We start from the raw sequence: 55088 nt of genomic DNA, 5'->3' as shown, positions 1-55088 counted from the left end.
CTTCCAGTTCGGCGGCCAGTTTCTTGCGGCCGGTGGGATTGATCCGCTCGCCGATCACGCAGAACGGATCGTCAAAGCCGATGGCGACGGTCTTGGACTTGGACTCGAGCACGGTGCGGGTCATGAAATCTCCTCAGGTTTCCTGCGCCGGGGCCAGGCCGTGCCCGGCCAGCCACGCGGCATTTGTCTTGATACCGCCAAGCGGGAAGAAATGAACGCCCTGGATCGGGAAATCCGTGCGCGTCGCGGCGGCCTGTGCCAGATCGCCCAGGAACGCATCGGGGGTAAAGGGCATCACCAGCTTGGACACGTCCCGCGCCCGGCGCTGCAACACCGCCAGCGAGGGGCCGACGCCGCAGGCAATCGCGTATTTCACCAGCGTCTGCAATTTCGCCGGTCCGGCAACGCCGATATGGATCGGCAGGTCCACGCCCGCCGCGCGCACGCGGTCGGCCCAGGCGATCACCGGCCCCGCCTCAAAGGCGAATTGGGTGACAATCGCCATCTCGGCGTCGGTGCGTTGTGCAAAGGCCTGTTTCCAGCCAAGCGCGGCCATCATGTTGGTCTCGCCGCCATCCGGGTCGATGTCGCGCGATCCCTCGGGGTGGCCGGCCACATGCAGCCGGGTGAATCCGGCCTTGTCGAACAGGCCGGTTTCCAGCAGTTGCATCGAGCAATGGAAATCGCCCCGCGGCTGGGGTATGCCGCCGGCCAGGATCAGCCCCTCGGTCACGCCGGCCTCGTCGCTGTAGCGTGTGATCCAGTCTTGCAGCGTGGCCGCATCGGGGATCGAGCGGGCGGGGAAATGCGGCATCGGGCTGAAGCCCTCGTCCCGCAGGCGCCGGGCGGTGGCGACCATGTCGCCGTTCGGGGTGCCGTCGAGATGGGCGATATAGACCCGCGTGCCGGCGGGCAGCAGGGCGCGGAAATCCGCGACCTTTTCGGCGGTGCGGGGCATCACCTCCATCGAATAACCCTGAACGAAGGCCGCCATCGCCCCCGCCCGCGGCGCGCGCGCCGCCTCTTTCCTGAATTGCAGCAGTCCCATCGCGGTCTCCCAGAGCCGGTTCAATTGCCATCCCATCCGGAAGCCGCAATCAGTGCCTTGAGCCGCGCCATATCGTATTCAGACTGCAATCGCGCGGCTTCTGCCTCGGCCAGGGCCTGCGGATCGCCGTCGCGGGACACCGGGTCGCCCCGGCGCCAATCCGCAAGATACGCATCGCTGTCCTTGGCCCCCACCGACATGGCGCAGCGGTCGATCGCCTGTTCAAAGCGTTCGTCCAGCACCCGCTTGGCCGCATTGCGGCCGCGGCCGACAATGACCTGGGCGGGGATGTCGCGCCAGTAGATGACGGTGACGTCGGGCATCTGATTCCCTTCCTTACGTAACCCGCTTGTAATCCGGCAATCTGTCGCGGCGGGGGCGGTTTTCGACAGGATGCGAACCGCTTGCGACCGATCTAGACGAGCGTGCCTGCCCAAGCCAGAGGGCGGGATCGGAAAAATCTTCATCAAGACCATGAGGCGGGGCGCGCCATCTGCGGCGTTGCATCGCGGAGGGGCTGAGGTTACTTTCAACATAACTTGATCTGGAGGGCGATCCGATGGCGCCCAGGCGTCCGAATGGTGCGGGCGCGTTCCCCAAAGCGGTTGCAACCCCCGCGCCAAATCCGCCGGACCCGGCGTCGCTGTATGCGGCGCTGGATCTCGGCACGAATAGTTGCCGCATGCTGATTGCCCAACCCAAGGGTAGCCAGTTCCATGTGGTCGACAGCTTTTCGAAATCGGTGCAGCTGGGCACCGGGCTGGAATCGTCCGGCCGGTTGAGCCGCGCCTCGATCGGGCGCACGATCCAGGCGCTGCGCATCTGCAAGAGCAAGCTGGAAAAGCACAATGTCGAGCGGATGCGCCTTGTCGCGACCGAGGCCTGCCGCCGCGCAATCAACGCCCGCGATTTCATCCGGCTGGTGCGGCGCGAAACGGGGCTGAAGCTGGACATCATCCAGCCCGAGGAAGAGGCCCGCCTGGCCGTGGTGTCCTGTGCGCCGCTGGTGTCCACCCGGACCGATCAGCTGATGGTGGTCGATATCGGCGGCGGATCCACCGAACTGGTCTGGATCGACCTGTCGGCAGTGCCGCGCCACGACCGGCCGCGGTCGATCATGCGGCTGCACGCGGGATTTCACGCCAAGGACAGCCCGTTCCCGGCGGCCCGGGTGGTGGACTGGATTTCCGTGCCCCTGGGGGTGGCCACCCTGCGTGAGCAGTTCGACGATGTCGAGGACGACCACGCACGGTTCGCGCTGATGAGCTGGTTCTTTGAGGAAAACCTGGCTGAGTTCGCGCCCTACGCGGCCGAGCAGACTAAAGAGGGGTTCCAGATCATCGGGACCAGCGGCACCGTCACCACCGTTGCCGCCAGCCACCTGGGCCTGCGCCGATACGACCGGACCAAGGTGGACGGGCTGCGCATGACCTCGGCCCAGATCGATACGGTGATCCGCCGCTACCTGGACCTGGGCCCCGACGGGCGCCGGGCCGACCCGCGCATCGGGCGCGACCGCCATGCACTGATCATGTCGGGGGCGGCGATCCTGCAGGCCCTGATGCGGGTCTGGCCGACGGATCGGCTGTCGGTGGCCGACCGGGGGTTGCGCGAGGGGCTGCTTTACGCGCAGATGTCGGCCGATGGCGTGCTGGAGGATGGCCCGTTCTGAGCCCTTGCCTCACGGGCACGCGGGCGGGGCCGTCGGGCCATGGGTATTTTTGCCAAGAAGAAGGACAGGGACCGCGTAAGGCGGGGAACGGGTATGGCGGATAAAAAGGGCAGCAGCGGGCGCGGGCAGCGCGATCTGAAGGTCAAGGTCAAGACGGCGCGGGGGCGGCGGCTGTCCTCGACCCGGTGGCTGGAGCGGCAGTTGAACGACCCTTATGTCAAGCGCGCGCGGGCCGAGGGCTATCGCGGGCGGGCGGCGTTCAAGATCCTGGAACTGGACGAAAAGTACCATTTCCTGAAACCCGGCGGGCGGGTCGTGGACCTGGGGTGTGCCCCCGGCGGCTGGTGTCAGGTGGCCGTCGCGCGCGTGAACGCGCTTGGCGAGAAGAAGGGCAAGCCCGTGGGCACCGTGCTGGGCGTCGATCTGCAAGAGGTCGAACCGATCGCGGGCGCAGAGGTGCACCAGCTGGATTTCATGGAAGAGGGCGCCGACGACAAGGTAAAGGCCTGGCTGGGGGGCAAGGCCGATGTGGTGATGTCAGACATGGCCGCAGCCAGTTCGGGCCACAAGCAGACCGACCATCTGCGCATCATTGCCCTGTGCGAGGCGGCGGCCGAACTGGCCTTTGACGTGCTGGAGGAAGGAGGTACCTTCGTTGCCAAGGTTCTGGCCGGCGGCGCTGAGGGCGAATTGCAGAAGCTGCTGAAGCAGCGCTTTGCCAAGGTGGCCAACGTGAAACCGCCCGCCAGCCGGGCGGACAGTTCCGAGAAATTCGTGGTTGCGACGGGCTTTCGTGCAGGCGGCGCGGCGGGTTAGCCGCGCCAGGCCAGCATCCGGCGTTCCGCCCAGCCGATGGCCGAACTGGTGGCCACGCCCAGGGCCGACAGGATCACCACCCCCGCGAACAGCCGTTCCAGATCGTAAAGCGATCCGGCCTGCAGGATATAGGCGCCGATCCCGTATTCGGCGCCCAGCATTTCGGCGGCGACCAGCAGGATGATTCCGATGGCCAGGCTGACGCGCAGGCCCGACAGGATGCCGGGCAGGGCACCGGGTAGGACGATCTTGCGCACGATAGACAGCCAGGTCAGGCCAAAGCTTTGCCCCATGCGGATCAGGGTGCGGTCCACATTGTCCACCGCGCCATAGGTGGCGACCACCGTGGGTGTAAAAGTGCCAAGCGCGATGAGGGCGTATTTCGACCCTTCGTCGATGCCGAACCAGATCACGAAGAGCGGCAGAAGCGCGATCTTGGGGATCGGGAAAAGGGCGGCCACCAGCGGGATCAGGCCTGCGCGCACCATGCTGAACAGGCCGATCAAAACCCCGATGCCGATGCCCGCGCTGACCCCAAGGGCAGAGCCCACCGCCAGCCGGGTCAGCGAGGGGGCCATATGGGTCCAGAGCATACCGCTTTCAGCCAGATCCAGCAGCGTGGTGCCCACGTCCGAGGGGCGCGGCAGGGTCAGCGAAGAGATCACGCCGGCCCGCGTGCCCCACTCGATCAGCGCGATCAGGGCGACGAACACGGCCAGTCCCACGCCGCGCACCTGGCGCGGGCGGAAGCCGCCGCCACGAAAGGGGACGGGGCGGGTGTCGGTTTCAGCCATTCTGCAGCTCCATGTCCGCCGCGGCGGCCTCGTCACGCATCAGCTGCCACAGATGGGCCTGGTGCGCCTCAAGCGCCGGATCGCCGGCGTGGCGGTCGGCCAGGGGGGTGTCGATTTCGACGATCTCGCGAATGCGGCCGGGGCGGCGGGACAAGACCACGATGCGGTGGCCCAGGCGCACGGCCTCGGCCAGGTTGTGGGTCACGTAGACGGCGGTAAAGGGGGCGCGGGTCCACAGCGCCACCAGGTCGTCCATCAGCAATTCGCGGGTCTGCGCGTCCAGCGCCGACAGGGGTTCGTCCATGAGCATCACCGCCGGGTTCACCGCAAGGGCGCGGGCGATGGCGACACGCTGTTTCATGCCGCCGGACAGCTGCCGGGGCCAGGCGTTGCGGAACTCGGTCAGGTTGGTGCGGGCCAGCACGTCGGCGATGATCTGGTCGCGGCGCGGGCCGGGCAGGCGGTGATCCTCCAGCACCAGGGCGATGTTGCCCGCGACGCTGCGCCAGGGCAAGAGCGCGAAATCCTGAAAGATATAGGTCAGCGGGTTCAGGCAATCCGGCGGCACCGCGCCCCGTTGCAGCACGCTGCCGGAGGTGGGCCGTTCCAGCCCGCCGATCATGCGCAGCAGTGTGGATTTCCCGCAGCCCGACGGGCCGACGATGCACAATATGCGACCGTGGGCAATGTCGAGGTCGATCCCCGACAGCACCTCGGTCGCGCCGTAGCGGTGGGTGAGATTGGAAAGCGTGAGGTCCATTGGGAAAGGGGTGCGGGGCCGCTCGGCCCCGCCGCCCGCTCTTACATGATATCGACGTAGGAGGTGTCGACGAGTGTTTCGGTGGTGATGCTGTCCTTGATCAGGCCCTCGGACTGGAACCAGCCCAGTTGATCCTGGACCGAACCCATGTTCAGCGCGGCGTTCTTGTTGATGCGCATGGCGCCGTTCACGATGCCGGCCTTGGCCTTTTCGTATTCACGGTCGGTATAGACGTATTTGTGGATTAGCTTGACCATGTCCTCGGCGGCGTCGTCACCGGCGGTCTTGTCCACCAGGGCCGCGTTGAAATCGTCCGCGCCGCGCGCAAAGGCGCGCAGGAACGCCTGGGTCTTGGCGCGTTCGTTCGCGGCGTTGCGGGCCGAGGTGAAGACGGTCGTCACCTGGTAATCCGGCAGGTAGTCCGACACGTTGCCGATGATATGGGCCGCACCCGCACCGGCCAGTGGCTTGGCGATATGGGGGACGATGGACCAGGCATCGATCTGGCCCGATTTCAACGCGCCGATGACTGCGCCCACCTTTTGCAGCGGCTTGAAGGTGACATCCGCCCCTTCGGCGGCGGCGATCTTGGACCCCATGTAGTGGAAGGACGAACCGGCCTGGGTGATGCCGAAGCTCTTGCCGTCCAGCGCGGCGGGGCTGGTCATCCCGGCCTCATACGCGGCGTTGGAGGCCAAGATTTTCTGCCCGTCGATGCCCTTTTCCTCGGACAGGGCGCCGCCGATCACCTTGGCCGCACCCTTTTCGGCCAGCGAAATCAGCCCGCCCGAGATCGCGGTCACCGCATAATCCGCGTCGCCCGACGCGATGGCCACGGCCATCGGCTGGGCGGCCTGGAAGAACTTGAACTCGACTTCCAACCCCTCGTCGGCGAAATAGCCGCGCTCGAACGCGACGAAGCTGGCCGCATGGCTGGTAAAGCGCAGGGCGCCCACGGTCAGTTTGGTCTGGGCCAGCGCCGGGCCGGCCAGCATCGGCAGCGTTACCGCCGCCCCCATCGCCCCCATGGCGCCGCGTCGCGTGAACTGTGTCATTGTTGCTCCTCCTTCGCACGTCGTTGCCGGTTGGTCGGCCACCCGGGGCGACCATTCCAGAGCCGCGCGCCAAAGGGAAGGGGAAAGCGTGCCGCCTAGAACCCGATCCGTCCGCGCGGGGTGGAATTGACCGACAGCGCCTCTGGCCAGCCGATGAAGCGTTCCACCAGGAACAGCCCGATGCAGATCGCCAGGATCGCCAGGACCATCTTGACCTGTCCCGCAGAGGGCGGATTGCGCGCCCATCGCGCGGCCCGCATCAGCCAGCGCAGGTTCATTCCGTAAACCTGACCGCGCCGATATGGGGCAGGTTGCGATCGCTTTGCGCGTAGTCGATGCCATAGCCCACGACGAATTCGTCCGGGATCTCGAAGCCGACCCAATCGGCCTTGATCTCCACCTCGCGCCGGGCGGGTTTGTCCAGCAGGGCGCAGACCTTCAGGCGCTGCGGCTTGCGCCCGCTCAGCATGTGCAGAACGTGTTTCAGCGTGTGTCCGGTGTCGACGATATCCTCGACGAGCAGCACGTCGCGGCCCTCGATTTCTCCGCGCAGATCCTTGAGGATACGCACCTCACGCGAACTTGTTGTGGCGTTGCCGTAGGAAGAGGTTTCCATGAAATCGACCTCGACCGGCATGTGCAATTCGCGCACAAGATCGGCGATGAACACGAAAGATCCGCGTAACAGCCCGACCACGACCAGTTTTTCGGTATCTGAGAAATAGCTTTCGATGTCGCGCGCCAGCGCCTCGATCCGCGCCGCGATGGTCTTGGCCGAGATCAGTTCGTCTATGACATATGGTCTCTCGCCCATGGCGCCCCCTTGATTTTGCCGCTGCGCTGCCTGAAATGGCACCCCACTGTTAGCAACAATCCGAGCCAATGCCGAGCCATTCCGAAAACCGCGAGATGCCCTATACCGCCCAGCAGATGTACGACCTGGTGGCGGATGTAGCATCCTATCCGAAGTTCCTGCCGTGGACGGCCGCCGCGCGCATCCGCTCGCGTGAACCGATCGCGGGCGGGGGCGAGTTGATGAAGGCGGATCTGGTGATCTCGTTCAAGGTGTTTCGCGAACGTTTCGGCAGCCGGGTCACGCTGTGGCCAGAGCGGCACCGCATCGACACGGAATACCTGGATGGGCCGTTCCGCTATCTGAAATCCTACTGGCAGTTCGAGGACATCGGCAACGGTCGCTGCAAGGTGGAATTCTACGTCGATTTCGAATTCCGGAACCGCGTTCTGCAGGGGGTGATCGGGGCCGTGTTCAACGAGGCGATGCAGCGCATCGTGCGGGCCTTCGAAACCCGCGCAGAGGCATTGTACGGACGGCCGACGGCCTGATCCCCGACACTGGCAGGTCGATATGCAAAGGGCCGCGGCGATTCCCGCGGCCCTGTCACGTTTCCTTGTCCGCCTGCCTTAGCTTTTGGGCGGCGTGTTGGGCGCCTTGGGCGCCGGGGAAGACTGCTGCGGTTTGGGGGCGGCGGCTTGCTTGGGCTGGGCCTGCGCCTGCGGCGCGGCCTTGCGCCCGGTGTTCAGCGGATCGTCCTGCCGTTGGACCGAGCCCTCGAAATGGGCACCGCTTTCGATCGCGATGGTCTTGTGGATGATGTCGCCTTCGACCCGCGCGGTCGAGGTCAGGCGCACCTTCAGGCCGCGGACGCGGCCCACCACGCGGCCGTTGATGACGACATCGTCGGCGACGCATTCGCCGCGCACGGTCGCATTTTCCCCGACGGTCAGCAGATGCGCGTTGATGTCACCGTCGATCGTACCTTCGACCTGGATGTCGCCGGTCGTCTTCAGGTTGCCCGTCACGACCAGATCGGAGGACAGCATGGACGCGGGCGGCTTGGCCTTGGGCGCGGGGGCGACGGGTTTGTCGGCACCCGGCCGCGGAGCGGAGGCCGATTCGGGCAGTTTCGGTTTTTCCGAGGCACCGGCCTTCGGCCCTGGCTCGTTTATCCTGCTTTTAGAAAACATTTCTGGCTGCCTTGATATAGGTCATCGGGTTAACGGGTTTTCCGTCGACGCGCACCTCATAGTGCAAATGGGTGCCGGTCGACCGTCCGGAGTTCCCCATATCACCGATGCGGTCCCCGCGCGAGACCCTTTGCCCTTCGGTTACGCGGATCTTTGCCAAATGGGCGTAGCGGGTTTCGATCCCGAACTCGTGCCGGATCTTGATCAGGCGTCCATAACCCGACACCCAGCCCGCCTTGACCACGACACCATCAGCGGTGGCATGGATCGGCGTGCCATAGCCTGCGGCCATATCCATGCCGTCATGCATCTTGTAGGTGCCCAGGATGGGGTGCTTGCGCATGCCGAACGGGCTGGTGAAGCGATAGGCCGAGCGCAGCGGCTGCGCGAAGGGCAGCTTTTCGGCGGCGATGCGGTAAAGGTTGATCTCGTCCATGCGGGCCAACAGGGACTCTGCCCGCAACTCTTCGGCCGTGGGCGTTGCATCGCCCTTGGACGAGAAAGAGACAGGCGTCAGCGGCCCGCCGGTGCCGTTATAGCCCGCGCGCACCTGATCGATCAGGGTGTCGACGGACAGGCCCGCGCTGCGGAACATCGTGTCGAGCGGCGCGACTGAAACCGTCAGCGCCTCTTCGAGTGAGGTAAAGATCCGGTCGTTGCGTTCCTGGGTCAGTTCACGCTCAAAGGCCAGCGCCTCGGCCAGTTGATAGGCCGCAGAGGCGTCGGCCTCGACGAGCTCACGCTCTGCCGCGCTGTGTTCCAGGGCGTCGGACAGGAAGGCAAGGGTCGCCTGCAGGTCGTCGGCGTTCGGGCCACCCTCGACGGGGCGCGGCGTGGCATCGTCCAGTTTCGCGGCCAGAACCTCGGCGCGACCGCGTGCGGCGTCCCGCTCGGCGATGGTCTTGCGCAGGGTGCCCTGCAACAGCTCGATCCCGGTTTCCAATTCGCGGCGCCGCTCTTCCGAGGCCAGCAGTTCGGACTGCATGCGCGATACTTCGGCCATCGCGACGTTGAACCGATCGCGCGCGGCGCGCACCTCCTCGGCATGGATATCACGCGCGGTGCTGACCTCGTCGAGCCATGTTTCGTAAAGCGCCTGTTCCCGTTGCGCCAGATCGCGCAGGCTGGCTGCGCCGACCCCGTCCATCAGAAGCAGCGCTGTGGCCACCATCGCCCAGCCCAGCATCGCCACGCCGCCGGTCAGCCCGACCGCCTGCGCAAGCGGGGATAAACGAACAAACCTGGTTTCCGTGTCGGATCGCAGGAAAAGCCGCTGTTCCGGTAGGATGCGCCCAAGCGCAGCATCGATGCGGTGAAAAAATCGCCCCGTCAAAACATTCGCCCCATCTGCCCGTTCTTGTTGCGGACCCCGGCGGGCCTGTTTCGGCCCACCCTCATGCGCCGTGCACTAGCCAACGCACCGCTTATCTGCAACTTTTTTACATCAGCTTTGCGAAAACTGAGAAAAAAGTCGGGGCATTCGGCGAAAAATTGCCGATTTTTCGGGGCAGGGATTTTCGCTGCGCGGCAATGTCACAGGGCGCGTACCGCCTCCAACACCTCTTCGGCGTGGCCGGGGACCTTGACCTTGCGCCAGACCCGGGCGATCTGGCCCGCGCCGTCCACCAGGACGGTTGTGCGTTCGATCCCCATGAAGGTTTTGCCGTACATCTTCTTTTCGACCCAGGTGCCGTAGTTTTCGCAAACCGTGCCATCCTCGTCCGACAACAGGGGGACTGACAGGTCATGCTTGCAGCGGAACTTACCATGTTTGGCGACGCTGTCACGCGAAATGCCAAAGACCTGGGCCCCTGCCGCGGTGAATTCCTGCAGCAGCCCCGAGAAGGCGATGGCTTCCTTCGTGCAGCCGGGCGTGTCATCCTTGGGGTAGAAGTAAAGAACGACCGGGGCGGGACGCAGGGCCGACAGGGTGACATCTTCACCCGCATCCTGGGGCAGGGTGAAATCGGGCGCGGTCTGGCCGGTGTCGATCATCGTGGCAGGCTCCTTCGGGTGTGGTGTGCGCAAAACGGAAGAATTCGGCCCGCAACAGGATAGGGGCCGCGCGGGGACAGGCAAGCGGGCGGCGCTTCGCAACGGGCAGGATGAACGAGCAATCGGATCGAGACCATCGCGACCTTGAGGGGGTGCACCGGCGGTTCGGCCTGTGGCTGCTGCTCAGTCTTGCGATGCTGGCCGGGGTCGCGGGTCTGGCCGCGCTGACGCTGACCGGGCGCATGGTGGCCGCGCCGGACTGGGCCGCGGCCCGGATCGAGGCGCGGCTGAACGCCCATCTCGCGCCCGCAGCGCTGCGCATGGACGGGGTAGAGGTTCTGCTGTCCCGGCATTCCGGCGCGCAGGTTCATTTCACCGGGGTCACCCTGCTGGACGGGGCCGGGCGGGACGTTTTGCGCCTGCCCCGGCTGGAGGCAGCCCTGTCGCCCGCCGCGCTGCTGGCGGGGCAACCGGCGCTGCGGCGTGTAGCACTCAGCGGGGCGGCAGTCACGCTGCGGCGGGCGCCGGACGGGCGGTTCGACCTGGCCTTGGGCGCTGGCAATGCGCCGATCACCGCGGCACAGGGCCTGGCCGAGTTGCTGGACGAGCTGGACCGCGCCTTGGGGGCGCCAGCGCTGAGCGGGATCGAGGCGCTGAGCGTTGAGTCGCTGTCGCTGACCTATGAAGATGCCCGCGCCGGCCGGTTGTGGCGGTTGCAGGACGGCTTGCTGACGCTGGAGCAGGACGCACGAGAGGTCGCCATGCGCGCCTTCTTTTCGTTGAGCGGTGGGGCGGGGCGCCCTGCGGAACTGGCCCTGTCTTTCGTTTCCGGCAAAGGCAGCCCCGAGGCCCGCTTCGCGGCGAATTTCTCGGACCTGCCGGCGGCGGACCTGGCCAGCCAGGCCCCGGCGCTGGCTGCGCTGGCGCTGATCGACGCCCCGATATCAGGGGCGCTGCGCAGCGCCGTGGATGCCAGCGGCAAGCTGGGCCCCCTGAACGCCGCGCTAGAAATCGGCGCGGGTCTGCTGCGCCCGCCCGGCGGCGCGCCGCCGATCCGGTTCGATGCGGGCAAGTCCTACCTGACCTACGATCCCGACAGCCGCCGCCTGCGGTTCGACCAGATCGCCCTGGATACCGCCGTGCTGCGCCTGCGGGCCGAGGGACATGCCGATCTGCTGGGCATGACGGCGGGCCGACCCGAGCGGATGGTCGGCCAGCTTGCGCTGCGCTCTGTCGCGCTGGATCCCGCAGGGATGTTTGAACGCGCCGCGGTCTTCGACGACGGGGCAATGGATCTGCAACTGGACCTGGAACCGCTGACATTCACCGTCGGCCAGGCGGTCCTGCTGGACGGCCCGAACGCCTATCGCATGGCCGGGCGGGTGCGGGCCCGGCCCGAGGGGTGGGAGGTCGCGCTGGACGCCGCGATCGGCGCGATCACCGAGGATCGGCTGCTGGCGCTCTGGCCCGTGGAGCTGCTGGCCGAAACGCGGTCCTGGTTTGCCCAGAACGTGATCGCCAGCAACCTGCACGACGTTCGGGTCGCGCTGCGCCGCGCCGCCGGTGGGGACACGCGGATGACCCTGGACCACGCGTTCCGCGACACAGAGGTTCGGTTTCTGGACACCATGCCGCCGGTGACCGGCGGCGCGGGCTATGCGACGCTGGACGAAACCAGCTACACGCTGGTCGCCGAAAGCGGACTGCTGCGCCTGGAGGGCGGCGAGGTTCTGGACCTGTCCGGATCGGTGATGCACCTGCGCGACATCACGGCGGATCCCGTGCAGGCGCGTTTCGACCTGTCCGTGGACAGCAGCATTCCCGCCGCGCTCCGGCTGCTTGACCTGCCGCCCTTGGGGGTGACCTCGGGGGTTGGGCTGGACCCGCTGCTTGCCCAGGGGCGCGCCAGCCTGCGGACGATGCTGCGTCTGCCCCTGCGCGACCGGCTTGCAATCGATGAAGTCGAGTACGCCGTGGACGGGCGGTTGCGGGCGGTGCGGTCTGACACCCTGATCCCCGGCCGGCGGCTGGAGGCCGACGAGCTGCGCATCACCGCGACCCCGCAAGAGGTGCGCCTGAACGGCGCGGTGCGGGTCGATGGCCTGCCCGTCAGCGGAAGCTGGAGCCGTCGCACCGGGCAGGCCGGTGCCAGCCGGGTCGAGGCGCGGGTGGACCTGTCGCAGGAGACGGCCGTGGCCTTGGGTCTGGGCCTGCCCGATGGAACACTGCAGGGGCGGGCAGAGGGGGCGCTGGTCCTGGACCTGCCGCGCGGCGCGGCCCCCCGCTTTGCGCTGGAGGCGGATCTGAAGGGGTTGGGCCTGCGCCTGCCGGGGCTGGACTGGCGCAAGGCGGCGGACAGCCCGGGCACGCTGACGGTCGCAGGCACGCTGAGGGCGATGCCGCAGATCGAGCGATTGGAATTCTCCGCCCCGGGCCTGGACGCAGAGGGGCAGTTGCGTCTTGACGCGGCGCGCGGTGCAGAGTTGCGCCTGGACCGCCTGCGCGTGGGGGGCTGGCTGGATGCCTCTGCCGTGGTCGGCGGCCTTGGGGAGGGGCAAACCCTGCGCGTTGCGCTGACCGGCGGGACGGCCGATCTGCGCGGCATCGCCGAGGGGCGCGACCCGCTTGGGATGGCGGGCGGAACCAGCGCTGGCGGTCCCGCAATCGACATAGCGTTGGACCGGCTGCGCGTCAGCGACCAGATCGGCCTGACCGATCTGCGGGGGCGGCTGTCCTGGCAGGGGGGCATGAACGGGCGTTTCTCAGCGCTTGCGGGGGGGCGGACGCCGGTCACGATCACGATGACCCCGGACCAGACCGGCGGAACGGCCCTGCGCCTGCGTTCCGAGGCCGGGGGCGAGGCGCTGCGCGACGCCGGGCTGTTCCCGCGGGCCCGTGGCGGCACGCTGGAGATCGTCATGCGCCCCGCCGGTGAACCGGGCCACTACGACGGGCGGCTGATGCTGCGCGACACGCGGCTGCGCGGGATGCCCGTCCTGACCGAATTGCTGAGCGCGGTCTCGGTTGTCGGCATACTGGAAATGATGGAGGGTGACGGGCTTGCCTTCGCCAATGTCGAGGCGCGCTTTACCTTGACGCCAGAGATGCTGGAGATCAGGAAGGGCAGCGCGATCGGCCCTTCGCTGGGCATATCGCTGGATGGAATTTACGGGTTCAAGGACAACAGGCTGGACATGCGCGGCGTGATCTCTCCGCTCTACATGGTCAATTTCATCGGCTCGGTCCTGACCCGGCAGGGCGAGGGATTGTTCGGCTTTTCGTTTCGGATCAAGGGGGACGCCAACGCCCCGCAGACCTTTGTGAATCCGCTGTCGATCCTGACGCCCGGCATGTTCCGCGAAATCTTTCGCGGGGCGCCACCCAAGGGGCCGCAATGAAGCTGTCCGATTTCGATTTCGACCTGCCCGAGGCGTTGATCGCGACCCGGCCCGCGCGCCCGCGCTCGTCCGCGCGCCTGTTGGTGGCCGATGGGGATCGGACGCGCGATCTGCATGTGCGCGACCTGCCCGGCCTGCTGCGTCCGGGCGACCTGCTGGTGCTGAACGACACCCGCGTCATTCCCGCCCGGCTGACCGGCACGCGCACGCGCGACACCGGGCAGGGCCCTGTCACCGCGCGGATCGAGGTCACCTTGATGGAACCTGCCGCCGGCGGGGGCTGGCGCGCCATGGCCAAGCCCCTGCGTAAGCTGAAACCCGGCGAACGCGTCGTCTTTTCCGACACGCTATCGGCAGAGGTGGTGGACAAGGGCGCCGAGGATGTGACGCTGACCTTCGACCTAGAGGGGGCCGCGTTCGAGGAGGCGCTGGCCCAAGCCGGCGCGATGCCGCTGCCGCCCTATATCGCCGCCCGCCGCCCCGCCGACGAGCGTGACCGCGAGGATTACCAGACGGTTTGGGCCGCCCGTCCCGGTGCCGTGGCCGCGCCCACCGCGTCGCTGCATTTCGACCCGCCGCTGCTGGCTGCATTGGCTGAACGCGGTGTGGCCTTTACCCATGTCACGCTGCATGTGGGGGCGGGCACCTTTCTGCCGGTCAAGGTCGACGATGTCAGCCAGCACAAGATGCACGCCGAATGGGGCGAGGTGACGGACACCGCGGCGGCAGAGATCAACGCCACCCGCGCGGCGGGCGGGCGCATCATCCCCGTGGGCACAACCGCGCTGCGCCTGATCGAGTCCGCCGCCGCCCCGGACGGCGCGATGCATCCCTGGCAGGGTGAAACGGACATCTTCATCCGGCCCGGCTATCGCTTTCGCGTGGCCGACGCCTTGATGACCAATTTCCACCTGCCGAAATCGACGCTGATGATGCTGGTCTCTGCCCTGATGGGGACAGAGCGTATTCGCGGGATCTACGCCCATGCCATCGGGGCGGGGTATCGGTTCTTTTCCTATGGCGATGCTTCGTTGCTGATCCCGGCGGGCGAAACGCGACATGGCGGGGTCGCTGGGGGGCATTCCCCCGGCGACAGTCCCGCCTAGACAGACCCCGAAACGGGAAAGGGCGGTGTGACGTGATTCAGGTTCTGGCAAGCTCTTGGGCGCTGCTGCTGGGGATGTTGCTGCTGATGGTCGGCAACGGCATTCAGGGCACGCTGCTGGGTATTCGCGGCGGCATCGAGGGGTTTTCGACCTTCGAGATGTCGCTGGTGATGTCTGCCTATTTCGTGGGCTTCCTGGGCGGGTCGCGCATGGCGCCCGAACTGATCCGTCGGGTGGGCCATATCCGGGTCTTTGCGGCGCTGGCCTCGCTGATTTCGGCGGTGCTGATCCTGTATCCGGCGCTGGCCCATCCGATTTCCTGGACCGTCGGTCGCGTTCTGATCGGGTTCTGTTTCTCTGCCGTGTATGTGACCGCCGAAAGCTGGCTGAACAACTCGGTCACGAACCAGACGCGCGGACAGGCGCTGTCGCTTTACATGATCGTTCAGATGGCGGGTATCGTCAGCGCCCAGGGGCTGCTGCTGGTGGCCGACCCGGCCGGGTTCATCCTGTTCATCATTCCCTCGGTGCTGGTGTCGATCTCTTTTGCGCCGATCCTGTTGTCGGTCACGCCCACGCCCGCCTTCGAAACCACGAAGCCGATGTCCCTGCGCGACCTGATCCGTATTTCGCCTACCGGGGCGATCGGCATGTTCCTGATCGGGGGGGTCTATTCGGCGCTTTTCGGGATGGCCTCGGTCTTTGGTTCAGAGGCGGGGCTGAGCGTGGCGCAAATCTCGGGCTTCATCGCGGCGATCTACCTGGGCGGGTTGCTGTTCCAGTTCCCGATTGGCTGGCTGTCGGACCGGATGGACCGGCGCACGTTGATCCTGGCGGCGGGGGTGATCGGCGGTGCGGCGGCGATTGCAGCGATGGCGGTGGGGGGCAGCTTTGCCGCGCTGGCCGTGACCGGCGCGATGGTGGGGGGGATGTCCAACCCGCTTTATGCGCTGCTCATCGCCTATACCAACGACTATCTGGAACCCGAGGACATGGCCGCGGCCTCTGGCGGGCTGATGTTCATCAACGGCGTGGGCGCGATCCTGGGGCCGCTGGTCACGGGCTGGATGATGGGGGTGATCGGGCCGCAGGGCTTCTTCCTGTTCATCGCGGTTCTGATGCTGACGCTGGCCGCCTATGCCGCCTACCGGATGACCCAGCGGGCCGCTGTTCCCGTGGACGAAACCGCCTCTTATGCGCCGGTCCTGCCCACCGCGACGCCCGTTGCGGTCGAGGTCGCGCAAGAGTTCGCCATCGAAACTGCCGAGGACGAGGCCGAGAGCGCCGAGCTCTCTTCGGACGCGGCCTGAATGGCTTGCGCCGCATGGATGAATCTGAAACGATCCCGCCTAGGCGAACGGGTCCGGGCGAGGAGGAAAAAACATGTCGCGGCAAGAGGAAATCATCCGTTTCTGGCTGGAGGATGTGGGGCCGAAGGGATGGTATCGCGTCGACCCGGAGGTGGATGCCGAGATTACCAAGCGGTTCAAACCCGACTGGGAAGCTGCCCATGCCGGCGACCTGCATGACTGGCCGACCAATCCGCAGGGCGCGCTTGCCTTTCTGATCCTGACCGACCAATTCCCGCGCAACATGTTCCGCGACGACTGGCGCGCCTTTGCCACCGATGCCGCGGCGCGCGGTGTGGCCAAGCAATCCATCGAGCAGCATTTCGACATGCGCTACCCCGAGCCGGAGCGGCAGTTCTTTTACCTGCCGCTGATGCATTCCGAATGCCTGATGGATCAGGACCGTTGTGTGCGCCTGATGCTGACCCGCATGCCGGAAACCGGGGCCGAGAACCTGTTGCACGCCAAGGCGCACCGGGAACTGATCCGCCGCTTCGGCCGCTTCCCGTTCCGGAACGCGGCGCTGCATCGCGGCTCTTCGGACGAGGAACAGACCTTCCTGGAATCTGGCGGGTACGCCGCCTGCGTGGAAGAGCTGCGCGCGGCAGCATCCTGACCGCGCCTGCCGTGCCGGCCTGTCTGTCCGGCGCGGCACGATCCGGTAACAGATGACAAGGAGAGCCCGCGCCATGGCCGCGAAGAGTTTCGACATGATCGTGATCGGGGCCGGGCCCGGCGGCTATGTGGCTGCGATCCGCGGGGCGCAGTTGGGCCTGAAAGTCGCGGTGATCGAGCGCGAGAATCTGGGCGGTATCTGCCTGAACTGGGGTTGCATCCCGACCAAGGCGTTGCTGCGCTCGGCCGAGGTGTTCCACCTGATGCACCGGGCAGGCGAATTCGGGCTGAGCGCCGACAAGATCGGCTATGACCTGAACGCGGTCGTGAAACGCTCGCGTGCGGTGGCCAAGCAGCTCAGCTCGGGCGTGGCGCACCTGTTGAAGAAGAACAAGGTGACCGTCGTGATGGGCGAGGCGACGCTGCCCGGCAAGGGGCGCGTTGCGGTCAAGACCGATACCGGCACCGAGGAATTGACCGCGCCGGCCATCGTGCTGGCCACCGGCGCACGCGCCCGCCGTTTGCCGGGGCTGGAACCGGATGGCAAGCGGGTCTGGGGCTATCGCCACGCCCTGCAACCGCCGCATGAGCCGAAGAAACTGCTGGTCATCGGCTCGGGCGCCATCGGGATCGAGTTTGCCAGCTTCTTCAACACGCTTGGGGCCGAAACGACCGTGGTCGAGGTGATGGACCGCGTCCTGCCTGTCGAGGACGAAGAGATTTCCAAGCTGGCGAAGAAGCAGTTCGAAAAGCAGGGCATGACGATCCGCGAAGGCGCGACCGTCAAGCAACTGGACCGCCGTGCCGATGGCGTGACCGCCCATGTCGAACAGGGCGGCAAGGTGGACAAGATCGAGGTGGATACGGTGATTTCCGCCGTGGGCATCGTGGGCAATGTCGAGGGTCTGGGCCTGGAAGAGCTGGGCGTCCAGATCGACCGGACCCATGTGGTGACCGATGACTACTGCCGTACCGGGGTAGAGGGGCTGTATGCCATCGGCGACGTGGCGGGCGCGCCCTGGCTGGCACACAAGGCCAGCCACGAGGGCGTGATGGTGGCCGAACTGATCGCGGGCGGTCATCCCCATCCGGTCAAGCCCGAGGCGATTGCCGGGTGCACCTATTGCAGCCCCCAAGTGGCCAGCGTTGGCCTGACCGAGGCACAGGCCAGGGACAAGGGGTACGAGGTCAAGGTGGGCCGCTTCCCCTTTATCGGCAACGGCAAGGCTATCGCACTGGGGGAATCCGAGGGTCTGGTGAAGACCGTGTTCGACGCGAAAACCGGCGAGTTGCTGGGCGCGCACATGATCGGGGCCGAGGTGACGGAACTGATCCAAGGCTATGTGGTGGGCCGCAAGTTGGAAACCACCGAGGCCGACCTGATGGAAACCGTTTTCCCCCATCCCACGCTGTCCGAGATGATGCACGAATCCGTACTGGATGCCTGGGGCCGGGCCATCCATTTCTGACACGTGTCGGAGGCGCACGAAAAAGGGCCGGTCCTGATGGGCCGGCCCTTTCGATTCCGGTGATGCGCGGCGTTACGCGCCCAGGGCCTTGTTCAGGTTCTCGTCCACCTTTTCAAGGAAGCCCATGGTGGTCAGCCATTTCTGATCGGGGCCGACCAGCAGGGCCAGGTCCTTGGTCATGGAGCCCGATTCCACGGTTTCCACCACGACCTTTTCCAGCGTCTCTGCGAAATGCTTCAGCTGGTCGTTGCCGTCCAGCTTGGCGCGATGCTTCAGCCCGCCGGTCCAGGCAAAGATCGACGCGATGGAGTTGGTCGAGGTCGCCTCGCCCTTTTGGTGCTGGCGGTAGTGGCGGGTGACGGTGCCGTGCGCGGCCTCGGATTCGACGATCTTGCCGTCCGGGGTCATCAGCTGGCTGGTCATCAGGCCGAGGCTGCCGAAGCCCTGCGCCACGGTATCCGACTGCACGTCGCCATCGTAGTTTTTGCAGGCCCAGACAAAGCCGCCGTTCCACTTCATCGCGCAGGCGACCATGTCGTCGATCAGGCGGTGTTCGTAGGTGATCCCGGCCTCTTTGAACTTGTCGGCGAATTCCTCGTCGAACACCTGCTGGAACAGCAGCATGAACTGACCGTCATACTGTTTCAGGATGGTGTTCTTGGTCGACAGGTACAGCGGCCAACCCATCGACAGCGCATAGTTCATGGACGCACGGGCGAAATCCTTGATCGACTCGTCCAAGTTGTACATGCCCATGTAGATGCCCGAGGAGGGCGCCTTGAACACCTCTTCCTCGATCACGGTGCCGTCCTCGCCAACGAATTTCATCGACAGGGTGCCGGGGCCGGGGAATTTCATGTCCGTGGCGCGGTACTGGTCGCCAAAGGCGTGGCGGCCGATCACGATGGGCTTGGTCCAGCCGGGGACCAGACGCGGCACGTTGTTGCAGATGATCGGGGCGCGGAACACCACGCCGCCCAGGATGTTGCGGATCGTGCCGTTGGGGCTGCGCCACATCTTTTTCAGGCCGAATTCCTCGACCCGGGCTTCGTCGGGGGTGATCGTGGCGCATTTCACGCCGACGCCGACTTCCTTGATCTTTTCGGCCGCATCCACGGTGATCTGGTCGTCGGTGCGGTCCCGTTCCTCGATGCCGAGGTCGTAATACAGCAGGTCCACGTCCAGGTAGGGCAGGATCAGCTTCTTCTTGATGAAGTCCCAGATGATCCGGGTCATCTCGTCGCCGTCAAGCTCGACGACGGGGTTTTCGACTTTGATCTTCGACATGGGCAGCCCCTCGTTATGGCGCGTGAATCGCGGTTTGATCCGCGTGATAGCGTAAAGCGGGGCAGGGGGGAAGATGGTATGCAAAGGCATACCATGGAAGCCCGCCCGGTGGTCGGCTTATCCCTGCGCCGGGGCGTTGCCCTGCCGGGCGCGGGCCAGCCGATCCTCCAGCGTCTTGCGCCCACGTGCGGCGGCGGTACGAATGCGCACGGCGGTCAGGAATGCCTCTTGCGTAGTGGGAGAGGACGCGCCGATTGCATCGGCGACGGCCTTTATCAGCTTTTCGTCGCCGGTCTCCTCGACCGCCGCCAGCGTGTCTTGGGCCAGATCGTCGGCCAGGTCTTCAAGGACGCCCATCGCCGCCCCCTAGCGCGTGCCTTCGGTCAGGCGCCGCTTCACGTAGGTCGAGACATGCTCGATCATCGGGTCCATATGCGGATCCTGGAAGAAGTGGTCGGCGCCCTCGATTTCCTCGTGGGTGATGGTGATGCCCTTCTGCTCGTGCAGCTTGTCCACCAGGGTCCGGGTGTCGGCCGGGGGCGCCACGCGGTCGGCGGTGCCGTTGATGATCAGGCCCGAACTGGGGCAGGGGGCAAGGAAGGAAAAGTCGTACATGTTGGCCGGCGGGCTGACAGAGACAAAGCCGGTGATGTCGGGCCGCCGCATCAGCAACTGCATGCCGATCCAGGCGCCGAAGGAAAAGCCGGCAACCCAGCAATGCTTGGCGTTCTGGTTCATCGACTGCAGATAATCGAGGGCGGCGGCCGCATCGCTGAGTTCGCCCACGCCCTGATCGTATTCCCCCTGGCTGCGGCCGACGCCGCGGAAATTGAACCGCAGCACATTGAAGCCCAGACCGTGAAACGCATAGTGCAGGTTGTAGACGACCCTGTTGTTCATCGTCCCGCCAAATTGCGGGTGGGGATGCAGGATAATGGCGATCGGCGCATCTCGTTGGTCGGCATGGGCGTGGTAGCGACCTTCGAGGCGGCCGTCGGGACCGGGAAAGATAACCTCGGGCATATATGTCTTCTCACTGGCGGGGCGAGCGATTCTTGACGGAATCGCCGGGGCTGAATAAGAGACCCGGTGCCGGCGACGGGCCGCAACCGGAGTGTATCCGAGGTAATGACCCGGTCGCATCCCGTCAACCATTTGCGGAATTCAGCGATGAAACTCAGCACTAAGGGGCGCTACGCGATGGTCGCGCTGGTGGACCTCGCCCTGCAACCGCCGGAGGAACTGGTGTCGCTTGCCGAAATCTCGCGGCGGCAGCAGATCTCTTTGCCCTACCTGGAACAGCTTTTCGTCAAGCTGCGCCGGGCGGGCCTGGTGGAATCGGTGCGCGGCCCGGGGGGCGGGTATCGCCTGGCCCGCCTGCCCGCCGACATCCGCGTGGCCGAGGTGTTGGGTGCGGTGGATGAAACCGTCAGCGCGATGCATACCGGGGCGGGGGCCTCGGGCGGGACATCCGGGACCAAGGCGCAATCCCTGACCAATCGCCTGTGGGAGGGGCTGAGCGCACATGTCTATGTCTTTCTGCACCAGGCGCGGCTGTCGGACGTGACCGGGAACGGGCTGGCGCCCTGTCCGGCGGTGCCAGCGCTGTTCGAGGTCGTCGACGAGGGCTAGGGGGCGCTGCCCCCGTTCGCGGGCGGGGCCCGCGGATTCCCCCGGGATATTTTCCCCCAAAGCAGGAAGGGGTGGACGGATGAAGCCGGGGCGCATCTATCTGGACTGGAACGCAACGGCGCCGCTGCGGCCCGAGGCGCGCGCCGCGATGACCGCGGCGATGGACGTGGTCGGCAATCCCTCCAGCGTGCATGCGGAGGGGCGCGCAGCCCGGGCGCTGGTTGAAAAGGCGCGCGCGCAGGTGGCGGCGGCGCTTGGGGCCGAAGGGGCGGAAATCGTCTTTACCTCGGGGGCGAGCGAGGCGGCGGCCCTGGCTTGTGCGGGGCGCGGGCTGTTGGCCGGCGATATCGAGCATGACGCGGTGGCGGCCTGGGTCGACCCCTGCCTGCCGGTGGACGATCTGGGCGGCGTTTCGGTCGCCGATCCGGCGCAGAGCGCGTTGCAATTGGCCAATTCCGAAACCGGCGTCATCCAGGACATTCCCGAGGGATTGGCAGTCTGCGACATGACCCAGGGGTTCGGCAAGCTGCCGGTCGCCTTCAACTGGCTGGGGGCGGAGATGGCGCTGATCTCGGCGCACAAACTGGGCGGCCCCAAGGGGATCGGCGCGCTTGTGCTGCGGCGTGGAATCGACCTGCCGGCGCAGATTCGCGGTGGCGGGCAAGAGATGGGGCGCCGGGCCGGAACAGAGAACATTGTGGGAATCGCGGGCTTTGGCGCTGCAGCAGAGGCTACCGCAAAGGAACTTGCCGCTGGAAAGTGGTCAAAAGTTGCGCAACTTAGAAATATTCTAGAAAATACCATTGAGGCTGGCGCTAATAATACTATTTTTGTCGGGAAAGGCGCGCATAGGTTGCCCAACACCTCGTGCTTCGTCACCCCGGGCTGGAAGGGTGAGACACAGGTGATGCAGATGGACCTGGCCGGGGTCGCGATATCGGCGGGGTCTGCCTGTTCCTCGGGCAAGTTGCGCGAAAGTCGCGTGCTGCGGGCGATGGGCCTGGATGCGGTGGCGGCGGCCTCGGCGGTGCGGGTCTCGATCGGGCCCGACACGACCGAGGAAGAGATCATGCGCTTTGCCGAACGATGGCTGGCGGCGGAGCGGAAATTCAGGGGCCGGGCGGCCCGATAGATGATTTGCCCTGCGCGGGCGGAAACGAAAGGCGAAAGACATGGCGGCGTTCGACAAGGCCGATGTGAAGGACAGCGAGATCCGCGAGGGCGTCGACCGGGAAACGGTCGAAACCGTCCAGTCCATGGCCGGAAAGTATAAATACGGCTGGGAAACCGAGATCGAGATGGAATACGCCCCGATGGGGCTGACCGAAGATATCGTGCGCCTGATCTCGGCCAAGAACAACGAACCCGAGTGGATGACCGACTGGCGGCTGGAGGCGTTCCGCCGCTGGCAGCAGATGGAAGAGCCCGACTGGGCGATGGTCGAGTACCCGGAAATCGACTTCCAAAAACAGTATTACTATGCCCGCCCCAAGAGCATGGAGGAAAAGCCCAAGTCGCTGGACGAGGTCGACCCCAAGCTGTTGGAAACCTATCAGAAACTGGGAATCCCGCTGAAAGAGCAGATGATCCTGGCCGGGGTCGAGGGGGCGGAAGAGGCCCCCGCCGAGGGCCGCAAGGTTGCCGTGGACGCGGTGTTCGACTCGGTCAGCGTCGGCACCACCTTCCAGAAGGAGCTGGAGTCTGCCGGCGTCATCTTCTGCTCGATCTCCGAGGCGATCCAGAAGCATCCCGAACTGGTCAAGAAATACCTCGGCTCGGTCGTGCCGCAGACGGACAATTTCTATGCGACGCTGAACTCTGCGGTATTCTCTGACGGCTCTTTCGTCTACGTGCCGCCGGGGGTGCGCTGTCCGATGGAACTGTCCACCTATTTCCGCATCAACGCGGAAAACACCGGCCAGTTCGAACGCACGCTGATCATCGCGGATAAAGAGGCCTATGTCAGCTATCTGGAGGGCTGCACTGCCCCGCAGCGTGACGAGGCACAGTTGCACGCCGCGGTGGTGGAAATAGTCGTGCTGGACGATGCCGAGGTGAAATATTCCACCGTGCAGAACTGGTTCCCCGGCGACGAAGAGGGGCGCGGCGGCATCTATAATTTCGTCACCAAGCGTGCCGATTGCCGCGGGCCGCGGTCCAAGGTGATGTGGACGCAGGTTGAAACTGGCTCGGCGGTGACGTGGAAATACCCGTCCTGCATCCTGCGGGGCGATGACAGCCAGGGCGAATTCTATTCCATCGCCATCACCAACAACTGGCAGCAGGCCGATACCGGCACCAAGATGGTGCATCTGGGCAAGAACACCCGCTCGCGCATCGTGTCCAAGGGGATCAGCGCGGGCCAGGCCCAGAACACCTATCGCGGTCTGGTCAGCATGCACCCCAAGGCCAAGAACAGCCGCAACTACACCCAGTGCGACAGCCTGCTGATTGGCGACAAGTGCGGGGCGCACACCGTTCCCTATATCGAGGTGCGCAACAACTCCTCCCGCGTGGAGCATGAGGCGACCACGTCCAAGGTGGATGACGACCAGCTGTTCTACTGCCGTTCGCGCGGCATGGACGAGGAAGAGGCCGTGGCCCTGGTCGTCAACGGCTTCTGCAAAGAGGTGCTGCAGGCCCTGCCGATGGAATTCGCCATGGAGGCGCAGCAACTGGTTGCCATCAGCCTGGAAGGCTCGGTGGGCTGAGGCCATGAACCCCTGGGAGAAACAGACCATGATCGTGACCACCACCCCCAGCATCGAGGGCAAGACCATCACCGCCTATCACGGCGTCGTCGTGGGCGAGGCCATCCTTGGCGCCAATGTGTTCCGCGACATCTTCGCCGGGATCACCGACATCATCGGCGGGCGGTCCAGTGCCTATGAAAGCTCCTTGATGGAGGCGCGCCAAACCGCCTTGGGCGAACTGGAAAGCCGCGCCCAGGCCATGGGCGGCAATGCAGTGGTCGGCGTCGATCTGGATTACGAAGTCATCAACAACATGCTGATGGTGTCGGCCTCGGGCACGGCCGTCACGATTACGTAAGGAAAAGAACATGCTGGAAATCAAAAACTTGAAAGCCTCTCTTGAGGAAGAAGGCAAGGAAATCCTGAAGGGTCTGGACCTGACCGTCGAGGCGGGCAAGGTGCATGCGATCATGGGGCCGAACGGCTCGGGCAAGTCGACGCTGTCCTACGTACTGGCGGGCCGCGGCGGTTATGAGGTGACCGAGGGCGCGGCCACGCTGGCGGGCGCGGATATCCTAGAGATGGAGCCCGAGGAACGCGCCGCCGCCGGCCTGTTCCTGGCCTTTCAGTATCCGGTGGAAATCCCCGGCGTTGGCAACATGACCTTCCTGCGGACGGCGGTGAATGCACAGCGCAAGGCGCGCGGGCAGGAAGAAATGGATGCCGCGACCTTCCTGAAAGAGGTGCGCGCCAAGGCCAAGGATCTGAAGATCGACGCCGAAATGCTGAAACGCCCGGTCAACATGGGCTTTTCGGGCGGCGAGAAGAAGCGCAACGAGATCCTGCAGATGGCCATGCTGGAACCCAAGGTCTGCATCCTGGACGAGACCGACTCGGGCCTGGACGTGGACGCGATGAAACTGGTGGCCGACGGCGTGAACGCCATGCGCAGCCCTGATCGCGGTTTCCTGGTCATCACCCATTATCAGCGCCTGCTGGACCACATCGTGCCCGATGTCGTGCACATCATGGTCAATGGCCGCATCATCAAGACCGGCGGCCCCGAACTGGCCCTTGAGGTCGAGAAGAACGGCTATGCCAACATGATCGAGGAGGCCGCGTAATGGCGCTGCCGCAAGCAAAGCTGACCGCGACCGAGGACCGGCTGGCGCGCCTGTCCATGCCCGAGGCGCCGGGCTGGAGCGCGCTGCCCCGCGCCGCCGCGCTGGCGCGGGTGGAAACGATGGGCCTGCCCGGGCGCCGGGATGAATACTGGCGCTTTACCAATCCGGCAGATCTGGTTGCGGCCGATCCCGTGCCCTCGACCCATCACGCCCGGCAAAAGACGCAGGTGTTCGACCAGATGGACCGGGTGCGCCTGGTGTTCGTCGATGGGGTGTTCGATGCGGCCGCGTCCGACGACCCGGCGCTAGCCGGGGTCGAGATCACACGCCTGGCCGAGGCGCAGGAACAGGATATCCATTGGGCGGCCGATCTCTACGGCACACTGGAGGCCCAGGGCCACGAGCCGGTGGAACGCCCCCTGGCCGCGCTGAACACGGCCTATGCCACCGATGGTGTCCTGATCCGCGCAACGGGCAAGGCCGAAAAGCCGGTAAACCTGGTTTATTTCCATGAATCAGAGACTTCGGATGCGATTCTGCATCATGTTATCAAGGTGGAATCCGGCGCCGATCTGACCGTTCTGGAAAACGGACCGGCGGCGGCGCGGTTCAACAAGGTGATGGAGGTGGATGTCGCCGATGGCGGTGCGTTCCACCATGTCCGTGCCCAAGGTCGCGATCACGACCGCCGCGCGGTTACGCATATCTTTGCCCGGCTGGGTGCTGAAAGCCTGTTCAAGTCCTTTACCATGACCGTGAACGGCGCGCTGACCCGCAACGAGTGCATCATCGACATGACCGGCGACAACGGCGTGGCCCATGTGGCCGGTGCCTGCCTGGGTGACGGAGATTTTCTGCACGACGATACCGTGTTCATCACCCACGATGCCGAGAATTGCGAAAGCCGCCAGGTCTTCAAAAAGGTTCTGAAGAACGGCGCGACCGGGGTTTTCCAGGGCAAGATCCTGGTCCAGCCCGGCGCGCAGAAAACCGACGGCTATCAGATATCGCAATCGCTGCTGCTGGACGACGACAGCCAGTTTCTGGCCAAGCCCGAACTGGAAATCTACGCCGATGATGTGGCCTGTTCGCACGGCTCGACCTCGGGGGCGATCGACGAAACGGCGCTGTTCTACCTGCGCTCGCGCGGGGTGCCCAAGTCCGAGGCGGTGGATCTGATGGTGCTGTCCTTCCTGGCCGAGGCCATCGAAGAGATCGAGTCCGCAGAGATCCGCGAAGAGATCGTCGAACGCCTGAGCCGCTGGCTGTCGCGGCACCGGGGGTAGCGATGTCCCTGACCCTTGATATCGTGGCGACGTGGCGTGCCCCGCGCGTCACGATCCGCCGTTTGTTGGCTGGCGGCCCGCGCGAGGATCGGGCCATCGTCTTTGTCATGCTGGCCTGCGCGCTGATCTTTGTGGCGCAGTGGCCCCGGCTGGTACGGCAGGCGCATTTCGACGACAGCATTCCGCTGCAGGCGTTGCTGGGCTCCGCCCTGTTCGTCTGGCTGTTCCTGATGCCGCTGTTCTTTTACGGGCTGGCGGCCTTCAGCCATTTGTTCGCGCGGATGGTCGGCGGCACCGGGAGCTGGTTCGGGGCGCGCCTCGCGCTGTTCTGGGCGCTTTTGTGCACGGCGCCGCTGGGGCTGCTGCATGGGCTGGTTGCCGGGTTTCTGGGGGCAGGGGCCGCGTTGAACCTGGTCGGCGTCCTTGTTTGGGTTGCGTTCCTCGCGATCTGGTTGTTGTCTCTGGCCGAGGCCGAAGGGCTCGGCCGTACCTGATCCCGCCCAAGAGAGAACATCCGATGAGCGCCAGCCTGACCCCGTTCCTTCAGCTTGCCAGCCAAACGGTGCGCGACCCCCGCGAGGGGGCGCGCCGCGTGCTGTCGCTGCGTGTTCCAGAGGGTCTGCTGTGGCAGGCGCTGGTGCTGGTGGTCGTCGTCAGCGTTCTGCTGACCTCGCTGGGTGAATTGCTGGTGCCTGCGCCGGTCGATCCGCTGGTGCCGGTCTTTGCCGCCAACCCGATGTTCACGGCGGTCGTGCAGGGCGGATTGCTGGTCGTGACGGTCTATGCGATCCATTTCATTGGCCGCGCCATGGGCGGCAAGGGCGATTTCGCCGGCGCGCTGGCGCTGACCGTCTGGCTGCAGTTCATTATGACGCTGCTGCAGGTCGCGCAGACGGTTTTCCTGCTTGTTCTGCCCCCGGTGGCGGGGTTGATCGGCGTGCTGGGGATCGGCCTTTTCTTTTGGCTTCTCAGCAATTTCGTGACGGTTCTGCATGGGTTCACCTCCGCGGTGGGAACCTTCTTCGGCATCCTAGTGTCGATGGTCGCAATCGTCTTTGCCGTCAGCATTCTGATGTCGCTGCTGGGCATCACCCTGCAAGGAGCCCTTCCCGATGTTTGACGTGGACGCGATCCGGGCCGATTTTCCCATTCTCGGTCGTGAGGTGAACGGCAAACCCCTGGTCTATCTGGACAATGGTGCCTCGGCGCAGAAACCGCAGGTGGTGATCGACGCGATCACCCGCGCCTATGCCGATGAATATGCAAATGTTCACAGGGGTTTGCACACCCTTTCGAACATCGCGACCGAGAAGTATGAGGCCGTGCGCGGCACCATTGCCCGGTTCCTGGGCGCGCGGGACGAGAATGAAATCGTCTTTACCTCTGGCGCGACAGAGGGGATCAACCTGGTGTCCTACGGCTGGGCCGCCCCGCGGCTGGAAGCGGGCGACGAGATCGTCCTGTCGGTGATGGAACACCACGCCAATATCGTGCCCTGGCATTTCCTGCGCGAACGTCAGGGAGTGGTGCTAAAATGGGTGGATGTGGATGCCAAGGGCAACCTGGATCCCCAGGCGGTGATCGACGCGATCGGGCCAAAGACGAAACTGGTTGCCGTCACGCATATGTCCAACGTGCTGGGAACGGTGGTAGACGTGTCCGCCATCGTGAAAGGGGCGCATGACAAGGGCGTTCCCGTGCTAGTCGATGGCAGCCAGGCCGCGGTGCACATGCCCCTGAACATGGAAGAGATCGGCGCGGATTTCTACGCTATCACCGGGCACAAGCTCTATGGCCCCTCCGGGTCCGGCGGGATCTATATCCGCAAGGAGCGGCAGGCGGAAATGCGCCCCTTCATCGGTGGCGGCGACATGATCCGCGAGGTGCACCGCGACCGCGTGATCTACAACGACCCGCCCATGAAGTTCGAGGCCGGCACGCCGGGTATCGTTCAGCAGATCGGGCTGGGCGTGGCGCTGGACTACATGATGGGCATCGGGATGCAGGCCATCGCCGCGCACGAACGCGACCTGACCGCCTATGCGATGCAGCGCCTGTCGGGGCTGAACTGGCTGCAGGTACAGGGCCAGGCCGACCACCGCGGCGCGATCTTCTCCTTCACGCTGGAGGGGCCGGCCCACGCCCATGACATTTCCACCGTACTGGACAAGAAGGGCGTGGCGGTGCGCGCAGGCCAGCATTGCGCCGGGCCCCTTATGGCGCATCTGGGGGTATCGGCGACCTGCCGCGCCTCTTTCGCGATGTACAACACCCGCGAAGAGGCGGACAAACTGGTCGAGGCGCTGGAACTGTGCCACGACCTGTTCGCCTGAGGGCCGCACCGAAAGCGACATCTCGCGTCGTTTTCTGGCCTTTCGCCGTGCCCTTTGCTAGGACGGGGTGACCCGGACCAGCAAAGAGGCCCTGCATGCATCCGCTGACCACCGCCGACCAGATTTCCGACATCGCCTTCGGTTTCATGGGCTCCAAAGCGCTTTTCGCGGCGCTTGGGGCAGGGGTTTTCACCACGCTGTCGCAGCAGGGGGCGCTTACCCCGGCAGAACTGGCGACCCACGCGCCCCTGGATGCCGACCGGGCCGAAACGCTACTGACCGCCCTGGCGGGAATGGGCCTGGTGGTTGCGCAGGACGGGCGGTTCGCCAATTCCCCCGCGGCAGAGGCGTTTCTGGTGAAGGGGGCGAAATACGATTTCGGCGATTATCTGCGGCTGCAGGTCGGCCAACAGATGTACGGGCTGCTGGACCAGATCGACGACGCGCTGACCGGCCGCCTGCCGCCCGAGGCCACGGCCTCTTATGCGGAATGGTTCTCCGACCCCGAAGAGGCCCGGCTTTACTCGGCCTCGCAGCATGCCGGGTCCTTGGGGCCGGCGCGGCAATTGCTGAAACGGGTCGACCTGTCCGGGGTGCGGACGCTGCTGGATGTGGGCGGCGGCACCGGCGCCTTTGCCATCACGCTGTGTCAGGCATGCCCCGAGATGACCGCCACCATCGTCGATTTTCCTAACGTCGCGGCACTGGGGCGGGACTACATCGCGCAGGCGGGCCTGTCGGACCGGATCGTCTATGTCGAGGGAAACGCGCTGGAGGCTGACTGGCCCACCGGACAGGACAGCATCCTGATGTCCTACCTGTTTTCAGGCGTTCCCGGTGAAACCCACGAGGGCCTGATCGCCCGCGCGGTCGCACATCTGGCGCCCGGAGGGCGGCTGATGATCCACGATTTCGTCGTCAAGGCCGACCGGACCGGCCCGAAACTGGCCGCGCTCTGGCAGTTGCAACACACCGCCTTTACGCCGCGCGCCCGTTCCCTGGACGAGGCCTGGCTGCGCGACGCCCTGCAAGACGCGGGGCTGGAAAGCGTGGAGGTCACCGAAATGATCCCCGAGATGACGATGCTGGCCACTGGCCGCAAGCCGGGCTGACCCGTCCCAGAATCGTTTGCGCCCCCCAAGGCTTTCGCCTATACCGCGCGAACAGGCACCCGTAGCTCAGCTGGATAGAGCGCTGCCCTCCGAAGGCAGAGGCCATAGGTTCGAATCCTATCGGGTGCGCCACCCCACCAGCCTTTTCAACGCGTTGGGTGTTTCGGCCCCGTTCGCGTTCCCCAAGACAGATACTGCGGCCTTGCGCGACCCGGTCTGTGGATTGGTCGCGCGTTGCGCCTGCCCGCGGATCATCCCGGTCAATCGCGCGGTGTGTGTGCCGCTTTCTACTTTAGGCTGAATGTGATACGTTTATCTCACCCTTTCGGCCTCCGGCGGAGGTCGTATTCGCGCCAACGACCAAGAGAGGTTTGGCGTGTCTTGGGATGGGCTTTAGGCTCAGCACACCGGGAGTGAGGGATATTCGATGGCGCGTGCGCACATCTTCGCCATGACGACCGACAGAGGGCGCTGGACAACTGCCAGGCGTGCCATTTTGGCGGGCGCGGTGTTCGCTGCCCTGGTGTTGGGGGGCACGCAGGCGAAGCCGTTGGGCAGCCCGCATCCGCCGCTCCCGCTGCGCGTTGCACTGGTGCCCTATGCCGGGGATGTGCACAATATCGTTGCCGACGCTCTGCACCTGCACAAGGGCAGTTGGCCATCCCCGATCATCTTCTACACCACACGTCCGCGAGGGGGGGTTGCCGCCCTGGCAGAGGGTCGGGCGAAATTGGCGACCATGCCGCTGATGACCTTTGTCGAAAGTGCCCTGCAACAGCAGCACGACGCGGTGCCCGACGCGGAAAGATTGGTTGTCGTGGCACGCCTGTCCTACATCAGCGGCCTGGATATCGTGGTCGCGGACAGGGCGCAGGGGGTCGAAACCTACGCGGATATCGTGTTGCATCCGATCGGCCTGATGCCCGGAAGCGTGGCAGAGCCTTTGCTGGATTTCATCCTCGACTCTCGTGACCTGGGCGATGCGCAACCGACAGTCGTGCCCATGCCGCCCGGGGAAATGGCAGCGGCCCTGCGCCAAGAGCGCATCGCGACGGCCATCATCTGGTCGCCGTTCCTGGATCGCATCGTTGCGTCGGATCCCGACAGGTTCCACGTTCTGCCATCGGACGATTACTTTTCCGAGGCGTTGCTTCTGGTTTCGCAAGAGCGGTACCTGAACCGGGACCGCGCGCAGATCCGCGCCTATCTGGAGGGGCTGCTGGCCGCCGAGGATCTGCTCTACACCAACCCCGAGGAGGTCGTGACCGCGATTGCCGAGGATCAGGGCGTGTCTGAGGCCGCAGTCATGCGAAACATAGAGCGCAGTTCCTTGGCACTTCAGGTGGAGAACTTTCCGCCTTATCTGTACCAGCCCATCACCCGCTGGTCGTGCAATCGGTATGAAACCCTGGAATGTGTCATCCCCTCGGGGGCGTTTCGCGCAAGCGACATATTGAAAGAGATCACCCGGCCCGATTGATTCTGATGCGGATTTGTCGTTTTGGCGATGGCGACCCGCGAGCCGTGCGTTCGTGCGCATGGCCTCAGCCGCCCTCTGGCAATCCCGCGAACAAGAGGCTGCCGTCGTTCATGGGCAGCGCAACCTGACCGCCCCCCAACGGCAGCAGCGCGTGGCGTACGCGGCCGGGCACCTGCATCGCGGCGATCATCTGCCCGTTGCGCAGGTCCAGCACGCGCAGCATCGCCCGCAGGTCAAGGGTGTAAAGCCGCCCCTCGGCGCTGGCCAGTTCGGCCATCAACGGGGCCCAGTCATTGCCGCCGGGCAGGTAATAGTCGGTTGTACGATGGCGCCAGCGCACGGCGCCGGTATGGATGTCGATGGCATAGATCCAGCCAGTGGGCGACCACAGGCAGGCCAAGCCGTCCACGACATGGTGCGAGTTGATGAAATTTCCCGCGACGAATTCCCACAAGATGCGCCCATCTGCCGGGTCGATCCCGAAAAGCTGTTCCCTGTAACTGCCGGCCACAAGCAGCCCCTGGCCCGCGTGGATCTGGCGCAGATATTGCGCGCGCCCCCGCAGGTTCAGCATCCAGTCCGGGCGCCCGTCCGCCAGACGCAGCGCGTAAAGCTGGCCGTCGCCCGGTCCGACAAAGACCCGGTCGCCCAGAACGCAGGGCGCATAGCTGGCCCGCGTGTCAGGAACCGTGTCATACCGCCAAAGCACCGCGCCGGTTTGCAGATCGCGGGCAACGATCCGGTGGCCGTCGCCATGAACAACCAGCCCGGGGGCGAGCGCGGGGACGCCGATCTCGATCTCGGCGGGCGCGCGCCAGATTTCGGTGCCGTCGTTCTGATCCAGGCAGACCAGCCCGCCGCGCGCCCCGACGACAACCCGTCGCTGTGCTGTGCGGGGCCGGAACACCGCGCCGCCGGGCAGCATGTGGGGCAGCTGCCAGCGCGGTGTGTCCGCGCCGGGCGCGATACTGCCCACCAGGGCCGCGCCCGCGACGATCACATCGCCGGTCCCGGCCAGGGCAGGCGGCCCCAGCCGGGTATCGGCGGTCTGCCAACGGTGCAGGTGGGCGGGGCCTGGCGGCCCCCCTCGGGCCAGCACCGCGGGGGCGGCCAGCGACAGCGGCAGCCCCAGCAGCAGGCTGCGCCGGCTCAGTCGCACGACGCCCCTTGCCGCACCCAGGCGAACAGGATGCGCGTGTTGGGGTGATCGCGGTCCTCGACCGGGCTGATCCCCGGGGGCATCCGGTTTTCTGTCAGATGCTGCAGGATCGGGCTGGCCGCCGGGTCGCCGGGGATCACGATCTTGGTCGCGTTCTCGACGCCCTTGGCCACCGAATCCGCCCCCAGCATGATGCCCTCGAACGAGGTCAGGTCCATTTCATGAAAGCTCGGCGGTTCCTGGTTCGACATGTGGCAATCGGTGCAGGCCGGAGAATCCTCGACAAAGGCGCTTTCGGTCGCAAAGAGCGGCAGGACGTTCTCGTTGAAATGCGCATCGTTGGGCGCGCCGCTCAGGATCCAGTCTTCGATCAGTGCGATGTTGTCGGCATCCGGCGCCTGGTGGAAGCTGGTGCCCAGTGGCATGCGGTTGTTGCGCAGCCGGCGGCCCAGCGGATCGTGCTTGGGGTCTTCGCCAGGGCGAATGATCGGGCGTGCCGGTTCTTCGGTCGAGCCGGCGAGAACCCCCTCGCAGGTGGACAGATCCAACCCGCGATAGCTGCTTGCCGGGTCGTTGGTGGAATGGCACACCACACAGGCCGGACCGGGGCCGAATGCATTGGGCGTGTGCATCAGCGTGTCGATATAGCTATAGGGGATCGGCAGGTTGCGCTTGAGGATCAGCTCTTCGACGACCATGTCGTCGGCCTCGGCGCCGAGATTGCCTTCGCGAATGTCGCGCACCAGCCGCTCGGAGAGCGTCATCGGCATGCTTTCCTCATGGTCGTCATCGTCGTAGGCATCGCCGTCCTCTGGGTCGGCCAGCGCGGCGCCCGACAAGGTTACGGCCACGCCGAATGCAAGGCTCGGCAAGAAGCGCGTGATGCGCGAGATACGATAAGTCATGTCATCCTCCCTCATAATCCGAAAGTTTTTTTCGAAAGCCTGAAAGGCAGGCACGCGCTCCCCCTGCGTGCTTGGAATGATTTGAAAGAAATTTGTGAGTTGCCTGTCAAGTTTGCTTGGGTTTGGGTTTGTTGTGATGAAAAGTTGCCCCTAATCATATGGAAACAAATAATAATAAAATATGCGACAAAGATGTTGAATTTGGCCGGGGAATGCTGCACGCGCAATTTTTTGTGGGGCTGAAAATGCGTCCTGAATTATGTATTTCAAGCAGGTAAAAACACAAAGCTTTGTAATTAAAAAGATTTCTGTGGATCTGTCGCCTTTCGCTGTCGCGCGGCAATTTTTTTGCAGCGCAGCAATTCAGGCGCGGAATGGCGCATAAACCAAAGTGCAATTCCGCCTGTCACCGGCATTCCAAAGGGTGGTTTCAGGTGGCGGTTTTAAGAGTTGTATTAGTTCCACCCTCATGGGTCGTGCTCAGATCAAGAAAGTCCTCTATAAAGAGAGACATGAATTCGGCCCGTGTCGCGACCCCGGCCTTGCGAAAAACCGAGCTTAGTTGCGCCTTCACGGTGCCCTCGCGGGTGCCGCGCGCGGCGGCGATTTCACCGATGCGCAACCCGCGAAACGCCAGCAGCGCCACATCGCTCTCGGCGGCGGACAACTCCCATTCGGCAAAGCGTTCGCGCAGCAGGGAGTCGAAGCAGTCCCGCAGCGCCGACAGCGTGCGGTCCTTGTCGTGGCCGATGCGGCGCAGCACATGTTCGCGTTGATAGCTGACGCGCAAGCTGAACAGCAGCACCGCAACCGCCAGTGCCTCGATCGTCATGTGCACGATGTCGGAGTAGGACAGGACGCTGGGTTGCAGTTTGACGAGATCGTCAACGATATCCCAAAGAAAGAACCCCGCGCAGAAAATCCTGCATCCGTCGAGAAACTTGTTTCTCGGCACCCTCTTCATGGCTTTCCCCCTCCCGTCAGCGGGTTGGAGAGTGCCAATCCTGAGGCGGTCGGGCAAGAGGGCTGCGCCCGGGCACCGGCTTGCATCGCGGTGCCCGGGCGGGGTCAGTTTCAATCGTCGTCGAAATAGCCCTGCTCTGCGCCGCGATGGCACGCCGCACAGTTTGAGAATGACTTGGCCTTGCGCATCATTGCGCTGGAAACCTCGTGGCTGTGTTCGTGTTTGAACCAGCGCAATTCGCTGATCTTGATCGGCGGTGTGCTGAATACCGAAAGGCGGAACCCCTTGGACGCGTTGGACACAAGATAGGCCTCGATCTCTGCGCGGGTTGCCTCGTCCAACTGTGCGTTTTCGCCGAAATGGTTTTCCAGATCGCCCATGATCGCGGACCAGGACCGGGCGGGCAGGAACCCGGCCGGATAGGCCATGTGGCAGGCGCCGCATTCTTCCTGTGTGGCGGCATGGGTCACTGGGCGGATCCAGTCGCCGTCCGCATGCACAGGGGCCGCGCCGACAAGCAAGGCAATCGCAACGGTTGTAAGTGCTTTCATGGCTTTTCTCCTATGGTCAGAGGCTGGCGAGCCAGGCGATGAGGTTGGCCTTTTCGGCAGCGGTGCAGGCGCGGCCCAGAACGCTGTCGCAATTGCGGCCGAACCATTTTTCGACCTTCGCGCTATCGGTAAAGCGTGCCCGGTTGGCCGAGGGGGCCAGCGGGTCGATCACCTTGCCGACGCGGGTCTGGCCCGAGGCTTTCGGCGACTTGGTGTGGCAGGTGGTGCAGGACGGCGTTTCGGGTTTGCCGGTGCCGTGAGCTGCCAGATAGAACGCCCGGCCCGCGGCGGGGTCGGCTGCCTTTCCGGATTGCGCCTCGTACCCGGCGATCAGTTTGGCCGGGGAGGTGTCCTGGGCAAAGGTCGGCGATGCGGCAATCAGGGCAAGCAATGCTAGTCGTTTCATCGGGATGTCTCCTTGGGAATGGAAAGGGCAAAGGGGCTGAACAGCCCGGTTTCGGCATCGCCGTGGCAGGCGATGCAGTTGGTGCGCGCATAGATCGGCGCGCGCGCGAACAGACTGTCGGGCAGGTCGCCGTGCAGGCGTTTCCAGGCCGCGGTGCGGGTGATGCTGCCCGGTGCCTCGGGGTTCGGGTTGGCAAACAGACGGGCAGGGGCAGTCTCCACGGTTTCAGCGGCATGGGCGGTCAGCCAGTCCTCGATCTCGGCGGTCAGGTCGGCGGAAAGGGCAGCATTCTCGCCGAAATGGTCGTCGAGGCCGGACATCATGTCGTGCCAGGACGCGGCGGGCAAAAGGCTGGGGTGAAAGGTCATGTGGCAGGCCCCGCATTCCTCGGCGACGACCGGGGGCATCGGGGCGGGCAGGTCCGGTACCGTGCGGGCAGACAGCCCGGCGGTCGCCAGCCCCAACAGGGCGCCCAGCATCGCGATGATCTTCAGCGCGCGTTGGCCCTGCGGCTGGGCGGCGTGCGCCCGCGCATCGCCTGCGCGCGCGGGTTTGCGCCCGGTCAGCATGGCGCGGATCAGCGGATCGCTGCGGCGGTGCCGCTCGTGAAACACGCCGGGAAGGTGCAGGGCCACCATCGCCAGCACTGCCCAGGCAAGCAGTTCGTGCAATTCCAGCGCCTGCCGCCCGCCCGCGGTGCCCAAATCGGCGGCAAAGGGGCCGTTACGCAGCCAGCCGCCCAGCCCGATCAGCCCGGTCACGGTCAGCGCCGTGATCGCCCCGATTATCGCCAGCACCATCAGCGCCCCCAGCGGATTGTGCCCCAGATGGCGCGGGCCGTTCCCGAACATATGCGCGATGACCGCACGCGGATGCGGCAGGAAGTCGGCAAAGCGCGCATGGGTCGACCCCAACACCCCCCAAACGATCCGTGCCAACACAAGCGCGGCAGCACTCAGCCCGCAGGTCAAGTGAACCGCCAGCCAGCGGGCATCGCCCAGAAACCCCGTCGCCGCCGCGCCCGCGATGCTGGCCGCAAGCGTCCAGTGAAACAGGCGCACCCAGATGTCCCAGACCGGGACCAGGGGCTCTTTTTGCTGTGGGGCGGCGGGCATCTGTCCTGTCTCCAGTTCTCAATGTCTGTCCAGGGCTTTGCACAGGGTGGCTGATGCGTCCCTGATCCCGGCTGTCAGTTCCCTGTCAGCAAGCGCTGCCCTGAGGCGCAGCGGGGTTCGCCGCGCCCCGATGGGCGCGGCATTTCCTGTCACGCCGGATCAGTCGGCGCGCTTGCGTCCGTTGACCATGGCGCGGGTCAGGTTCTCGCGGTGGACCACGCTGGCCAGCAGCACCCCGCCCACATGCAGCAGGATCAGCAGCAGCGTCAGGTTGGCGGCGGTTTCGTGGATCTCTTCCCACGCCCCTTCGCCATGCTCACCCTCGTGGTGTTCGCGCGCGTCCTCGTCGCCCCATGCGGCCGCGCCGCGCTCGGACAGTTGCGGGATAGACCCTGCCAGGGGGCCGCGCCCCTCTTCCTGGGCAAGCGTGGCCATGCCGGAATAGCCGGTGACGGACAGCGCGATCAGCAACGCCACCACCATCGCGGCACCGGCGGGGGAGTGGCCGACATGGCGTTCCGCCGTGCCCGAAAAAAGCCCCTTGAGATACGCGATGGCACGCGTGGGTCCGGTCACGAAATCCGAGAAGCGCGCCCGGCGCGGTCCGATCACGCCCCAGACCAGCCGCAGCCCGACCACCACGCAGATCGCATAGCCGGCAAAGCTATGGATCGCTTCGGGCTCGCCCTCGGTCAGATAGGCGATTGCGAACCCGGCCACCAACACCCAGTGGCCGATGCGTACGATTGGGTCCCAGACCTGGATCGTCTTTTCTATCTCGGCTTCGGTCATCGTCGTTCGTACCTTTCGTTTGTTTTGTGCGGCGTTTGGTGCGCCGTATCGGCGTCTGCCGCCTGCCGTTGACCGCGCCCTTGTGCACCGCAGCCCCTGACGCGGACCTGATCCCGCCTGTCAGCTTGCCGTCAGGGTGCCGGGTGTAGACAATGGCGCCATGATCCGCGCCGTTTTCCTCCTGCTAGTCGTTCCCCTTGCCGCCTTTGCGGAAACGGATCATCAATGGCGCGGTCATGGGCACGACCACGACCATGACCGCGCCCGTGCGGCGCGCGAGCGGGGGGGAATCCTGCCGCTCGACGCGATCCTCAAGGCCGCAGCGCAGGATGTTCCGGGCGAGGTGATCGAACTGGAGCTGGAGCGCGAGGACGGCCGCTGGATCTATGAGCTTTACATCCGGACCGAGAGCGGTCGGCTGGTCGAACACGAGGTGGACGCTGCAACCGGACGCGCGCCCCGCCCGGTATACGACGATGACGACGACGAGGAGCGAGACGACTGATGCGCGCCCTTGCGGTCGAGGACGACCCCCGCATTTCCGCCGATCTTGCGACAGCGCTATCGGCTGCCGGGTTCCGGGTGGAAACCTGCGCCGACGGCGAAGAGGCATGGTTTCTGGGCGATACCGAGGAGTACGACCTTGTCGTGCTGGATCTGGGCCTGCCGGGGCTGGACGGGTTGGCGGTGCTGAAGCGTTGGCGCGCGGGCGGGCGCACGGTTCCGGTGCTGGTGCTGACCGCCCGGGGAACCTGGCAAGAGCGGGTGGAGGGGATCGAGGCCGGCGCCGACGATTACCTGCCAAAACCCTTTCGCATGGAAGAGCTGGTGGCCCGCGCCCGCGCCCTGGTTCGGCGCGCGGGTGGCCATGGTGCGGCGACGCAAGAGGCGGGCGCGCTCAGCCTGGACACCAACCGGATGACCGTCGCGCTGCGCGGTATGCCGGTGCAGGTCACCGCGCTGGAATACCGGCTGCTGGCCTACCTGATGCTGCATCGCGACCGGGTCGTACCGCCGACCGAACTGCTGGAACATCTTTACGGTGACGACGACGCGCGCGAGACCAACGCCCTGGAGGCCGTGATCGCCCGTCTGCGGCGCAAACTGGGCCCGGGGATCATCGCGACCCGGCGCGGGTTCGGCTATCATCTGGAGGCAGGGTGAGAGGGCGCTGACCGGGGCGGCGGCGGTGATCGTGGCGCTGATGCTTGCCGCGGCGGGGATTTCCGCGGTGTTCAAGACCCATGTCGAGCGCCGCGCGATTGCCGAACTGACGGTACAGCTGGACCAGGTTCTGGCGGGACTTGTCCGCGCCGAGGACGGGCTGGTGCTGGAGCGTGCCCCGGCCGATCCGCGTTTCGCCCGGCCCTATGGCGGGCTTTACTGGCAGATTCGCACCGACGGGCAATTGCTTCGCTCCCGTTCGCTATGGGACATGACGCTGGCGCTGCCGCCCGATGTTCTGGCCGACGGGCAGGCGCACACGCATCGCCTGCCCGGTCCCGATGGCAGGCCGCTTCTGGTGCTGGAACGCAGCGTGACCCTGCCGGTGCGGTTGGGCAGCGGAACCGCGCGGGCCGCGGTGGCGATGGATGCGGACGACTTGCAGCAAGCGCGGCAGGCCTTTGTCACCGATCTGGCCCCCTACCTGATCGTTCTGGGTCTGGCCCTGATCGGGGCGGGATGGGTGCAGGTCGCCCTGGGGCTGCGCCCGCTGCGGTCCTTGGGCGCCCGTGTGGCAGGGCTACGCGCGGGGCGGGTCGCGCGAATGGGGACGGATTGGCCCAGCGAGGTCGTACCACTCGCCGCCGAGATCGACGCGCTTCTCGATGCGCAAGAGGCCGACATCGCACGGGCCCGCACCCGCGCCGCCGATCTGGCCCACGGGCTGAAGACCCCCTTGCAGGCGCTGATGGGCGATGCCGAACGGTTGCGGGCCGCAGGCGCGCCCCAGGCCGCCGCCGAGATCGAGGACGTCGTGAGCGCCATGCGCCGCGTTGTCGACCGCGAACTCGCCCGCGCGCGCAGCGCTGCGGCGGCGCGCACGGCAAAGACACCCGTCGCCCCCGTGGTCCGGCAACTGATCGCGGTGCTTCGGCGCACGCCGGATGGCAGCCGTCTGCACTGGACATCGGATATCGACGAACGGCTTATCGCCCCGCTGGATGCACAGGACCTGGCCGAGGCCCTGGGCGCCCTGGCCGAGAACGCCGCCCGCCATGCGCGCAGCCGGGTCCAGATCGCTGCCCAGGCCGGGGCCGACAGCCTGCGCATCACTGTCAGGGATGATGGCCCGGGCATCCCGGATGCGCGCCGTGACGCCCTGACCGACCGCTTCGCCCGCGCCGATCAGGGCGGGGGTCATGGGCTGGGCCTGGCGATCGCCTCGGACATAGCCGAGGCCGCCGACGGCCGCCTTGACCTGGCCGATGCAAGGCCGGGCCTGTCGGCCACGCTGGTCCTGCCTGCGGCCTTGGGGCATGAACCCAAGGGGTGAGGGGGCACGCCCTCCGATGTTCCGCAGCGGGGGCGGGGTGTCGGAAAATCTGCTTTCCTCCCCATCGCGCGGGCTGTAAGCCCAACCCGCCGCATGGAAGGGATCGTATCGTGAAGGCAAGCCCCAGAGATGCCGCGCGCCTGTCCGTTGCGCCAATGATGGATTGGACGGATCGCCATTGCCGTTATTTCCATCGCGTGATGAGCGCGCAAACGCTGTTATACACCGAGATGGTCACCGCGCCCGCCCTGGTGCGTGGGGGCGCGCGGCACCTGTTGACCTTTGATCCGGCAGAGCATCCGGTGGCGGTTCAGCTGGGCGGGTCCGATCCGCGTGAACTGGCCGAAGCCGCGCGCATCTGTTGCGAAGAAGGCTATGACGAGGTCAATCTGAACGTCGGCTGCCCCTCGGACCGGGTGCAATCGGGCGCGTTCGGTGCGGTCTTGATGAAGACGCCCGAGCTGGTGGCCGAGTGTGTCTCTGCCATGGCCGCAGCCAGCACGGTCGAGGTGACGGTGAAATGCCGGATCGGCGTCGATGACCAGAACCCGCACGAGGTTCTGCCTGCCTTTCTGGAGACCATCCGCGCCGCAGGCGTTCGACGCGTCACCCTGCATGCGCGCAAGGCCTGGCTACAGGGCCTCAGCCCCAAGGAAAACCGCGATATCCCGCCGCTGGACTACGACCTTGTCCACGCGATGAAACGCGCCTTTCCCGACATGCATGTCAGCCTGAACGGCGGGGTTGCCACCCTGGCGCAGGCCCGAACCCATCTGGCGGCCGGTCTGGACGGGGTGATGATCGGCCGTGCGGCCTATAACGACCCCGGCGCGATCCTTCTGGGTGCGGACGAAGAGATATTTGGCGTTCCCGGGCGCAAAACGGCCCCGCAGGTGGTGGAAGAGATGAAGCCCTATATCGCTCGGCACCTGGCCGCGGGCGGCGGCCTGCACGCGGTGACCCGGCATATGCTGGGGCTTTTCGCCGGTCAGCCGGGCGCGCGGGCCTGGCGGCGTATCCTGTCCCAGGGGGCGACCCAGCCCGGCGCCGGGCTGGAGGTGCTGGATGCGGCACTGGCGCCTGTGACCGGGACCGCGGCCTGAACCTGCTGGCCCTTGCCCGGCGGTTTGCCTAAACCGGCGGAAAACACGGACGGAGGGCGCAATGCCGGAATTGACGATGATCCTGCCGATGCTGGGGCTGTTGCTGGCCATCGGTGCGCTGGCGGGCGTGATCGCGGGGCTTTTGGGCGTGGGGGGCGGTATCATCCTTGTGCCTGCCTTCTTTTACGTCTTTTCGGGCCTTGGGTATGACAGCCCGCAATTGATGCAGGTTTGCCTGGCGACCTCGCTGGCCACGATCATGGTGACCTCGGTTCGCTCCCTCTTGTCGCATAACCGCAAGGGCGCAGTGGATTGGGACATCCTGCGCACCTGGGCGCCGGGCATCGCGATTGGTGCGGTGATCGGGGTGCTGGTCGCCGCGGCGCTGCGCTCTGTCGTGTTGCAGGGCATCTTCGGCGTTCTGGGGATGACGGTGGGGCTGTACCTGGCCCTGGGCCGGGCGCATTGGCGGCTGGGGGCGGATATGCCCGGCGGTCCGGTGCGGGCCGTTCTGTCGCCGGTGGTTGGCTTTCTGTCCGTGCTGATGGGAATCGGCGGGGGCAGTTTTGGCGTACCGTTGATGACGCTGTATGGCCGGCCGATCCACCGGGCGGTGGCCACGGCGGCGGGTTTTGGCGTATTGATCGCGGTGCCCTCGGTCATCGCGTTCCTGATGGTCGATATTCCGCCCGCCGGGCGGCCGCCGCTGACCTTTGGCGCGGTGAACCTGCCGGCCTTTGCCGTCATTATCGCGATGACGCTGATCACCGCGCCGCTGGGGGTAAAGCTGGCCCATGCGATGGACCCAAAACCACTGAAGCGCGTGTTCGCGCTGTTCATCATCGTGGTCGCGGGCAACATGCTGCGCAAGGCGGCAGGGTTCTGAGCGGTTTCAGCTTTCCTGCGGGCGCAGGATCAGCCAGATCAGCGCCGCGCCAGCCAGGGCCAGGAACGGCACCATCGCCAGGTTGACCGCGCTCCACCCCTCGACCGCCGAACCGCCCGAGCAGTTCATCAACCCGCCAGAGGCGAGCGAGGCCAGCGTCACGCCCCCGAAAACGATCATGTCGTTCATGCCCTGTACGGCGCCGCGTTCCTCGGCCGCGTGGGATCGGGCCAGCATCGCGGTCGCCCCGATGAAGCCGAAGTTCCAGCCCACACCCAGCAGCACGAGCGCGATGAAGAAGTGTTCCAGCTCCACCCCCATCAGCGCGACGCCGCCGGCCAGCGCCAGGATCGCCAGCCCGGCTGCGACGATCAGCCGGTCGCCGAACCGCGCGATCAGGTGCCCGGTAAAGAAGCTGGGCACATACATCGCCAGCACATGCGCGGTGACGATATCGGCCGCCGTTCCCGTGTCGAACCCACAACCCACCACCGCCAGCGGGGTCGAGGTCATCACCAGATTCATCAGCGCGTAGGACACCATCGCGCAGATGATCGCCACGGCGATGGCCGGGTCGCGGATCAGGTCGACCCGGCTGCGGCCCCGGTGATGGGCCGGGTCGCGGCGCGGCGGGCGCGGGATGTCCAGAAACGCGAACAGGATCAGCCCCAGGGCGTTCAGCCCGATCACCGCCAGGTAACTGCCCAGAAAGGGGATTACCATCGCCTCTGCCGTGATCTTGACCAGTTGTGGCCCCAGGACGGCGGCAGCCAGCCCGCCGGCCATGACATAGGAAATCGCCTTGGGCTGGAAATCGCCGGTGGCGGTGTCGGCGGCGGCAAAGCGATAGAACCCCTGCGCCGACAGATAGACCCCCGTCAGGAACGATCCGGCCAGGAACAGCCCAAAGATCCCGTGATACAGCCCCAATGCGCCGATTGCGGCGCCCGAGGCGCCCCCGGCTATCCCGACATAGAACCCCGCCCGGCGCCCGAACCGCTGCATCAGCGCGGCCAGCGGCGTCGCCGTCAGCATCGAGCCCAGCACGATCAGCGAAATGGGGAGGGTGGCCAGACAGACGTTCGGGGCCAGGCTTTGCCCGGCCAGCCCGCCGATGGTAAAGATCATCGGCATCTGCGCGCCCAACAGGGCCTGCGCCGCGACTAGAACGGCGACGTTTCGGCGCGCGGCCGGTTGCGGGGGGACTGGGGATGCGCGCATCGGGATGTGCCGGGAAAAGGGGCAGGGCGGGCCGCCGCGACGGCCCGCGCCGTGTTATTGGACGAGCATCTCCATCATCGCGTCATAGGCCGCGGTAAAGCCTGACAGCGACATGGTGATTTCCGCACGCTGGTCCGGCGCCATCAGCGGAACGATGCTGACAGTCGCTTCGCCACCGGCCTTGTAGTTGGCGATATCGTCGGTCGACAGGGCGAAACGCGCGACACAGGCCTGCGGCGTGCAGTAAGAGAAGCGATAGCGCAGCGCCTCGCCGTCATCGACCTTGACCGACACATCGCCGCTCAGCAGCGTTTCCAGCGGGGCGGCCAGTTCCACGGCGGCGGCGCGCGGCGCGGCGGCAGGCGGGAAGGGCGCGATGGAGATCTGGCTGACCGGGTTGCCATCGGGATCGCGCAGCAGTTGCTGCATGGTGCAGGTGTCGCGGTTGTTGCCGACCGGCACACAGATGATTTGCCAGTCCTTGAAGGTGTCCCTCACATAGGGCTGCGGCGCCTGCTGTTCGGGGGCCTCTGCCGCGGGCTGGGGTACGGCCGCGGGCGCCTCGGCTGCGGGCTGCTCGGCGGGGGTTTCCGTGCCCTCTTGGGCGGCGTCCTGGGCGGCGGCGGGCAGTGCCGCGGCGGTCGCTGCGGAAAGCGCCAGAAGCCTGAGGAAATCGCGCATTGATCCTGTCCTCTTTTTCGAATTGCTCGCCGTCGATCTAGCACGGCGAGGGGCCGGTGTCAGCGGTCGAATCCGTCCGCCCGATCCAGGGGGCGCCCTTTGCCCGGGCCAATGAAAAAAGGGCTGCAACGCAGCCCTCTTTCCTTTTGTTTTCTCCCTGTCGGACGGGCCGACCTTATATGGGCGTGGAGGCTACGGCCTTTGGCTTGAGCCGTCAACAGGCAAAGCCAGAGCGCGTTTCAGGGGGCGGCGGCGGACCTGCGTGACGGGTGGCGCGGCCGGGCCAAGCGGATATGCTAGGGCATCGATGGGCGGCGAAGGGGACAGGCATGGCCGAGGGCATATTCATCGGGGGCGCGGGGGCAGAACGTGAGCTGCCCGAGTGGCTGCGGCTTGACCGCGCCAACCGTCACGGGCTGATCGCCGGGGCGACGGGCACGGGCAAGACCGTGACGCTTCAGATCTTGGCAGAGGGCTTTTCGGCGGCGGGGGTGCCAGTGGTGCTGTCGGACGTAAAGGGCGATCTGTCGGGGCTGGCCGCCGCCGGGCGCAGCGATTTCCGCTTGCACGAGGCATTCGCCAAGCGCGCAGCCGCGATCGGGCTGTCGGATTATTCCTACAACGCCTTTCCGGTCACGTTCTGGGATGTGTTCGGCCATCAGGGCCACGCGCTGCGCACCACCATCGCCGAGATGGGGCCGCTGCTGCTGGCCCGCCTGCTGGAACTGAACGAGGTGCAGGAGGGCGTGCTGAACGTGGCCTTTCGCGTGGCCGACGATCAGGGGCTGCCCTTGCTGGACCTTGATGACCTGCGCGCGCTGCTGGCCTGGGTCGGAAACAACCGGGGGGAACTTTCGCTGCAATTCGGCCATGTCGCACCGGCCTCGCTGGGGGCGATCCAGCGGCGGTTGCTGATGCTGGAAACCCAGGGCGCGGCGATGTTTTTCGGGGAACCGGCGCTGGATCTGGCCGACCTGATGCGCACCGATAATCAGGGCAGGGGGCAAATCAATATTCTGGCGGCGGATGCGCTGATGGGGGCGCCACGGCTATATGCCAGTGTCCTGCTGTGGCTGCTGTCCGAATTGTTCGAGACCCTGCCCGAGGTCGGCGACGAGGACCGACCGCGCCTGGTCTTCTTCTTTGACGAGGCGCATCTGCTGTTCGACAACGCCCCCCGGGTGCTGGTCGAGAAGGTGGAACAGGTCGCCCGGTTGATTCGGTCCAAGGGCGTGGGCGTCTATTTCGTGACGCAGAACCCGGACGACATTCCCGGCGATGTTCTGGGCCAGTTGGGCAACCGGGTGCAGCACGCCCTGCGGGCCTTTACCGCGCGCGACCGGCAGGCGCTTGCGCGGGCGGCGGAAACCTATCGCCCGAACCCCGCGTTCGACATTGCCGACGCGATCCGCGATGTCGGTGTTGGCGAGGCCGTGACCTCGATGCTGACGGAAAAGGCCGCGCCGGGGATCGCGCAGCGCACGCTGATCCGCCCGCCATCGTCGCAACTGGGTCCGATCGCCCCCGAGCTGCGCAACAGCTTGATCGCGGCCTCGCAGATGGCGGGGAAATATGACCACGCGATCGACCGCGACTCGGCCCATGAAATTTTGGCCCGCCGCGCGGCCGAGGCTGCCCGCGCCGCCGAGGCCATGGACCATGAAGCCGAAGACCGGGAATTTCGTAGGGCACGCCGCTATTCGGGTTCGGGCCGGGCCCCCGCGCGCAGCCGCAGGCAATCCCCGGACAGCATCGGTGCGGCACTTGGACAGGCGCTGGTAAAGGAACTGTCCGGCACCACGGGCAAGCGGCTGGTGCGTGGGCTGTTGGGTGGGCTGTTCAAGGGGCGTTGATTTTGGCGCAAAGGGCTATCGGCCTCACAGTAAGGCCGCTGCGCACTGCAATGAGGCCAATCGGTTAGGGCCCGTCGCCGGGCAGTGCGTTTCACAGGGGGCGAATCTTCAGACGTGTGATCCTGTTGGCCTGGCGCTGGACCACCTCAAAGCGGAAGCCGTGAAAGGAAAACACCTGGCCCTGGGTGGGGATCGACTGCGCCTCGTGAATCACCAGCCCGGCTATGGTGTTGGCCTCTTCGTCGGGCAGGGTCCAGTCCATCGCACGGTTCAGGTCGCGGATCGTCATCGCCCCGTCCACCAACACGGCGCCATCCTCGGCCCGGCGCAGGGGGTGTTCGGCGTCCACGTCGAACTCGTCCGTGATTTCGCCGACGATCTCTTCCAGGATGTCCTCCAGCGTGATCAGGCCGCGCAGGGCGCCATATTCGTCCACGACCAGTGCGAAATGGGTGTGACGGCGCAGAAACTCGCGCATCTGGTCGTCCAGCGTCGTGGTCTCGGGCACGAAATAGGGTTTCATCGCCACGTCCAGCACGCGGAAATCCTGCAGCTTTTCGGGGCAGGCGTCGGGGCCGCGCATCAGCTTGTCCATCGCGCGCAGCAGATCCTTGGCATGGATCACGCCGACGATGTTCTCGGGATCGTCCTTGAAGATCGGCAGCCGCGTATGCGGGCTTTCCAGGCTGTGCGACAGGATGGTCTCGGGGGTCTCGTCGGCGTCGACCATCTCGATCTTGGAACGGTGGAGCATGATTTCCTCCACCGTGCGTTCGCCCAGATCCAGGGCGCCCAGAATGCGGTCGCGGTCCTCTTTTTCGACCACGCCTTCGGAATGGCCAAGTTGCAGGGCACCGGCGATTTCCTCGCGCACGGCCAGCACGTTGCGGTCGGGATCGGTCTTGATCCCGAACAACGCCAGAATGCGCCGCACCAGCACCTGAACCGCAGCCACGACCGGGGAAAAGATCAGGATCACCACCCGGATCGCGGGCGACACCCGCGCGGCGGCCAGCTCGGCATTGGTGATCGCGTAGGTTTTCGGCAGCACCTCGGCAAAGATCAGGACCAACAGCGTCATCACCAGCGTTGCCAGCGCCACGCCCGATTCCCCGAACAGCCGTGTGAACAGCGCCGTGGCCAGCGAGGTGGCCAGGATGTTCACCAGGTTGTTGCCCAGCAGGACAGACCCGATCAGGCGTTCATTGTCCTCGGTGATGACCAGGGCGGTTTCCGCACCGCTTTCGCCCTTGTCCGCGCGGGCCCGCAGCTTGCCGCGCGAGGCGGCGGTCAGTGCGGTTTCCGAGCCGGAGAAAAATGCCGACATCAGCAGTAGGGCGACGATCGCGCCGGCGGTGATCCAGAAAGCGGCGTCGATCAGGGGGGCAGGGCTATCCATTCTCGTCTCTGTGGTGATGCTCTTCCCCGGTTATGGGGGTTGGCCCGGCGCCGTTCAAGGCGCGCCGCGGTCACGGGCCAGCGGATGATGCTCTTGCACCAGTGCGCGCAGGCGTTCGTCCAGCACATGGGTATAGATTTCCGTGGTGGACAGGTCCGCATGCCCCAGCATGGTCTGGATCGCGCGCAAATCGGCGCCGCCGGCCAGCAGATGGGTCGCAAAAGCGTGGCGCAGGGTGTGTGGCGTGACCTTGGTCGGATCGACACCACCGGCCACCGCCAGATCCTTGATCACCGCGTAAAAGGCATGGCGCGTCAGGTGGCCCTGCTTGCTGTGCGAGGGAAACAGAAAGCGGCTGGCAGACTGCCCCTTGGCCTGCGCCGCAGTTTCCATGGCATCGCGCCGTTCCAGCCAGGCGGCAAGTGCCTTGCGCGCGGGCGGCGACAGCGGCACCATCCGTTCCTTGCCGCCCTTGCCGCGCACCAGCAGCATCCGGGGATCGCCCCGCGCGGCGGCCACCGGCAGGGACACCAGTTCGCTGACCCGCAGGCCGGTCGCGTAAAGTACCTGCATCAGGCAGGTGTTGCGCAACGCCTCGCGCGGGCTGGCCTCGGCCGCGGCCAGCAGGCGGTCTACCTCTGCGTGGCTAAGTGTCATGGGCAGCCGTTTGGAACGCCCCGGTCCCTTGATCTGCAAGGCGGGATTGTCCTGGCGCCAACCCTCCTCATAGGCAAATCGAAAGAGCTGCCGGATCGCCGACAGGCGCCGGGCGCGGGTGGCCTGGGACAGGCCCTCGGCCTCGCAGGCGACGAGGTAGGCATTAATTGTGGCCTCGCTGGCAGCGTCCAGCCCCTCGCCGCGCGCGGTCAGCCAGTCGGTGAAATCCCGCAGATCCCGCGCATAGGCCAAAAGCGTGTTGCGCGCCGCATTGCGTTCGGCGGCCTGCGCATCCAGAAAGGCGCCGATCCAGGTGGATGTCCCGCTCATCCCCGCCGCTCCAGCAGCATCAGTTGCAGCGCGGTCTGGCGGGCGGTGTCCTCCAGGCCCATATGGCGAAAGATGGCTAGCGCGGCGGTCACATCGCCCAGATCGCCCCGCGCACCCCCGGTAATCAGGTCGAGCGCCGCCAGAAGCGCCTCGCCCCGGCGGTGCTCGCGGATCAGGCGGGCCTGGGCCGGCGGCAGGTCGCGGGCGGCAAACCCGTCCTTCAGCGCAGTGGCCAGCGCATCGCGGGGCGGCAGGTCCGCGACCTGCCCCAACGCCAGCCCGGCCAGGAACGCCTCTTCGGCGTTTGCGGGGTCATGCGCGCGGGCGACGGCACGGTAATCGCTGCTCAGCAGGCCGATCCGAAAGGCCAGCGCCGCCGCAGCGCCGTCCAGTTTCATCCGGGCCAGCCGGGCGCCGTAAAGCTCGGCAAAAGGAACCTCCAGCCCCGCCCGTTCCATTTCCGACCAGGCGCGGGGCAACGCGCGGGCCACGGCGCGCGGCTTGCCGGACAACAGCGCAACGTCCACCGCCTGCAACGCCTCCACCCGGTCCCACAACCCGCCCGAGGCTGCGGGCTTGCGCTCTGTCCAGATGCCCAGCAACTGGTTCGGGCCCAGCACGCCGCGCCGGGCCAACCGCTCTGCGGCTGCGATCCGGGCCTTCCACCCGGCGGTGCGGCGCAGATCGGCACGGGCAAAGGCCAGCGGCAGCATGGCGCTTGGCAACGGTTCGCCGATTGCCTCGCGCATGCGGTAGATCAGCGGGCTGGGGCGCGCCGGGGCGGGCAGGGGGGCGCTATCCTCTGCCAGGGCCGGGTCCAGGAAACGCGAAAGCAGCGCATCCTCGTCCTCGGTCACGTAGCCAAGCACACGGGCGGTTTCCAGCGTGAGTGCGGCAGCGTTCCAGTCGCCCCCCCGCGCCAGGCAAAAGATACGCGCCGGAAAAGTCGGCGCGATCCCGGGCGTGGCGCGCATTGCCGCGCAGGCGCGATCCTCCTGCCCGGTCAGTAGCGCGATATCGAACCAGCGGCGGAACAGCGCGGGATGGGTCGGCCCGGCCCGTTCCACCAGGGCCTGCGCCTGATCCAGCGCGCCGATGTCCAGCAGCTTGTCGATGCGGGCCATCAGGATTTCGCCCTCGCGGGTTTCCCCGGTGGGCGGGTCGAGTTCGGCCAGCAGGACGGTCGTCAACAGGGCCTGCGCCGCGGGCAAGGTATCCACCTGCTCTGCCCGGATCGCGGCGGCGATGGCGGCGCTGTCGCCCGCCCCCCACAAATTGCGCGGCAGGCCCGCAACCCCGGCGGGCAACAGTCCCACCGCGTCGGCGCTGGCCGCGCCCAGCGGGGTCACCGTGATCGGTGACAGCGGTTGCACCGGTGCCATCCCCGGTGCGGTGCGCCCGAGGTCCGGCGCCGTCACCGAATCCGACAGCCAGTCGATGGCCGAAAGCGGACTTTGGGCCTGCGCGACGCCCGTTCCCAGTGCAAGCCACAGCGCCAGGCCCGCCCGCATCACCCCGCCGCGCCTAGTCCACATCGAGGGTCAGGGGCTGTGAAAGGTCCGCCTGCACGGGGGGCAGGTCGCCCAGATAGGCATAGCCCACCAGCCCGAGAAACCCCAGGAGCACCAGGAAAAACAAAACCTTGAGAAGTCGTAGCATTCTGCCCTGCCGTATTGTCTGCCTCATCGGTATTTCTTCTATTATAACTGGCATTCGGGGCGAATTCACGCCTATGAGTGTCACAGGATCGAGACAAGGCAGGAGAAGGCCCCCTTGGGGATGCGGCTGAAGAAGACGGTGGCGTTGGTTGGACTGATGGGCGCGGGCAAGACGGCGGTCGGCCAGGCGCTGGCCCGCAAGTTGCAGGTGCCCTTCGTCGATTCAGACGCTGAGATCGTGAAGGCCGCGAACATGACCATCGCCGAAATCTTCGAACGTGACGGAGAGGCCTTCTTTCGGCGCAAGGAATCCCAGGTGATCGCGCGCCTTTTGCAGGGGCCCCCGGGCATCCTGTCCACCGGCGGCGGCGCGTTCCTGTCGGACCGGAACCGCCGCGAGATTTCGCGCTATGGCGTGTCGGTCTGGCTGAATGCCGATCTGGACCTGCTGTGGAACCGGGTCCGGCACAAGGATACCCGCCCGCTGCTGCGTACTGCCAACCCCTATGCGACGCTCAGCAACCTTTACCATCAGCGCCGCCCCTTCTATGCCCGCGCCGACCTGGCGGTGAAGGCCGAACCACGCTACTCGATCGACGAGATGGCAGAGGCGGTGGTGCGCGTGCTGGAAACCCGCCCCGACGTGCTGGAGGCCAAGTGACCGATTCCCTCGAAACCGTTCATGTCGGCCTACCCGGCCGGGAATACGACATCCGCATCGGGGCCGGTCTGATCGACCGTGCAGGCGCCGAGATTGCACCGCTGCTGGCTCGGCCGCGCGTGGCGATCCTGACGGACGAAACCGTGGCCGGCCTGCATCTGGAGCGTTTTCAAGACGCTTTGGCCAAGGCCGGCATCGACGCCCCGGCGCTGGCCCTGCCGGCCGGGGAATCGACCAAGGGGTGGGAGCAGTTTTCCCGCGCCGTGGAATGGCTGATCGAACAAAAGGTCGAACGCCGCGACATGGTTGTGGCCCTGGGCGGCGGGGTGATCGGGGATCTGGCGGGCTTTGCTGCCGCCGTGCTGCGCCGCGGGGTGCGTTTCGTGCAGGTGCCGACCACGCTGCTGGCGCAGGTAGACAGCTCGGTCGGGGGCAAGACGGGGATCAATTCGCGCCAGGGCAAGAACCTGATCGGTGCGTTCCACCAGCCCAGCCTGGTTCTGGCCGATATCGCGGTGCTGGAAACCCTGACGCCGCGCGATTTCCTGGCCGGTTATGGCGAGGTTGTGAAATACGGCCTGCTGGGGGATGCGGATTTCTTTGCCTGGCTGGAGGGCGAAGGCCCGGCCCTGGCCCGTGGCGACCGCGACGCCCGCGCGCGCGCGGTGCGCCGATCTTGCGAGATGAAGGCAGAGATCGTGATGCGCGACGAGACCGAGCAGGGCGACCGCGCGTTGTTGAACCTCGGCCACACCTTTGGCCACGCGCTGGAGGCCGCGACCGGCTATGGCGACCGGTTGCTGCATGGTGAGGGCGTGGCAATCGGCTGCGCGCTGGCCTTTGACCTGTCCGCGCGGATGGGCCTGTGTTCGCAAGAAGACCCCAGCCGCGTCCGCGCCCACCTGGCCGGAATGGGGATGAAGCGCAACCTGTCCGACATCCCCGGCGAATTGCCCGATGCCGAGGGCCTGATCGCACTCATGGGACAGGACAAGAAGGTGCAGGACGGGCGCTTACGCTTTATCCTGGCGCGCGGGATCGGGGCGGCCTTCGTTGCCGATGACGTACCGCACGATCTGCTTCGCGCGACGCTAAAGGATGCGCTGGCAAGGCCCTGATTTGATTTTGAAAGGCGCCTGATTTAGGGAATCAGAACTGTCGCCCCGGTTGTTTGCCGCCCCTCCAGCGCCCGATGGGCCGGGGCGGTATCGCGCAGGGCGAACCGCTGGCCGATCCGGGGTGTCAGCACGCCTTTTGCAATCGCTTCGAACAACTCTGCGGCGCGGCTGCGCAACTCTTCTGCCGTTGCGACATAATCGAACAAAACCGGCCTGTTGGCGGAAAAACTTCCACTCGCAAGATCGCTGATACGGAAATCGTCCAGCGTGCCCGAGGATTGGCCGAAGCTGACGAACATCCCCCGCTTGCGCAGGCAGGCCAGCGAACCACGCCAGGTGTCGCGCCCGACACTGTCATACACGCAATCGACCCCTTTGCCGCCCGTCGCGTCCAAAACGATTTGAACGAAATCGCCCGCGCGGTAATCGATGACCGTTTCGTATCCGTGGTCCAAGGCCAACGCGACCTTGTCCGGCCCGCCTGCGGTGCCGATAGCGCGCACGCCCTTGGCCGCCAACCATTGGCCCAGCAACAGCCCCACACCGCCCGCTGCCGCATGGACCAAAATAGTTTGGCCAGCGTTAACCGCGAAACTGGAATGGATCAGGTAATGCGCGGTCAGGCCCTTCAGCATGACACTGGCGGCGACCTCGTCGGAAACGGTGTCGGGCAGGGGCACCAGCCGGTCGGCGGGCAAAACACGCGCGGTCGCGCAGGCCCCGTTGGGCGTGGTATAGGCCACACGGTCGCCGGGGTTCAGCCCGGCAACGCCCGCGCCGACTGCCTCGACCACGCCTGCGGCCTCGCCCCCGGGGATCAGGGTGTCGCCGGGCCAAGGGTACAGGCCCGAGCGGAAATAGGTATCGATGAAATTCAGACCGACGGCGGTGTGGCGCACCAGAACCTCGCCTGCGCCCGGGGCTGGCAGATCGATGGCCGCCCAATCCAGCACATCCGGGCCGCCCGGCGCCCGTGCGATGATCGCATGTTCCATGGTCACACCTTGAACTCGGGGTCGACCGGCACCTGAAGCGCGGTCACAAGGGCATTGGTTTGCGACGCCAACCCGACCACGGCCAGCAGTTCGGAATACATCTCGTCGCTCATCCCCTTGGCGCGGGCCGACGCGGTGTGGGAGTGCACGCAATATTCACAGCCATTTGCAATGGAAACAGCCATATAGAGCATTTCCTTGACAAGCGGGTCGAGCGCGCCGGGCCGGGCCATCACTGCCTTGACCTGCGCCCAGGTGGCCTCCAGCACATCCGGCTGATTGGCCAGCGCACGCCAGACATTGTTTACGAAATCGCTGCCGCGCGTCGCGCGGATGTCGTCGAAGACCGCCTGCACGCGCGGGTCGGCCCCGGCCTCTTCGTCGGTCCAGATCTTCACGGTGGCCATGGGGTGCCCTCCCTTCGGTTTCCGGTGCAGCACAGCGCATATCCGACGCAACGTCCAGAGGGAGAAACGGCAGGCCCGAAGGGACTGCGGATAACGCAGAGAAAGCAAATATAAACAGGGACCGTATGGACCACGGGAATTTAGCGCTGGACTCGCGCGTTGGGGCCTGCCCCTTGTGAAACGGGTGTGCCGCCATGGAACGGGCCATGATTGGCACGGTCTTTGCCTGAATTAACGGTTAAGACAGGGCCATGACCATGATCGCCAATCTCGATCCGTCCGATCTGCCCCGGAAATATCGGGCTGCGCTCAGGCGCTTTGCCCGCCAGGGCCGCGTTTGCCAAGGTCACAGAGCGCAAGCAGGCACAGCCTGCCCGGCGAGGACACCCCAAATGGAAATGGACAAAGGCCACCTGCAAGGACCATCATTTGCCCGACAGCCCTGCGCACATCGCGCAGATGATCGACGCGAAGGGCATTTGCCACGCTGCCGCGGCGCCCACAACGGGAAGATGACCGTTCGATGGAAGACCCAATAGAAATAACCGAACGCCGCCGGAAACTGGCCGCGCAAACGGTTCAGGTTGCGTTGGTCATCGCGTTTCTGGGCGCGATGCTGGGGGTGGTCATGGGGGTGTGGTTCGATCGGGTTTCGCTGCCCGAGTCCCGGATCATCACCCTGAGTGCCATCGTGACGGGCTGCATGATGGTTCTTTTGTTTGCAAGACCTTCACTGGCCACGAACGTCGTCTCTGGCCTGATGTCCGTCTATTTGGTCTTTCACATCAACGCTGGCGCGATCTATGCCTTTGCGCAATCGCAGCAGATCGTTCTGATCATCCCGTACGTGATATGGTTCTTTCTTCTGGTGATTTTCCACGACTACACGAATTTCGGCTTTTATCGGCGCACAATCGGTATTCTGGTCGGCTTGGGTCCGCTTCCGATTTGCATCTATGTCCTGACACACTCGACGGATCCCGACGCCATCGCCGTTCTGGATGTGATCGTGACGTTTCTGTTCAGCTACCTGGCCTATGTTTTGATCATAGGCATGTTCACGCGCAACCGTGACGAAGAAACCAGCCTAGCCGCGACGCTGAAAGAGGCCGAACGCAGCGCCGATCTGCTGCGGATCAGCGATGAGCGTTTCCAGCTTATCGGCCTGGCGACCAACGATCTGGTCTGGGACGCGGACCTTAGATCGGGAAAGACATGGTGGAACGAAGCCCTCCAGGAATTCTTGGGCCCTGATCAGGCCGCAGCCGCCGCTGATCTGTGGGCCTGGAAAAACTGGATTCACCCCAAGGATCGCGACCGGGTGGCCAAGAGCCTTGAGGATGCGATCCGCGGGTCAGACAAGACATGGACGAGCGAGTACAGGGTCGTTTCCACCGACCAGCAAACGTATGATGTCGTCACTCGCAGTCTCATCCTGCGTGACGCGGCGGGTGTGGCGATCCGGTGGATCGGCAGCGCGACCGACGTCACCGAACTGAAAAATCTGGAAAACAAGCTGCGCCAATCCCAGAAAATGGAGGCCGTGGGCCAACTGTCGGGCGGCATCGCCCATGATTTCAACAACCTGCTGACGATCATCGTGGGAAATGCCGAGACCCTTTCGGAATTGACCGCAAATGACCCACGCATGAACAAGCTGGCCAAGGTGACACTGCAAGCGGCGGAACGGGGGGCCGCGCTGACCCGTCGGCTGCTGTCCTTTGCACGGCGCCAGTCACTGGAACCACAGCGTGTTGACCCCGGAAAACTCCTGTCCGAACTAGACGGGCTGATCCGGCGCACGATCCCCGAGGATATAGAGATCAGTATCACGGCCGATGCCGATGTCAGCCCGATCGAGGTCGATCCCGTTCAACTTGAGAACGTGATACTGAACCTGATAATCAACGCCCGTGACGCCATGCCGACCGGCGGATTGCTGACCCTTGAGGCGTCGAACGCGACACCCGAGGTCAACGAAATGCTGCGCGCGGATGGTGGAGAGGCGGATCACTATGTGACCATTACCGTCTCGGACACCGGTTGCGGGATGCCGACAGACATCGTCGAGCATGCGTTCGAACCCTTCTTCACGACCAAGGAGGTCGGCAAGGGGTCGGGGTTGGGGTTGTCGATGGTTTGGGGGTTCGTCCAGCAATCCGCGGGATTTGCGCAGATCCAGTCAGCGCCCGGTGCGGGCACGTCGGTCAGGCTTCACTTCCCGGCGGCGAATGGTCGGATCGAACCGGCCACGACGCCGGTCAGCAATCACACGGGGACGCAAGGGCATGAACGCGTTCTTGTGGTCGAGGATGAGGCCCTGGTGCGCCAGCACGTTGTCGCACAGCTGAAAGTTTTCGGGTATCAGGTCACCGAAGCCGCGTCGGCCTTGCAAGCCTACGAGATCATTAAGAACGATCCGGATATCGACCTGCTACTTACCGACATGGTGATGCCGGGTGGGATGAATGGCAAACAACTTGCCGATGCCGCCCTGCAGATCAGGCCCGACCTCAAGGTGCTGTTCACCACTGGGTACACAGAGGATGCGATTTTCCAGGAAAGGCAATCCAATCCCAGGGTTCACCTTTTGCAAAAGCCATATCGGCGCGGCGAACTTGCAAGGTAAGCCCCCGGTTTTTACCGCAGCGGCTGGTCCTTGACGCGGGCGATGATGTCGGGTTCGGCGACGAAGTCTTCGAGGAAGCTGTGCCACTCTT

57 protein-coding genes and 1 tRNA gene (1 of these 58 running past the window's edge) are annotated in these 55088 nt (G+C 65.5%); 29 read left to right on the top strand and 29 right to left on the bottom strand.

Going from position 1 to position 55088, the window contains the following annotated elements; translation table 11 throughout:
• The 3 genes in view from EV656_RS07965 to EV656_RS07955 are tightly spaced (at most 20 nt apart) and all read right to left on the bottom strand, a layout consistent with a single transcriptional unit that may run on beyond the window.
• Positions 1 to 124 carry the 5' portion of a methyltetrahydrofolate cobalamin methyltransferase gene (locus EV656_RS07965; RefSeq protein WP_132601972.1) on the bottom strand. 836 nt of this gene lie to the left of the window's left edge, so only the first 124 of its 960 coding nucleotides appear in the window; the start codon lies at positions 122 to 124; its stop codon lies beyond the left edge, outside the window.
• 9 nt (positions 125 to 133) lie between these two features.
• Positions 134 to 1048, bottom strand: coding sequence for a methylenetetrahydrofolate reductase (locus tag EV656_RS07960; RefSeq protein WP_132601969.1), 915 nt, complete (start codon positions 1046 to 1048; stop codon positions 134 to 136).
• 20 nt (positions 1049 to 1068) lie between these two features.
• A complete protein-coding gene (locus EV656_RS07955) occupies positions 1069 to 1371 on the bottom strand; it encodes a virulence factor (RefSeq protein ID WP_132601966.1) in 303 nt (100 codons plus the stop codon).
• A gap of 236 nt (positions 1372 to 1607) precedes the next feature.
• Between EV656_RS07955 and EV656_RS07950 the strand changes: the two genes are divergently transcribed.
• Together EV656_RS07950 and EV656_RS07945 are read left to right on the top strand one after the other, a co-directional pair.
• Positions 1608 to 2720, top strand: a complete 1113-nt coding sequence (locus EV656_RS07950) for a Ppx/GppA phosphatase family protein (protein ID WP_132601963.1) — start codon at positions 1608 to 1610, stop codon at positions 2718 to 2720.
• A gap of 93 nt (positions 2721 to 2813) precedes the next feature.
• The gene (locus EV656_RS07945) at positions 2814 to 3536 is read left to right on the top strand and encodes an RlmE family RNA methyltransferase (protein ID WP_132601960.1); all 723 of its coding nucleotides are present in this window, start codon (positions 2814 to 2816) and stop codon (positions 3534 to 3536) included.
• On the opposite strand, the gene EV656_RS07940 is transcribed toward EV656_RS07945, so the two are convergent.
• The 5 genes from EV656_RS07940 to hpt all read right to left on the bottom strand — a co-directional run bounded on the left by EV656_RS07940 (position 3533) and on the right by hpt (position 6959).
• Positions 3533 to 4330, bottom strand: coding sequence for an ABC transporter permease (locus EV656_RS07940; RefSeq protein ID WP_132601957.1), 798 nt, complete (start codon positions 4328 to 4330; stop codon positions 3533 to 3535). The genes EV656_RS07945 and EV656_RS07940 overlap by 4 nt on opposite strands.
• A complete protein-coding gene (locus tag EV656_RS07935; protein WP_132601954.1) occupies positions 4323 to 5090 on the bottom strand; it encodes an ABC transporter ATP-binding protein in 768 nt (255 codons plus the stop codon). The genes EV656_RS07940 and EV656_RS07935 overlap by 8 nt, the downstream gene beginning before the upstream one ends.
• A gap of 41 nt (positions 5091 to 5131) precedes the next feature.
• The gene (locus EV656_RS07930; RefSeq protein ID WP_132601951.1) at positions 5132 to 6145 is read right to left on the bottom strand and encodes an ABC transporter substrate-binding protein; all 1014 of its coding nucleotides are present in this window, start codon (positions 6143 to 6145) and stop codon (positions 5132 to 5134) included.
• Between the two features lie 95 nt (positions 6146 to 6240).
• Positions 6241 to 6423, bottom strand: coding sequence for a hypothetical protein (locus EV656_RS07925; RefSeq protein WP_132601948.1), 183 nt, complete (start codon positions 6421 to 6423; stop codon positions 6241 to 6243).
• Entirely contained in the window at positions 6420 to 6959 is a 540-nt protein-coding gene (gene hpt / locus EV656_RS07920; protein WP_132601945.1) for a hypoxanthine phosphoribosyltransferase, read from the bottom strand. The genes EV656_RS07925 and hpt overlap by 4 nt, the downstream gene beginning before the upstream one ends.
• Positions 6960 to 7027: 68 nt before the next feature.
• Between hpt and EV656_RS07915 the strand changes: the two genes are divergently transcribed.
• Positions 7028 to 7489, top strand: a complete 462-nt coding sequence (locus tag EV656_RS07915; RefSeq protein ID WP_132601942.1) for a type II toxin-antitoxin system RatA family toxin — start codon at positions 7028 to 7030, stop codon at positions 7487 to 7489.
• A 78-nt stretch (positions 7490 to 7567) separates the two neighbouring features.
• Here the strand turns inward: EV656_RS07915 and EV656_RS07910 are convergent, their stop codons facing one another.
• From EV656_RS07910 to EV656_RS07900, 3 genes are all read right to left on the bottom strand, one after another.
• Complete coding sequence (locus EV656_RS07910) at positions 7568 to 8131, bottom strand: bactofilin family protein (protein ID WP_132601939.1); 564 nt, start codon at positions 8129 to 8131, stop codon at positions 7568 to 7570.
• The gene (locus tag EV656_RS07905) at positions 8121 to 9464 is read right to left on the bottom strand and encodes a DUF5930 domain-containing protein (RefSeq protein WP_132601937.1); all 1344 of its coding nucleotides are present in this window, start codon (positions 9462 to 9464) and stop codon (positions 8121 to 8123) included. Before EV656_RS07905 ends, EV656_RS07910 begins: the two co-directional genes overlap by 11 nt.
• A 200-nt stretch (positions 9465 to 9664) precedes the next feature.
• Positions 9665 to 10126 (bottom strand): peroxiredoxin, encoded by a 462-nt coding sequence (locus tag EV656_RS07900; RefSeq protein WP_132601934.1) that lies wholly within the window; start codon positions 10124 to 10126, stop codon positions 9665 to 9667.
• 110 nt (positions 10127 to 10236) lie between these two features.
• Here EV656_RS07900 and EV656_RS07895 point away from each other — a divergent pair, with 110 nt between their 5' ends.
• The 5 genes from EV656_RS07895 (at position 10237) to lpdA (ending at position 18063) form a co-directional block, all read left to right on the top strand.
• On the top strand, positions 10237 to 13524 hold the full coding sequence (locus tag EV656_RS07895) for a YhdP family protein (RefSeq protein WP_132601931.1): 3288 nt from the start codon (positions 10237 to 10239) through the stop codon (positions 13522 to 13524).
• Positions 13521 to 14630 (top strand): tRNA preQ1(34) S-adenosylmethionine ribosyltransferase-isomerase QueA, encoded by a 1110-nt coding sequence (gene queA, locus EV656_RS07890; RefSeq protein ID WP_132601928.1) that lies wholly within the window; start codon positions 13521 to 13523, stop codon positions 14628 to 14630. Before EV656_RS07895 ends, queA begins: the two co-directional genes overlap by 4 nt.
• 32 nt (positions 14631 to 14662) lie before the next feature.
• Positions 14663 to 15940 (top strand): MFS transporter, encoded by a 1278-nt coding sequence (locus EV656_RS07885; protein ID WP_132601925.1) that lies wholly within the window; start codon positions 14663 to 14665, stop codon positions 15938 to 15940.
• Between the two features lie 73 nt (positions 15941 to 16013).
• Complete coding sequence (locus EV656_RS07880) at positions 16014 to 16595, top strand: DUF924 family protein (protein WP_132601922.1); 582 nt, start codon at positions 16014 to 16016, stop codon at positions 16593 to 16595.
• Between the two features lie 73 nt (positions 16596 to 16668).
• Positions 16669 to 18063, top strand: a complete 1395-nt coding sequence (gene lpdA / locus EV656_RS07875) for a dihydrolipoyl dehydrogenase (protein ID WP_132601919.1) — start codon at positions 16669 to 16671, stop codon at positions 18061 to 18063.
• 72 nt (positions 18064 to 18135) lie between these two features.
• Here the strand turns inward: lpdA and EV656_RS07870 are convergent, their stop codons facing one another.
• From EV656_RS07870 to EV656_RS07860, 3 genes are all read right to left on the bottom strand, one after another.
• The gene (locus EV656_RS07870; protein WP_132601916.1) at positions 18136 to 19350 is read right to left on the bottom strand and encodes an NADP-dependent isocitrate dehydrogenase; all 1215 of its coding nucleotides are present in this window, start codon (positions 19348 to 19350) and stop codon (positions 18136 to 18138) included.
• Positions 19351 to 19467: 117 nt separating this feature from the next.
• Positions 19468 to 19707 (bottom strand): hypothetical protein, encoded by a 240-nt coding sequence (locus EV656_RS07865; protein ID WP_132601913.1) that lies wholly within the window; start codon positions 19705 to 19707, stop codon positions 19468 to 19470.
• 9 nt (positions 19708 to 19716) lie between these two features.
• A complete protein-coding gene (locus EV656_RS07860) occupies positions 19717 to 20373 on the bottom strand; it encodes an alpha/beta hydrolase (protein WP_132601910.1) in 657 nt (218 codons plus the stop codon).
• A gap of 147 nt (positions 20374 to 20520) precedes the next feature.
• Between EV656_RS07860 and iscR the strand changes: the two genes are divergently transcribed.
• From iscR to EV656_RS07800, 12 genes are all read left to right on the top strand, one after another.
• Positions 20521 to 20982 carry a Fe-S cluster assembly transcriptional regulator IscR gene (gene iscR / locus EV656_RS07855; RefSeq protein ID WP_132601907.1) on the top strand — a complete coding sequence of 154 codons (462 nt, stop codon included), beginning with the start codon at positions 20521 to 20523 and terminating at the stop codon, positions 20980 to 20982.
• 79 nt (positions 20983 to 21061) lie between these two features.
• Complete coding sequence (locus EV656_RS07850) at positions 21062 to 22114, top strand: cysteine desulfurase family protein (RefSeq protein WP_132601904.1); 1053 nt, start codon at positions 21062 to 21064, stop codon at positions 22112 to 22114.
• 40 nt (positions 22115 to 22154) lie between these two features.
• Positions 22155 to 23693, top strand: coding sequence for a Fe-S cluster assembly protein SufB (sufB, locus tag EV656_RS07845; protein WP_132601901.1), 1539 nt, complete (start codon positions 22155 to 22157; stop codon positions 23691 to 23693).
• 28 nt (positions 23694 to 23721) lie between these two features.
• Positions 23722 to 24033, top strand: coding sequence for a heavy metal-binding domain-containing protein (locus EV656_RS07840; protein ID WP_132602484.1), 312 nt, complete (start codon positions 23722 to 23724; stop codon positions 24031 to 24033).
• A 10-nt stretch (positions 24034 to 24043) separates the two neighbouring features.
• Positions 24044 to 24799, top strand: coding sequence for a Fe-S cluster assembly ATPase SufC (gene sufC / locus EV656_RS07835; RefSeq protein WP_132601898.1), 756 nt, complete (start codon positions 24044 to 24046; stop codon positions 24797 to 24799).
• The gene (locus EV656_RS07830; protein ID WP_132601895.1) at positions 24799 to 26085 is read left to right on the top strand and encodes a SufB/SufD family protein; all 1287 of its coding nucleotides are present in this window, start codon (positions 24799 to 24801) and stop codon (positions 26083 to 26085) included. Before sufC ends, EV656_RS07830 begins: the two co-directional genes overlap by 1 nt.
• Positions 26086 to 26087: 2 nt before the next feature.
• Positions 26088 to 26579 carry a YIP1 family protein gene (locus EV656_RS07825; protein WP_132601892.1) on the top strand — a complete coding sequence of 164 codons (492 nt, stop codon included), beginning with the start codon at positions 26088 to 26090 and terminating at the stop codon, positions 26577 to 26579.
• Positions 26580 to 26602: 23 nt separating this feature from the next.
• Positions 26603 to 27205 carry a YIP1 family protein gene (locus tag EV656_RS07820; RefSeq protein WP_132601889.1) on the top strand — a complete coding sequence of 201 codons (603 nt, stop codon included), beginning with the start codon at positions 26603 to 26605 and terminating at the stop codon, positions 27203 to 27205.
• Positions 27198 to 28418: a cysteine desulfurase gene (locus EV656_RS07815; RefSeq protein ID WP_132601886.1), complete on the top strand. Its 1221-nt coding sequence runs from the start codon at positions 27198 to 27200 to the stop codon at positions 28416 to 28418. The genes EV656_RS07820 and EV656_RS07815 overlap by 8 nt, the downstream gene beginning before the upstream one ends.
• Positions 28419 to 28513: 95 nt before the next feature.
• On the top strand, positions 28514 to 29530 hold the full coding sequence (locus tag EV656_RS07810) for a methyltransferase (RefSeq protein WP_132601883.1): 1017 nt from the start codon (positions 28514 to 28516) through the stop codon (positions 29528 to 29530).
• 55 nt (positions 29531 to 29585) lie between these two features.
• Positions 29586 to 29662, top strand: a tRNA-Arg gene (locus EV656_RS07805).
• A gap of 376 nt (positions 29663 to 30038) precedes the next feature.
• Positions 30039 to 31010, top strand: coding sequence for an ABC transporter substrate-binding protein (locus EV656_RS07800; RefSeq protein ID WP_165918964.1), 972 nt, complete (start codon positions 30039 to 30041; stop codon positions 31008 to 31010).
• 64 nt (positions 31011 to 31074) lie between these two features.
• Here EV656_RS07800 and EV656_RS07795 read toward each other — a convergent pair whose 3' ends face one another.
• From EV656_RS07795 to EV656_RS07765, 7 genes are all read right to left on the bottom strand, one after another.
• Entirely contained in the window at positions 31075 to 32169 is a 1095-nt protein-coding gene (locus EV656_RS07795; protein ID WP_132601877.1) for a PQQ-like beta-propeller repeat protein, read from the bottom strand.
• The gene (locus EV656_RS07790; RefSeq protein WP_132601874.1) at positions 32160 to 33074 is read right to left on the bottom strand and encodes a hypothetical protein; all 915 of its coding nucleotides are present in this window, start codon (positions 33072 to 33074) and stop codon (positions 32160 to 32162) included. The genes EV656_RS07795 and EV656_RS07790 overlap by 10 nt, the downstream gene beginning before the upstream one ends.
• 430 nt (positions 33075 to 33504) lie before the next feature.
• Complete coding sequence (locus tag EV656_RS07785) at positions 33505 to 34038, bottom strand: helix-turn-helix transcriptional regulator (RefSeq protein WP_132601871.1); 534 nt, start codon at positions 34036 to 34038, stop codon at positions 33505 to 33507.
• 110 nt (positions 34039 to 34148) lie between these two features.
• The gene (locus EV656_RS07780; RefSeq protein WP_132601868.1) at positions 34149 to 34589 is read right to left on the bottom strand and encodes a diheme cytochrome c; all 441 of its coding nucleotides are present in this window, start codon (positions 34587 to 34589) and stop codon (positions 34149 to 34151) included.
• A gap of 16 nt (positions 34590 to 34605) precedes the next feature.
• Complete coding sequence (locus tag EV656_RS07775; RefSeq protein WP_132601865.1) at positions 34606 to 34995, bottom strand: DUF1924 domain-containing protein; 390 nt, start codon at positions 34993 to 34995, stop codon at positions 34606 to 34608.
• Positions 34992 to 36110, bottom strand: coding sequence for a cytochrome b/b6 domain-containing protein (locus EV656_RS07770; RefSeq protein WP_132601862.1), 1119 nt, complete (start codon positions 36108 to 36110; stop codon positions 34992 to 34994). Before EV656_RS07770 ends, EV656_RS07775 begins: the two co-directional genes overlap by 4 nt.
• A 159-nt stretch (positions 36111 to 36269) precedes the next feature.
• Positions 36270 to 36902 (bottom strand): cytochrome b/b6 domain-containing protein, encoded by a 633-nt coding sequence (locus tag EV656_RS07765; RefSeq protein WP_132601859.1) that lies wholly within the window; start codon positions 36900 to 36902, stop codon positions 36270 to 36272.
• Between the two features lie 160 nt (positions 36903 to 37062).
• Between EV656_RS07765 and EV656_RS07760 the strand changes: the two genes are divergently transcribed.
• The 5 genes from EV656_RS07760 (at position 37063) to EV656_RS07740 (ending at position 41388) form a co-directional block, all read left to right on the top strand.
• Positions 37063 to 37407, top strand: coding sequence for a PepSY domain-containing protein (locus EV656_RS07760; RefSeq protein WP_132601856.1), 345 nt, complete (start codon positions 37063 to 37065; stop codon positions 37405 to 37407).
• Complete coding sequence (locus EV656_RS07755) at positions 37407 to 38066, top strand: response regulator transcription factor (protein WP_132601853.1); 660 nt, start codon at positions 37407 to 37409, stop codon at positions 38064 to 38066. Before EV656_RS07760 ends, EV656_RS07755 begins: the two co-directional genes overlap by 1 nt.
• Positions 38067 to 38106: 40 nt before the next feature.
• Positions 38107 to 39399, top strand: a complete 1293-nt coding sequence (locus EV656_RS07750) for a sensor histidine kinase (protein WP_132602481.1) — start codon at positions 38107 to 38109, stop codon at positions 39397 to 39399.
• Between the two features lie 110 nt (positions 39400 to 39509).
• On the top strand, positions 39510 to 40502 hold the full coding sequence (gene dusA / locus EV656_RS07745; RefSeq protein WP_425057171.1) for a tRNA dihydrouridine(20/20a) synthase DusA: 993 nt from the start codon (positions 39510 to 39512) through the stop codon (positions 40500 to 40502).
• 61 nt (positions 40503 to 40563) lie between these two features.
• Entirely contained in the window at positions 40564 to 41388 is an 825-nt protein-coding gene (locus EV656_RS07740) for a sulfite exporter TauE/SafE family protein (RefSeq protein ID WP_132601850.1), read from the top strand.
• Positions 41389 to 41394: 6 nt separating this feature from the next.
• Here the strand turns inward: EV656_RS07740 and EV656_RS07735 are convergent, their stop codons facing one another.
• Entirely contained in the window at positions 41395 to 42609 is a 1215-nt protein-coding gene (locus EV656_RS07735) for an MFS transporter (RefSeq protein WP_132601847.1), read from the bottom strand.
• 54 nt (positions 42610 to 42663) lie between these two features.
• On the bottom strand, positions 42664 to 43290 hold the full coding sequence (locus EV656_RS07730) for an invasion associated locus B family protein (protein ID WP_132601844.1): 627 nt from the start codon (positions 43288 to 43290) through the stop codon (positions 42664 to 42666).
• A 329-nt stretch (positions 43291 to 43619) separates the two neighbouring features.
• Here EV656_RS07730 and EV656_RS07725 point away from each other — a divergent pair, with 329 nt between their 5' ends.
• Complete coding sequence (locus tag EV656_RS07725; RefSeq protein WP_132601841.1) at positions 43620 to 45143, top strand: helicase HerA-like domain-containing protein; 1524 nt, start codon at positions 43620 to 43622, stop codon at positions 45141 to 45143.
• Between the two features lie 91 nt (positions 45144 to 45234).
• On the opposite strand, the gene EV656_RS07720 is transcribed toward EV656_RS07725, so the two are convergent.
• The 4 genes from EV656_RS07720 to EV656_RS16890 are packed head-to-tail and all read right to left on the bottom strand — an operon-like array spanning position 45235 to position 49188.
• Positions 45235 to 46542: an HlyC/CorC family transporter gene (locus tag EV656_RS07720; protein ID WP_132601838.1), complete on the bottom strand. Its 1308-nt coding sequence runs from the start codon at positions 46540 to 46542 to the stop codon at positions 45235 to 45237.
• A gap of 54 nt (positions 46543 to 46596) precedes the next feature.
• The gene (locus EV656_RS07715) at positions 46597 to 47529 is read right to left on the bottom strand and encodes a site-specific tyrosine recombinase XerD (protein ID WP_132601835.1); all 933 of its coding nucleotides are present in this window, start codon (positions 47527 to 47529) and stop codon (positions 46597 to 46599) included.
• The gene (locus tag EV656_RS07710) at positions 47526 to 49064 is read right to left on the bottom strand and encodes a hypothetical protein (RefSeq protein WP_242468962.1); all 1539 of its coding nucleotides are present in this window, start codon (positions 49062 to 49064) and stop codon (positions 47526 to 47528) included. Before EV656_RS07710 ends, EV656_RS07715 begins: the two co-directional genes overlap by 4 nt.
• On the bottom strand, positions 49054 to 49188 hold the full coding sequence (locus EV656_RS16890; protein ID WP_274610530.1) for a hypothetical protein: 135 nt from the start codon (positions 49186 to 49188) through the stop codon (positions 49054 to 49056). Before EV656_RS16890 ends, EV656_RS07710 begins: the two co-directional genes overlap by 11 nt.
• An 87-nt stretch (positions 49189 to 49275) precedes the next feature.
• Between EV656_RS16890 and EV656_RS07705 the strand changes: the two genes are divergently transcribed.
• On the top strand, positions 49276 to 49848 hold the full coding sequence (locus EV656_RS07705) for a shikimate kinase (RefSeq protein ID WP_279432462.1): 573 nt from the start codon (positions 49276 to 49278) through the stop codon (positions 49846 to 49848).
• Positions 49845 to 50966 (top strand): 3-dehydroquinate synthase, encoded by a 1122-nt coding sequence (gene aroB / locus EV656_RS07700; RefSeq protein ID WP_132601829.1) that lies wholly within the window; start codon positions 49845 to 49847, stop codon positions 50964 to 50966. Before EV656_RS07705 ends, aroB begins: the two co-directional genes overlap by 4 nt.
• A 23-nt stretch (positions 50967 to 50989) precedes the next feature.
• On the opposite strand, the gene EV656_RS07695 is transcribed toward aroB, so the two are convergent.
• The gene (locus tag EV656_RS07695) at positions 50990 to 51961 is read right to left on the bottom strand and encodes a quinone oxidoreductase family protein (RefSeq protein ID WP_132601826.1); all 972 of its coding nucleotides are present in this window, start codon (positions 51959 to 51961) and stop codon (positions 50990 to 50992) included.
• A 2-nt stretch (positions 51962 to 51963) separates the two neighbouring features.
• Positions 51964 to 52368 carry a carboxymuconolactone decarboxylase family protein gene (locus EV656_RS07690; protein ID WP_132601824.1) on the bottom strand — a complete coding sequence of 135 codons (405 nt, stop codon included), beginning with the start codon at positions 52366 to 52368 and terminating at the stop codon, positions 51964 to 51966.
• A 523-nt stretch (positions 52369 to 52891) separates the two neighbouring features.
• Here EV656_RS07690 and EV656_RS07685 point away from each other — a divergent pair.
• Positions 52892 to 54997, top strand: coding sequence for a hybrid sensor histidine kinase/response regulator (locus tag EV656_RS07685; RefSeq protein ID WP_132601822.1), 2106 nt, complete (start codon positions 52892 to 52894; stop codon positions 54995 to 54997).
• Positions 54998 to 55088 lie beyond the last annotated feature (91 nt).

It is taken from the genome of Rhodovulum adriaticum, from assembly GCF_004345735.1.
GTDB classification, from domain to species: domain Bacteria; phylum Pseudomonadota; class Alphaproteobacteria; order Rhodobacterales; family Rhodobacteraceae; genus Rhodovulum; species Rhodovulum adriaticum.
Note: the sequence above shows the minus strand (reverse complement) of the source record. Positions and strands in the feature narration are given on the sequence as shown.

What these genes read in the sequence shown, in the direction of transcription:
- EV656_RS07960 (WP_132601969.1), bottom strand. Translation starts at nt 1,048, where the DNA reads ATGGGACTGCTGCAATTCAGGAAAGAGGCGGCGCGCGCGCCGCGGGCG.
- EV656_RS07955 (WP_132601966.1), bottom strand. Translation starts at nt 1,371, where the DNA reads ATGCCCGACGTCACCGTCATCTACTGGCGCGACATCCCCGCCCAGGTC.
- EV656_RS07950 (WP_132601963.1), top strand. Translation starts at nt 1,608, where the DNA reads ATGGCGCCCAGGCGTCCGAATGGTGCGGGCGCGTTCCCCAAAGCGGTT.
- EV656_RS07945 (WP_132601960.1), top strand. Translation starts at nt 2,814, where the DNA reads ATGGCGGATAAAAAGGGCAGCAGCGGGCGCGGGCAGCGCGATCTGAAG.
- EV656_RS07940 (WP_132601957.1), bottom strand. Translation starts at nt 4,330, where the DNA reads ATGGCTGAAACCGACACCCGCCCCGTCCCCTTTCGTGGCGGCGGCTTC.
- EV656_RS07935 (WP_132601954.1), bottom strand. Translation starts at nt 5,090, where the DNA reads ATGGACCTCACGCTTTCCAATCTCACCCACCGCTACGGCGCGACCGAG.
- EV656_RS07930 (WP_132601951.1), bottom strand. Translation starts at nt 6,145, where the DNA reads ATGACACAGTTCACGCGACGCGGCGCCATGGGGGCGATGGGGGCGGCG.
- EV656_RS07925 (WP_132601948.1), bottom strand. Translation starts at nt 6,423, where the DNA reads ATGAACCTGCGCTGGCTGATGCGGGCCGCGCGATGGGCGCGCAATCCG.
- hpt (WP_132601945.1), bottom strand. Translation starts at nt 6,959, where the DNA reads ATGGGCGAGAGACCATATGTCATAGACGAACTGATCTCGGCCAAGACC.
- EV656_RS07915 (WP_132601942.1), top strand. Translation starts at nt 7,028, where the DNA reads ATGCCGAGCCATTCCGAAAACCGCGAGATGCCCTATACCGCCCAGCAG.
- EV656_RS07910 (WP_132601939.1), bottom strand. Translation starts at nt 8,131, where the DNA reads ATGTTTTCTAAAAGCAGGATAAACGAGCCAGGGCCGAAGGCCGGTGCC.
- EV656_RS07900 (WP_132601934.1), bottom strand. Translation starts at nt 10,126, where the DNA reads ATGATCGACACCGGCCAGACCGCGCCCGATTTCACCCTGCCCCAGGAT.
- EV656_RS07895 (WP_132601931.1), top strand. Translation starts at nt 10,237, where the DNA reads ATGAACGAGCAATCGGATCGAGACCATCGCGACCTTGAGGGGGTGCAC.
- queA (WP_132601928.1), top strand. Translation starts at nt 13,521, where the DNA reads ATGAAGCTGTCCGATTTCGATTTCGACCTGCCCGAGGCGTTGATCGCG.
- EV656_RS07880 (WP_132601922.1), top strand. Translation starts at nt 16,014, where the DNA reads ATGTCGCGGCAAGAGGAAATCATCCGTTTCTGGCTGGAGGATGTGGGG.
- lpdA (WP_132601919.1), top strand. Translation starts at nt 16,669, where the DNA reads ATGGCCGCGAAGAGTTTCGACATGATCGTGATCGGGGCCGGGCCCGGC.
- EV656_RS07870 (WP_132601916.1), bottom strand. Translation starts at nt 19,350, where the DNA reads ATGTCGAAGATCAAAGTCGAAAACCCCGTCGTCGAGCTTGACGGCGAC.
- EV656_RS07865 (WP_132601913.1), bottom strand. Translation starts at nt 19,707, where the DNA reads ATGGGCGTCCTTGAAGACCTGGCCGACGATCTGGCCCAAGACACGCTG.
- EV656_RS07860 (WP_132601910.1), bottom strand. Translation starts at nt 20,373, where the DNA reads ATGCCCGAGGTTATCTTTCCCGGTCCCGACGGCCGCCTCGAAGGTCGC.
- iscR (WP_132601907.1), top strand. Translation starts at nt 20,521, where the DNA reads ATGAAACTCAGCACTAAGGGGCGCTACGCGATGGTCGCGCTGGTGGAC.
- EV656_RS07850 (WP_132601904.1), top strand. Translation starts at nt 21,062, where the DNA reads ATGAAGCCGGGGCGCATCTATCTGGACTGGAACGCAACGGCGCCGCTG.
- sufB (WP_132601901.1), top strand. Translation starts at nt 22,155, where the DNA reads ATGGCGGCGTTCGACAAGGCCGATGTGAAGGACAGCGAGATCCGCGAG.
- EV656_RS07840 (WP_132602484.1), top strand. Translation starts at nt 23,722, where the DNA reads ATGATCGTGACCACCACCCCCAGCATCGAGGGCAAGACCATCACCGCC.
- sufC (WP_132601898.1), top strand. Translation starts at nt 24,044, where the DNA reads ATGCTGGAAATCAAAAACTTGAAAGCCTCTCTTGAGGAAGAAGGCAAG.
- EV656_RS07830 (WP_132601895.1), top strand. Translation starts at nt 24,799, where the DNA reads ATGGCGCTGCCGCAAGCAAAGCTGACCGCGACCGAGGACCGGCTGGCG.
- EV656_RS07825 (WP_132601892.1), top strand. Translation starts at nt 26,088, where the DNA reads ATGTCCCTGACCCTTGATATCGTGGCGACGTGGCGTGCCCCGCGCGTC.
- EV656_RS07820 (WP_132601889.1), top strand. Translation starts at nt 26,603, where the DNA reads ATGAGCGCCAGCCTGACCCCGTTCCTTCAGCTTGCCAGCCAAACGGTG.
- EV656_RS07815 (WP_132601886.1), top strand. Translation starts at nt 27,198, where the DNA reads ATGTTTGACGTGGACGCGATCCGGGCCGATTTTCCCATTCTCGGTCGT.
- EV656_RS07810 (WP_132601883.1), top strand. Translation starts at nt 28,514, where the DNA reads ATGCATCCGCTGACCACCGCCGACCAGATTTCCGACATCGCCTTCGGT.
- EV656_RS07790 (WP_132601874.1), bottom strand. Translation starts at nt 33,074, where the DNA reads ATGACTTATCGTATCTCGCGCATCACGCGCTTCTTGCCGAGCCTTGCA.
- EV656_RS07785 (WP_132601871.1), bottom strand. Translation starts at nt 34,038, where the DNA reads ATGAAGAGGGTGCCGAGAAACAAGTTTCTCGACGGATGCAGGATTTTC.
- EV656_RS07780 (WP_132601868.1), bottom strand. Translation starts at nt 34,589, where the DNA reads ATGAAAGCACTTACAACCGTTGCGATTGCCTTGCTTGTCGGCGCGGCC.
- EV656_RS07775 (WP_132601865.1), bottom strand. Translation starts at nt 34,995, where the DNA reads ATGAAACGACTAGCATTGCTTGCCCTGATTGCCGCATCGCCGACCTTT.
- EV656_RS07770 (WP_132601862.1), bottom strand. Translation starts at nt 36,110, where the DNA reads ATGCCCGCCGCCCCACAGCAAAAAGAGCCCCTGGTCCCGGTCTGGGAC.
- EV656_RS07765 (WP_132601859.1), bottom strand. Translation starts at nt 36,902, where the DNA reads ATGACCGAAGCCGAGATAGAAAAGACGATCCAGGTCTGGGACCCAATC.
- EV656_RS07760 (WP_132601856.1), top strand. Translation starts at nt 37,063, where the DNA reads ATGATCCGCGCCGTTTTCCTCCTGCTAGTCGTTCCCCTTGCCGCCTTT.
- EV656_RS07755 (WP_132601853.1), top strand. Translation starts at nt 37,407, where the DNA reads ATGCGCGCCCTTGCGGTCGAGGACGACCCCCGCATTTCCGCCGATCTT.
- EV656_RS07750 (WP_132602481.1), top strand. Translation starts at nt 38,107, where the DNA reads ATGCTTGCCGCGGCGGGGATTTCCGCGGTGTTCAAGACCCATGTCGAG.
- EV656_RS07740 (WP_132601850.1), top strand. Translation starts at nt 40,564, where the DNA reads ATGCCGGAATTGACGATGATCCTGCCGATGCTGGGGCTGTTGCTGGCC.
- EV656_RS07735 (WP_132601847.1), bottom strand. Translation starts at nt 42,609, where the DNA reads ATGCGCGCATCCCCAGTCCCCCCGCAACCGGCCGCGCGCCGAAACGTC.
- EV656_RS07730 (WP_132601844.1), bottom strand. Translation starts at nt 43,290, where the DNA reads ATGCGCGATTTCCTCAGGCTTCTGGCGCTTTCCGCAGCGACCGCCGCG.
- EV656_RS07725 (WP_132601841.1), top strand. Translation starts at nt 43,620, where the DNA reads ATGGCCGAGGGCATATTCATCGGGGGCGCGGGGGCAGAACGTGAGCTG.
- EV656_RS07720 (WP_132601838.1), bottom strand. Translation starts at nt 46,542, where the DNA reads ATGGATAGCCCTGCCCCCCTGATCGACGCCGCTTTCTGGATCACCGCC.
- EV656_RS07715 (WP_132601835.1), bottom strand. Translation starts at nt 47,529, where the DNA reads ATGAGCGGGACATCCACCTGGATCGGCGCCTTTCTGGATGCGCAGGCC.
- EV656_RS07710 (WP_242468962.1), bottom strand. Translation starts at nt 49,064, where the DNA reads ATGTGGACTAGGCGCGGCGGGGTGATGCGGGCGGGCCTGGCGCTGTGG.
- EV656_RS16890 (WP_274610530.1), bottom strand. Translation starts at nt 49,188, where the DNA reads ATGCTACGACTTCTCAAGGTTTTGTTTTTCCTGGTGCTCCTGGGGTTT.
- EV656_RS07695 (WP_132601826.1), bottom strand. Translation starts at nt 51,961, where the DNA reads ATGGAACATGCGATCATCGCACGGGCGCCGGGCGGCCCGGATGTGCTG.
- EV656_RS07690 (WP_132601824.1), bottom strand. Translation starts at nt 52,368, where the DNA reads ATGGCCACCGTGAAGATCTGGACCGACGAAGAGGCCGGGGCCGACCCG.
- EV656_RS07685 (WP_132601822.1), top strand. Translation starts at nt 52,892, where the DNA reads ATGGAAGACCCAATAGAAATAACCGAACGCCGCCGGAAACTGGCCGCG.